33 protein-coding genes (1 of these 33 running past the window's edge) are annotated in these 57,671 nt (G+C 60.8%); 13 read left to right on the forward strand and 20 right to left on the reverse strand.

Annotated features, from left to right (window positions below):
• Positions 1–53: 53 nt before the first annotated feature.
• Together lapG and lapD are read left to right on the forward strand one after the other, a co-directional pair.
• Complete coding sequence (gene lapG, locus DBP26_RS23375) at positions 54–707, forward strand: cysteine protease LapG (protein WP_349254556.1); 654 nt, start codon at positions 54–56, stop codon at positions 705–707.
• A gap of 8 nt (positions 708–715) precedes the next feature.
• On the forward strand, positions 716–2,662 hold the full coding sequence (lapD, locus tag DBP26_RS23380; protein ID WP_108239929.1) for a cyclic di-GMP receptor LapD: 1,947 nt from the start codon (positions 716–718) through the stop codon (positions 2,660–2,662).
• A gap of 199 nt (positions 2,663–2,861) precedes the next feature.
• Here lapD and DBP26_RS23385 read toward each other — a convergent pair whose 3' ends face one another.
• On the reverse strand, positions 2,862–3,200 hold the full coding sequence (locus DBP26_RS23385) for a tryptophan synthase subunit beta (RefSeq protein WP_108239928.1): 339 nt from the start codon (positions 3,198–3,200) through the stop codon (positions 2,862–2,864).
• Positions 3,201–3,283: 83 nt separating this feature from the next.
• Positions 3,284–20,290 carry a retention module-containing protein gene (locus tag DBP26_RS23390; protein ID WP_108239927.1) on the reverse strand — a complete coding sequence of 5,669 codons (17,007 nt, stop codon included), beginning with the start codon at positions 20,288–20,290 and terminating at the stop codon, positions 3,284–3,286.
• Positions 20,291–20,693: 403 nt separating this feature from the next.
• Between DBP26_RS23390 and DBP26_RS23395 the strand changes: the two genes are divergently transcribed.
• The 3 genes from DBP26_RS23395 to DBP26_RS23405 all read left to right on the forward strand — a co-directional run bounded on the left by DBP26_RS23395 (position 20,694) and on the right by DBP26_RS23405 (position 25,627).
• Positions 20,694–22,043 carry a TolC family outer membrane protein gene (locus DBP26_RS23395; RefSeq protein ID WP_108239926.1) on the forward strand — a complete coding sequence of 450 codons (1,350 nt, stop codon included), beginning with the start codon at positions 20,694–20,696 and terminating at the stop codon, positions 22,041–22,043.
• Positions 22,044–22,110: 67 nt separating this feature from the next.
• Positions 22,111–24,264 (forward strand): type I secretion system permease/ATPase, encoded by a 2,154-nt coding sequence (locus DBP26_RS23400; protein WP_108239925.1) that lies wholly within the window; start codon positions 22,111–22,113, stop codon positions 24,262–24,264.
• Positions 24,254–25,627 (forward strand): HlyD family type I secretion periplasmic adaptor subunit, encoded by a 1,374-nt coding sequence (locus tag DBP26_RS23405; protein WP_108239924.1) that lies wholly within the window; start codon positions 24,254–24,256, stop codon positions 25,625–25,627. Before DBP26_RS23400 ends, DBP26_RS23405 begins: the two co-directional genes overlap by 11 nt.
• A gap of 875 nt (positions 25,628–26,502) precedes the next feature.
• On the opposite strand, the gene DBP26_RS23410 is transcribed toward DBP26_RS23405, so the two are convergent.
• From DBP26_RS23410 to DBP26_RS23420, 3 genes are all read right to left on the reverse strand, one after another.
• Complete coding sequence (locus DBP26_RS23410; RefSeq protein ID WP_256602036.1) at positions 26,503–26,793, reverse strand: DUF2845 domain-containing protein; 291 nt, start codon at positions 26,791–26,793, stop codon at positions 26,503–26,505.
• 21 nt (positions 26,794–26,814) lie between these two features.
• Entirely contained in the window at positions 26,815–29,766 is a 2,952-nt protein-coding gene (locus DBP26_RS23415; RefSeq protein ID WP_177411122.1) for a DUF748 domain-containing protein, read from the reverse strand.
• Between the two features lie 114 nt (positions 29,767–29,880).
• Positions 29,881–30,897 (reverse strand): class I SAM-dependent methyltransferase, encoded by a 1,017-nt coding sequence (locus tag DBP26_RS23420; protein WP_108239921.1) that lies wholly within the window; start codon positions 30,895–30,897, stop codon positions 29,881–29,883.
• Between the two features lie 578 nt (positions 30,898–31,475).
• On the opposite strand from DBP26_RS23420, the gene mgtA reads away from it, so the two are divergent.
• The gene (gene mgtA, locus DBP26_RS23425) at positions 31,476–34,187 is read left to right on the forward strand and encodes a magnesium-translocating P-type ATPase (RefSeq protein WP_108239932.1); all 2,712 of its coding nucleotides are present in this window, start codon (positions 31,476–31,478) and stop codon (positions 34,185–34,187) included.
• A gap of 293 nt (positions 34,188–34,480) precedes the next feature.
• Here the strand turns inward: mgtA and DBP26_RS23430 are convergent, their stop codons facing one another.
• From DBP26_RS23430 to dksA, 11 genes are all read right to left on the reverse strand, one after another.
• Complete coding sequence (locus DBP26_RS23430) at positions 34,481–35,659, reverse strand: acetyl-CoA C-acetyltransferase (RefSeq protein ID WP_108239920.1); 1,179 nt, start codon at positions 35,657–35,659, stop codon at positions 34,481–34,483.
• Between the two features lie 254 nt (positions 35,660–35,913).
• Positions 35,914–37,578 (reverse strand): glucose-6-phosphate isomerase, encoded by a 1,665-nt coding sequence (pgi, locus tag DBP26_RS23435; RefSeq protein ID WP_108239919.1) that lies wholly within the window; start codon positions 37,576–37,578, stop codon positions 35,914–35,916.
• Positions 37,579–37,884: 306 nt separating this feature from the next.
• Positions 37,885–38,745 (reverse strand): pantoate--beta-alanine ligase, encoded by an 861-nt coding sequence (panC, locus tag DBP26_RS23440; protein WP_108239918.1) that lies wholly within the window; start codon positions 38,743–38,745, stop codon positions 37,885–37,887.
• Complete coding sequence (gene panB, locus DBP26_RS23445; protein ID WP_108239917.1) at positions 38,742–39,542, reverse strand: 3-methyl-2-oxobutanoate hydroxymethyltransferase; 801 nt, start codon at positions 39,540–39,542, stop codon at positions 38,742–38,744. The genes panC and panB overlap by 4 nt, the downstream gene beginning before the upstream one ends.
• A gap of 293 nt (positions 39,543–39,835) precedes the next feature.
• Complete coding sequence (gene folK, locus DBP26_RS23450; RefSeq protein WP_108239916.1) at positions 39,836–40,318, reverse strand: 2-amino-4-hydroxy-6-hydroxymethyldihydropteridine diphosphokinase; 483 nt, start codon at positions 40,316–40,318, stop codon at positions 39,836–39,838.
• Positions 40,318–41,712, reverse strand: a complete 1,395-nt coding sequence (locus DBP26_RS23455; protein WP_177411123.1) for a polynucleotide adenylyltransferase PcnB — start codon at positions 41,710–41,712, stop codon at positions 40,318–40,320. Before DBP26_RS23455 ends, folK begins: the two co-directional genes overlap by 1 nt.
• A gap of 773 nt (positions 41,713–42,485) precedes the next feature.
• Positions 42,486–43,922 (reverse strand): sigma-54 dependent transcriptional regulator, encoded by a 1,437-nt coding sequence (locus DBP26_RS23460; RefSeq protein ID WP_108239914.1) that lies wholly within the window; start codon positions 43,920–43,922, stop codon positions 42,486–42,488.
• Between the two features lie 22 nt (positions 43,923–43,944).
• Positions 43,945–46,899, reverse strand: coding sequence for a sensor histidine kinase (locus DBP26_RS23465; RefSeq protein WP_177411124.1), 2,955 nt, complete (start codon positions 46,897–46,899; stop codon positions 43,945–43,947).
• Positions 46,883–47,059: a hypothetical protein gene (locus DBP26_RS23470; RefSeq protein ID WP_002552060.1), complete on the reverse strand. Its 177-nt coding sequence runs from the start codon at positions 47,057–47,059 to the stop codon at positions 46,883–46,885. Before DBP26_RS23470 ends, DBP26_RS23465 begins: the two co-directional genes overlap by 17 nt.
• Positions 47,060–47,185: 126 nt before the next feature.
• The gene (gene gluQRS / locus DBP26_RS23475) at positions 47,186–48,073 is read right to left on the reverse strand and encodes a tRNA glutamyl-Q(34) synthetase GluQRS (RefSeq protein ID WP_108239912.1); all 888 of its coding nucleotides are present in this window, start codon (positions 48,071–48,073) and stop codon (positions 47,186–47,188) included.
• 209 nt (positions 48,074–48,282) lie between these two features.
• Complete coding sequence (gene dksA, locus DBP26_RS23480; protein WP_108239911.1) at positions 48,283–48,726, reverse strand: RNA polymerase-binding protein DksA; 444 nt, start codon at positions 48,724–48,726, stop codon at positions 48,283–48,285.
• A 341-nt stretch (positions 48,727–49,067) separates the two neighbouring features.
• Here dksA and DBP26_RS23485 point away from each other — a divergent pair, with 341 nt between their 5' ends.
• The gene (locus tag DBP26_RS23485) at positions 49,068–50,240 is read left to right on the forward strand and encodes a pyridoxal phosphate-dependent aminotransferase (RefSeq protein WP_108239910.1); all 1,173 of its coding nucleotides are present in this window, start codon (positions 49,068–49,070) and stop codon (positions 50,238–50,240) included.
• Positions 50,240–50,968 (forward strand): DNA/RNA nuclease SfsA, encoded by a 729-nt coding sequence (sfsA, locus tag DBP26_RS23490; RefSeq protein ID WP_108239909.1) that lies wholly within the window; start codon positions 50,240–50,242, stop codon positions 50,966–50,968. Before DBP26_RS23485 ends, sfsA begins: the two co-directional genes overlap by 1 nt.
• On the opposite strand, the gene DBP26_RS23495 is transcribed toward sfsA, so the two are convergent.
• Positions 50,958–51,275: a Rieske 2Fe-2S domain-containing protein gene (locus DBP26_RS23495; protein ID WP_108239931.1), complete on the reverse strand. Its 318-nt coding sequence runs from the start codon at positions 51,273–51,275 to the stop codon at positions 50,958–50,960. The two genes, sfsA and DBP26_RS23495, sit on opposite strands and share 11 nt — an antisense overlap.
• A 156-nt stretch (positions 51,276–51,431) precedes the next feature.
• Here DBP26_RS23495 and DBP26_RS23500 point away from each other — a divergent pair, with 156 nt between their 5' ends.
• The 5 genes from DBP26_RS23500 (at position 51,432) to deoC (ending at position 55,922) form a co-directional block, all read left to right on the forward strand.
• The gene (locus DBP26_RS23500) at positions 51,432–52,310 is read left to right on the forward strand and encodes an ABC transporter substrate-binding protein (RefSeq protein WP_108239908.1); all 879 of its coding nucleotides are present in this window, start codon (positions 51,432–51,434) and stop codon (positions 52,308–52,310) included.
• 50 nt (positions 52,311–52,360) lie between these two features.
• The gene (locus DBP26_RS23505; RefSeq protein ID WP_177411125.1) at positions 52,361–53,344 is read left to right on the forward strand and encodes an iron chelate uptake ABC transporter family permease subunit; all 984 of its coding nucleotides are present in this window, start codon (positions 52,361–52,363) and stop codon (positions 53,342–53,344) included.
• Complete coding sequence (locus DBP26_RS23510) at positions 53,344–54,111, forward strand: heme ABC transporter ATP-binding protein (protein WP_108239906.1); 768 nt, start codon at positions 53,344–53,346, stop codon at positions 54,109–54,111. The genes DBP26_RS23505 and DBP26_RS23510 overlap by 1 nt, the downstream gene beginning before the upstream one ends.
• Before the next feature lie 126 nt (positions 54,112–54,237).
• On the forward strand, positions 54,238–55,014 hold the full coding sequence (locus DBP26_RS23515) for a ChaN family lipoprotein (protein WP_108239905.1): 777 nt from the start codon (positions 54,238–54,240) through the stop codon (positions 55,012–55,014).
• A 146-nt stretch (positions 55,015–55,160) separates the two neighbouring features.
• Complete coding sequence (gene deoC / locus DBP26_RS23520; RefSeq protein WP_108239904.1) at positions 55,161–55,922, forward strand: deoxyribose-phosphate aldolase; 762 nt, start codon at positions 55,161–55,163, stop codon at positions 55,920–55,922.
• Positions 55,923–56,104: 182 nt separating this feature from the next.
• Here deoC and DBP26_RS23525 read toward each other — a convergent pair whose 3' ends face one another.
• The 3 genes from DBP26_RS23525 to DBP26_RS23535 all read right to left on the reverse strand — a co-directional run.
• The gene (locus DBP26_RS23525; protein ID WP_108239903.1) at positions 56,105–56,401 is read right to left on the reverse strand and encodes a TfoX/Sxy family protein; all 297 of its coding nucleotides are present in this window, start codon (positions 56,399–56,401) and stop codon (positions 56,105–56,107) included.
• Positions 56,402–56,585: 184 nt separating this feature from the next.
• Positions 56,586–56,930, reverse strand: a complete 345-nt coding sequence (locus DBP26_RS23530) for a pentapeptide repeat-containing protein (RefSeq protein WP_108239902.1) — start codon at positions 56,928–56,930, stop codon at positions 56,586–56,588.
• Between the two features lie 102 nt (positions 56,931–57,032).
• A protein-coding gene (locus tag DBP26_RS23535; protein WP_108239901.1) for a bifunctional aminoglycoside phosphotransferase/ATP-binding protein crosses the window boundary here: on the reverse strand, positions 57,033–57,671 show its final stretch. Its footprint extends 897 nt past the window's final position; only the last 639 of its 1,536 coding nucleotides appear in the window; its start codon lies beyond the right edge, outside the window; its stop codon occupies positions 57,033–57,035.

The raw sequence follows: 57,671 nt of genomic DNA on the forward strand, positions 1-57,671 counted from the left end.
TGGACTAGAAATTGGCAGCACCCTCCGCCCACAAGCGCCCTGGATTCTGGCTGTTGCTTGCGCTTGCACTCACGTGCACGGCGTGTGCGAGCTATTTGAGTGCGGATTGGGATTTTTCGCTGATCAGCCGTCGGGCCGAGGCGTTGTATGGGCCGTTGGGGGCGGGGAAGCAGCGGATCGATGCCTGGCAGAACCTGCTCTCGACCGAGAAGCAGATCAGTGAGATGGACAAGCTGAAGGTAGTGAATACCTTCTTCAACAAGCAGATGCGCTATGAGGAAGATATCGACCTGTGGCATGAGGTCGATTACTGGGCCACGCCCATCGAGTCGTTGTGGAAGGGGGCAGGGGACTGTGAGGATTATGCCATCGCCAAGTATTTCAGCCTGCGCCGTCTGGGTGTGCCCAGCGAGAAGCTGCTGATCACGTACGTCAAGGCGTTGCGCCTGAACCGCGCGCACATGGTGCTGACGTACTACGCCACGCCCAATGCGATGCCGCTGGTGCTCGACAGCCTCATCAATGAAATCAAGCCCGCCAGCGAACGCACGGACCTGTTGCCGGTGTATGCCTTCAACGCCGAAGGCCTGTGGCTGCCGGGTGCGCAGGGCAACAAGAAAGTGGGCGATACCAAGCGTCTGTCTCGCTGGCAGGACGTGCTGAAGAAAATGACCGCCGAAGGCTTTCCCGCCGAGCCTGAGAATTAGGAGCACCGATGTCCCTTTTCAAGCAACTGTTGATCGCGATCTGTCTGTTTCTGGTGGTGGCGTTTGCCGGCAGTTTCGCCGTCAGCCTGGAGAGTTCGCGGGCGCAGTATGTCAATCAACTGCGGTCCCACGCGCAGGATGCGGCGACTTCGCTGGCGTTGTCGTTGACGGCCAACATCGATGATCCGGCGATGGTCGAGTTGATGGTGTCGTCGATTTTCGACAGCGGCTATTACGCCAGCATTCGGGTGGTGGACCTGGCGACCAATGCCGTGCTGGTCGAACGCAGTGCCACGCCGGACAACCAAGGCGTGCCGCCGTGGTTCACCCGGTTGATCGGGCTGGATCCGGCGGGGGGCGAGGCGATTGTCAGCCGGGGTTGGCAGCAGACGGCGCGGGTCGAAGTGGTCAGCCATCCGATGTTTGCGCTGGCCAAGCTCTGGCAAAGCGCGCTGGGCAGTCTGGGCTGGCTGGTGCTGTGTGGCGTGTTGAGCGGTGTGCTCGGGGCATTGTTGCTGCGCCGTCAGCTCAAGCCGCTGGATTACATGGTGGCTCAGTCTCAGGCGATTGGCCGTCGCGAGTTTCTGACGTTGCCCGAATTGCCGCGTACGCCTGAATTGCGCCGCGTGGTCCAGGCGATGAACCAGATGGTGGAAAAGCTCAAAGCGCTGTTTCAGGAGAGCACCGAGCGGACCGAGAAACTGCGTATCGAGTCCTATCAGGACAGCCTGACGGGGCTTTCCAATCGGCGTTATTTCGACATGCAGCTCAAAGCGCACGTCAGCAACCAGGAAGAGGAACGAGCGGGTTACCTCTTGCTGCTACGCATCAAGGACTTGGCGGGCCTGAACCAGCGGATGGGTGGCAAGCGCACCGATGCGCTGCTGGTGGCTGTGGCGCACGTGCTGCTCAAACAGTGCGAACAACACCCCAATACCCGCAACCTGATCAGCCGTTCCCGCGGAGGCGAATTCGCCGTGCTGGCGCCGGGGTTGTCCAGCAAAGAAGCCTTGGCGCTGGTTCATGACCTGGAGCAGGCGTTGCAGGCACTGGGCGGAACGGGGGCCTCGGATGTTTCGCCTGTTGCGCATATGGGCCTGGCGCCCTACACCCCGGGCGAGGCGCCTTTGACGTTGTTGGCCTTGGCGGACCAGGCTTTGGCACTGGCTGAAACCCAGGGCCAGCAGACCTGGGCCTGCGTTGAAAACGGCGTGGTGACCAACGTCGGCGACGATGAGCAGACTTGGCGTCTGGTGCTGGACAGGGCGCTCAGCCAGGGCGGCTTTGAGTTGTTCTTCCAGCCGGTGGTCGAAACGAAGGACACGGCGCGGGTCCTGCACTACAAAGCGTTGTCACGGCTGATCACCGAGCAGGGTGAGGCGGTGCCAGCAGGACGCTTTCTACCGTGGATCGAGCGCTTTGGCTGGGCCAGTCGGCTTGACGTGATGATGCTGGAACAGGTGCTCGACCACATGGAAACCCATGATCGCCCCTTGGCGCTTAACCTGTCGGCGGCGACGGTGAGCGATCCTCTGGCGCTGGAACGGGTCTTCGATGCGTTGCGCCAGCATCCCAAGTTGCGTGGTCGCCTGACGTTCGAGATCGGCGAAGAGCAATTGCCAGAGCAAGCGGTGCTGGAGAAAATCGCTCGTCGCTTGCGGGAGGCCGGCTTCTCGCTGGCATTGCAGCGTTTCGGCGGCCGTTTCAGCATGATCGGCAACCTGGCGCACCTGGGGCTGGCGTACTTGAAGATCGACGGCAGTTACATCCGCGCGATCGACGAGGAGGGTCATAAGCGGTTGTTCATCGAAGCGGTGCAGCGTGCGGCGCACAGCATCGACCTTCCGGTGATAGCAGAGCGGGTGGAGACCGAAGGTGAGCGTCAGGTCATCGCCGAAATGGGGATCGAAGGGATACAGGGTCGGCTGGTGGGCGATCCGGCGCCTTGGAAGTGAGGTCATAATGCGGGTGATGCTCCAGGAGCTTGGCTGGCAAGTCCGGTGTGTCTGACGTGATCCCGTCATCGGGTTCGACTGCCTCAGCGCAGCAGATCGCGCGAAGACTCGCCCCTAGAAGCGGAACCCGGAAAAAACAAAACCCGTAGCAATCCGGGTGGACCGCTTCGGGTTTCGTGGGATGTCGGTTACGTCTGGACTAGATCAACCGTGTTTCATCGTCATTGATCAAATCGCTCAAGCCTCCCAGTGTTTCACGGGCCTGGGTACGATCGAGCAATTTCGCCTGTGCCGCTGGCGGCAGGTCGGTGATATTAAGAACGCCCTTGCTGGTCAGCACCTGAATCAAGTCGTCGAGTACACGGATCATCTCCATGTCGCTTAACTTGAGCTGGTTCAGGCTTTTTTCCACCACCTCATTGGCATACCAGGCCTGGATCTCGTGATCGTCGGCCGGTAGTTGTCCGGTCGCCTCGGCAAACGCTGCCGCTTCCACACGAACGAGCACCCCCTCTGCATCGCGCTGAACGTAAAACATGGCTCATTCCTCAATGAGTGCAACGGCTGGCAGCCGCAGGAAACGGCTGCCAGCACAGTACATCACCTCGCGCGGGCGGGCTATCAGTGATGATCGACCTTGATGGTCGGATCGGCACCGTTGACCAGCGAGTTGATCATCGAGTTGTTCCAGGTCACACCTTCGACCTTGATGTGCACATCAGCGGTGCTGTTGGCATTCGAGGCGTTGGTGCTGCTGGTGAACTGCCCAGTGCTGCTGATTTCCAGGGTGGTGTCCTTGCCATCGTTGGTGATTTGCAGGTACTTGGTCAGGTCGTTCACGTTGTTGCCGTTCTCGCCCTGCAACAGGTCGCTCAGGTCAATCTTGTCGCCTTCGCTCGCTTTGAAGTCCTTGATCACATCGAAGCCACCGCTGTTGGTGTCGCCCGCCTTCCAGGCGAACGTATCGGCACCGGCGCCCCCGAAGAGGACGTCGTTGCCTTTACCACCGATCAACAGGTCGTTGCCATTGCCGCCGTACAGCGTGTCGTTGCCACCCTGGCCGAACAGAATGTCATCGCCATTGCCGCCCAGCAGCGTGTCCTTGCCATCGCCCAACAGCGGGTACTTGCTGGCGTCGTAGGTATTCGACGCATTGGCCAAGTGCGCCACATCATCCACGTGGCTGCTGATGAACGAGTGCAGCGCCTTGTCATCGATGGTCGAAACGTTGACGTGCAGCGTATCGGCCGCGAAGGCTTTGAGGGCAGCCGTCCCTTCGAGTGATCCGTAGTTGATCATGTCGCCGAACACGATGTCGTTGCCGTCGCCACCGTTGACGGTGTCGTTGCCTGGGCCGACGAGGGTTTCGCTGCTCAGGATGGCTTGTTTCAGGCTGGTGACGTCGATCACGTTCTGCGAGTGATTGTTGGTGTCGTAGGTGTCCAGCGCTGCGGTGTTGATACCGATCGCTTCTACGGCCGACTTCTGCGCCAGGGCGTTGAATGCGGCCTGTGTTTCACTCAGCGCAGCACCGCTCACGGCATTGCCATTGGCGTCGTCGTGGTAGTTCGGCTGACCATCGGTGATGAAGAAGGTCAGTTTCTGCGCGCCATCGCCAGCGGTGCTGGTGAACCAGTTGCTGGTCTGGTTGAAGACCGACTCGTAGTTGGTGTTGCCGCTGGTGGTCAGTTTGTTCACATAGTCGATCGCGCTGTTCAAGCCCGAGCTGGTGGACAGGTCATACGCCTGGCCGGTGTGCGCCGTGGTGCCGAAGTTGGTCAGGTAGACCTTCACGGCACCCGCGTGCTCAGTGGCCGCCGAATTGGCGAGCGTCTGCAGCGTCGAGATCAGTTGGTTCTTCATCTCGGCCAGTTGATTTCTCATGCTGCCCGAGGTGTCGATCATGAACGCGATGTCATAGCTCTGACCTGCGACCAGTTTCATCGCGGTGACATCTGCCACCACCACGTCGTCGGACGCCGTGCCGGTGACCGTGCTGTCGCCCGCCGTGCCTTCGCTGGCCTTGTAGACGCCTGCGTCGACTGTCACTGCGATTTGCTTGGTGTCCGTCGCGGTCGCCACGGCGCCTGCCTTGCCCACCAGCGCCGTTTCCGTGGCCGTCGCGGTGACGGTCAGCGTGAAGTTGCCGCTGTAGTACTGAGGCGTCTTGATGACCAGGCTGGTCAAGTCGAAGCTGCTGACATCGACCGCAGTGCTGGCCGCGGCGATGGCCACGCTGTGACCGGCGCCGTCGGTCAGGATGGAGCCCGCAGGTGCACCGCTGATGGTGGTGATGTGGGTTTCCGAACCGTCGTTGTCGGTGTAGTTCGCTGTGATTGAACTCAGCTTGATCGGGTTGTTTTCCGTGCCGTGGTTCAGGGTGTACGCGGTGTAGTACCCCTCGCCGGAGCCTGCGCCGTTTTCATGCAGCGTCACGCCGTTCAGGCCGGAAGCCTTCAGATCGTCCACCGAGGTGTACAGCAGTTCATTGGTGCTGTTCAGGGCGACGGTCGTGGTGGCGCCGGTGCTGTTGGTCTTGTCGACCAGGTTGATCGTGTAGCTGCCTGGCCCGGCCTGGTTGTAGTGGTAGATATCCAGGGTGTAATAGCCGGATTCGGTCGGGGTGTAGCCGGTGGACGAAATGGTGCCGCTGTTACTGCCCCAGGTCGCTTTGGCCACGGTGCTGCCGCCGACGGTGATCAGCAGGCTGTCGTCGCCCGAACCCGAGAAGTTGTAGGTATGACCCGCTTCCAGGTAAATCAGGCCGGACAGCTTGGTGCCGGTGCCCGCCGAGACGTTGCCATCCTGTGCGGCGGTTGCAGTGGTATGGGTCGTCGGGGAAGTCGAGGTATTGAAACCGGCCTTGATGGTCGATTCGCTCGCACCGTTCCCGTCTGTGCCCATGCCGGTCAGCGTGCCTACCCAGACGTCCTTGACCAGGCCGGTCGATTTGACCGCGCTGGTGCCCAGCGACAGGGACGGCTGATCCACGGCCGGACGGATGCTGATATTCAGCGTGCCCGGCGTGGCGACAGAGCCGCCATCGGTCGCGCTGAACTGCAGCTGGCTGTAAACCGACTTCTGATCACCCACACCCGACGCGCTGTAATCGCTGCTGCCGGATTTGTCGGCCGCTGGAACGAATTGCAGTTTGCCCGCTGCGATGTCGGCATAGCTGAAGGCCTTGCCAATGTCGTTGCCGGTCAGGGTGGTCCAACTGCCATTGGCTGCCTTGTATTGCAGATCGCCGCCGCTTGGCAGGGCCGTGATCTTGATACCAAGTGCCGAGTTCGCGCTGTCGACATCGCTGATGCCGAAGTCGGACCACTTGAACACCAGCGCCGTGTCTTCGGTGCCGGTGGCCGCAGCGTTGCTGACGGTCGGAGCATCGTTGGTGCCAGTGACGGTGATCGCCAGGTTCGATGTGCTGCTCGCGCCCGACTTGTCGGTGACGGTGAACGGTACATTGATAACCGTGGTTTCCCCCGCAGCCAAGTGCTGGTAAGCCGGGTTGCTGGCGTCCAGGGTCCAGTGGCCACTGGCATCCACGGTAAATCCGGCAGGCTTGTCAGCCGACTTGACGGTGTAGGTCAGCGTGTCGCCATCGTCCACGTCGGTGGCCTGCAGTTGACCACTGAGCGTGGTGTCTTCGCTGCCGGAACCGATGCTGGCTTTGGCCACCGGTGCATCGTTGGTGCCGGTCACGGTGACGGTCAGCACCGAGGTGCTGGTTGCGCCCGCTTTGTCGGTCACGGTGAAAGGCACGTTCAGGGTGGTGGTCTGCCCGGTTGCCAGGTGCTGGTAAGCCGCGTCGCCAGCGTTGAGCGTCCACTGGCCCGTGCTGCTGTCCAGAGTAAAGCCCGCCGGTTTGCTGCTGTTGGCAACGGAGTAGGTCAGGGTGTCGCCTGCATCCACGTCGCTGCCCTGCAGTTGACCGCTGATCACCGTGTCTTCCATGCCGGCGCCTGTGCTCGCCGTCGCGACAGGGGCATCGTTGACCGCCACGACATTGACCGTCACGGTCGCCGTATTGGACGTCAGGTTGCCGTCGGTCACGGTGTAGGTGAACGTCGCGGTGCCGTTGAAATTCGCGTTCGGCGTGAACACCACGTCACCGGCCGGGGTCAGGCTGAGCGTGCCGTTGCTGCTGTGCAGGTCGCTGGTGATGCTCAGTTTGTCGCCGTCGGCATCGTAGTCGTTGCCCAACAGGGTAGCGGCCTTGATCAGCAGTGGCTGATCTTCGAGCGTCGTCAGCGTGGTGTGCGTCATGGCGGCAGTGCTGCTGCTCAGCACGGTGTAGTCACCGATGCCGTTTGCAGTGACAGGTGCCACTTCGACTTTCAACTGCGCGTAGCCGCCCTGATCCCAGTACACGATCTGAATGCTGTGATCGCCCGACGTGTCGAGTGTGACGTTCACAGCCTTCGAGCTGGAGGACTGGTTCTGATCCACGGCAAGCACCTGCTTGCCGTCGATGAGCACGATGTAGCCGTCGTCCGCGGTCACCTTCAACGAGTACGTACCCGCGTCGGCCTTGATGTTGCCTGTCAGCTCGACGATGGCGTCGGACGTGGTGGCTTGCGAAGTGCCCGTGGCGTAAACCAGCGAAGCTTTGTCCGCGCCCAGGAAGGATTCAAGATTCCCGGCGTGGCCCAAGTCATTGCTGAACACACCGCCGCCGCCATAGTTGAGGGTGGTCGCATTGAAGGTGGCATCGGCTGTGTGCGCACCGATGAAGTCCAGTGCCTGCTTGATGCTGGCAAGGTTGCCGCCGTCGACGCCTTCTTTATAACCGTAGTAGTTGCCTTGCAGGCTGCTCACCACCAACGCCGGGCCGTCATTGACCGCCACCGGCGCATCATTGGTGCCGGTCACAGTGATGGCGACGCTCGAGGTGCTGGTAGCGCCCGATTTGTCGGTGACCGTGAACGGTACGGTGATGACGGTGGTCTGGCCCGCAGCCAGGTGCTGATAGGCCGGGTCGCTGGCGTCCAGGGTCCATTGGCCGGTCGCGCTGTCGAGCGTGAAACCGGCAGGCTTGTTGGCATCGGCGACGGTGTAAGTCAGGACATCATTGTCGTCGACATCGCTGGCTTGCAGTTGGCCACTGACAGACTTGTCTTCATCGACGGTCGCCGTGGTCGGTTTCGCCACCGGCGCATCATTGGTGCCGGTCACAGTGATGGTCAGGGTCGAGGTGCTGGTCGCGCCGGCCTTGTCGGTGACGGTAAACGGCACGCTCAAGGTGGTGGTCTGACCGGCAGCCAGATGCTGGTACGCCGCATTGCTGGCATCCAGCGTCCACTTGCCGGAATCGTCGACAGTGAAACCGGCTGGCTTGTCGGCGTCCTTGACGGCGAATTTCAGTACATCGTTGTCATCGACATCGGTGCCTTGCAGCTGACCGGTGGTCGTGGTGTCTTCGACGCCCTTGCCGGTGCTGGCTTGTGCGACCGGTGCATCGTTGGTGCCGGTCACAGTGATGGTCAGGGTGGATGTGCTGGTCGCGCCCGCCTTGTCAGTGACGGTAAACGGCACGTTCAAGGTAGTGGTCTGACCGGCAGCCAGGTGCTGGTACGCCGCATTGCTGGCATCCAGCGTCCACTTGCCGGAATCATCGACAGTGAAACCGGCTGGCTTGTCGGCGTCCTTGACGGCGAATTTCAGCACGTCGTTGTCATCGACATCGGTGCCTTGCAGTTGACCGGTGGTCGTGGTGTCTTCCACGCCCTTGCCAGTACTGGCTTGGGCCACCGGCGCATCGTTGGTGCCGGTCACGGTGATGGTCAGGGTGGATGTGCTGGTCGCGCCCGCCTTGTCGGTGACGGTAAACGGCACGTTCAAGGTGGTGGTCTGACCGGCAGCCAGGTGCTGGTACGCCGCGTTGCTGGCGTCCAGGGTCCATTGGCCCGTGGCGGCGTTCAGGCTGAATCCTGCTGGCTGACTGCTGCTGGCAACGGAGTACGTCAGCACATCGCCGGTATCGACATCGCTGGCCTGCAATTGGCCTGTGAGGGTCGTGTCTTCCTTGCCCGCACCGGTGCTGGCCGATGCAACAGGCGCATCGTTAACGGCGGTCACATTGACCGTGACAGTGGCGGTATTGGAAGTCGCATGCCCATCCGTGACGGTGTAGGTGAAGGTCACCGGACCGTTAATGTCTTTGGCTGGGGTGAAGACCACGTTACCCGCGGCATCCATGACCACCGAGCCGACCACTTTGCCAGACGCGTCGGTGACGCTGGATGGCGTTTTCGGATCGTGGCCTTGCAACGAGTTGATGGTCAACGCGTCGCCGTCGACGTCTTTGTCGTTGGCCAGCAGGGTCGCCGCCTTGATGACCAATGGCTGGTCTTCGAGGGTGGTCAGGGTGTCATGCGCCAGCGCAATGGCTGGGTTGGTGCCCAGCACGCTATAGGCACCGGTCACGTTGCCAGTGACCGTGGCCACTTCGACTTTCAACTGCGCCTGACCGCCCTGGTCCCAATAAACGATCTGGATGCTGTGCTCGCCGCCGGTTGCCAGCGAGAACGACGTCGTACGGGCCGTGGGCGACTGGTTGGCGTCATAGGCAGCCACTTGTTTGCCGTCGATCAGAACAAGGTAGCCATCGTCCGCGGTGATCTTCAGCGAGTAGTTGCCTGCCGCCATGGTGACCTTGCCGGCCAGTTCGACGATGGCGTCACTCGTGGTGGTTTGCGCAGTACCGTTGGTGTAGACCAGCGAGCCCTTGTCAGTGCCCAGGAAGGTCGCCAGGTTTCCGGCATTCCCCAGGTCGTTGCCGAACGAGCCGCCGTAGTTCAGGGTGCTGGCGTTGAAGGTTGCGTCGGCCTTGTGCGTGGCGATGAAGTCCAGCGCCTGCTTGATGCTGCTCAGGTTCGGACCATCATTGCCCGCGCCGCTGCCTTGTTTGTAGCCGTAGTAGTTGCCCTGCAGGCTGCCGATGACCGGCTGGCCGATGTCGTTGGCGGCAATCGGCGCATCGTTGACCGGAGTGACGTTGATCACCACGCTGGACGCATTGCCCAAGGTCGTGCCGCCGTCGCTCGGCTGGAAGCCGATGGTCGCGTAGTTGTTGCCGTTGGCGTCGTCGGCAGGCTTGAAGGTCAGCTTGTCGCCATCGATGTCGGCTTTGCTGATCAACTGGCCTTGCGCAACGGCCACGCCATTGAGCAGCAGGGTGCCGTTGGCTGGCAGGCCGGTGATGACCACGCCCAGCGAGCTGGCGGGAGAGTCGATGTCGGAAACACCGAAGTTGCTCCAGTGCAGGGTCTGGGTGGTGTCTTCGTCCCCGGTGCTGCTGCCACCGGTGGCGGTCGGGGCGTCGTTGACTGGGTTGACCACCAGGTTAGCGGTGTTCGGCACGGTGACGGTGCCGTCGCTTACGCCGAAGCTGATGTTGGCGGTGCCGTTCCAGTCTGGTTTCGGCGTGAAGGTGTAGGTGCCGTCGCTGTTCTGTACCAGCGTGCCTTGCGAAGCGGGCACGGTCACATTGACGACCGAGAGGTTGTCGCCATCCACATCCTTCGCGCCCGCCAGCAACTGATCTTTGGTGAAGGTGATCGCGGTGTCTTCGTTGGTCGGGGTCAGCGTAACTGGCGTGACCGTCGGCGCATCGTTGACCGGAGTGACGTTGATCACAACGCTGGACGCATTGCCCAGGGTCGCGCCGCCGTCGCTCGGCTGGAAGCCGATGGTCGCGTAGTTGTTGCCGTTGGCATCGTCGGCAGGTTTGAAGGTCAGCTTGTCGCCGTCGATGTCGGCCTTGCTGATCAACTGGCCTTGCGCAACGGCCACGCCATTGAGCAGCAGGGTGCCATTGGCTGGCAGGCCGGTGATGACGACGCCCAGCGAGCTGGCTGGAGAGTCGATGTCGGAAACACCGAAGTTGCTCCAGTGCAGGGTCTGGGTGGTGTCTTCGTCCCCGGTGCTGCTGCCACCGGTGGCGGTCGGGGCGTCGTTGACTGGGTTGACCACCAGGTTAGCGGTGTTCGGCACGGTGACGGTGCCGTCGCTTACGCCGAAGCTGATGTTGGCGGTGCCGTTCCAGTCTGGTTTCGGCGTGAAGGTGTAGGTGCCGTCGCTGTTCTGTACCAGCGTGCCTTGCGAAGCGGGCACGGTCACATTGACGACCGAGAGGTTGTCGCCATCCACATCCTTCGCGCCCGCCAGCAACTGATCTTTGGTGAAGGTGATCGCGGTGTCTTCGTTGGTCGGGGTCAGCGTAACTGGCGTGACCGTCGGCGCATCGTTGACCGGAGTGACGTTGATCACAACGCTGGACGCATTGCCCAGGGTCGCGCCGCCGTCGCTCGGCTGGAAGCCGATGGTCGCGTAGTTGTTGCCGTTGGCATCGTCGGCAGGTTTGAAGGTCAGCTTGTCGCCGTCGATGTCGGCCTTGCTGATCAACTGGCCTTGCGCAACGGCCACGCCATTGAGCAGCAGGGTGCCATTGGCTGGCAGGCCGGTGATGACGACGCCCAGCGAGCTGGCTGGAGAGTCGATGTCGGAAACACCGAAGTTGCTCCAGTGCAGGGTCTGGGTGGTGTCTTCATCCCCGGTGCTGCTGCCGCCGGTGGCGGTCGGAGCGTCGTTGACCGGAGTGACATTGACTGTCAGCGGCAGCGTCGTGGAAGCGTGGTTGCCGTTGCTCGATTCAGTCGCCGTGGCGATGATGCTCAGCTGAATAGGCACCGTCGCGTCCTTGGGCGGTGTGATCGTCAGGTTGTTCAGGTCCCAGCCCGTGACGATGACAGCGCCATCGCCGCCCGGAATCGAGGTGTAGCTGTTGTGACCATCGGTCACCACTGCGCCCAGCGGAATACCCGCCACTGTGAGGGTCAGGGATTCCGAACCGTCGGTGTCGACCAGCGCCCCTGCGATGTCCAGCTTGATGGCGCTGTCCTCGTTGCCGCCATCGGTATGCACGGTCAGGGTCGGGGCGTCCGCGACTGCGATGACCGTTACGTCGAATTTCAGCGACGTGCTCTCAGGCGCTGCGGCGCCATCTTTGGCGGTGGCTGTCAGTTCCAGCCCAACGGTGCCACTGTAGTTCAGCGGTGCCTGGAATTTCAGACCGCTCAAGTTCCAGTCGCTGACATCCACCGAGGCGTTGTTATCGCCGGCGGTGAAGACGTGATTCGGATTGCCATCGGTAATGATCGAACCTTTCGGCAGACCGCCGAGCGTCAGGGTCAGGCTTTCCGAACCATCGCGGTCGGTGCTGGCGGCGTGAATCGGTGACAGCAGGATAGGTTGATCTTCATAACCGGTATTGACGTTCTGGATCACCGAAATGTTGTCCAGAATGCCGCCGGTGGAGTTGCTGTCCGCGGCTTTGAATTCCAAGTGCGCAGTGCCGTCGGCGGTGACCGGAACCTGGAAAGCGTAAGTTTTGAGGCCCACTTCGTTGGCGTTCAGCGTGCCGATCAGGGTCGTACCCCAGAAGACGTTGATCGTCGAATTGTCCAGTGCACCGGCCCGTGGCGAATAATCGACGGTCACGGTGTAGGTCTGGCCGGCTTTGGCCGAGAATTCGGTCCACAGGTTGCTGGCGTCGCCAGGGTTGCGCTCAAGCTCGATGACGTGGTTGCCAGACGCCTGTTTCGGGTCGTTCACGCCATAGGTGCCGGCGGTGTTGATTTCCACCGCATTGCCGGCGTTATCGGTGTGCCATACGCCGCCGCTGAACTGCCCGACAGCGACGTTGGTGCCGGTCCCGGACCCTTGGAAGTCGATGCCACGGCTGAAACCGCCATCCATGGTCAGCGATGGGATATCGGTGACCGGATTCACGGTAACGCTGCCATTCACGACAGGCGAACTCAACACGTCCTTACCGGACAGGCCATTGTCCACGGCTTTGTAGGTGAAGTCGTTGGTGCCGCTCCAGTCCGCGTCGGGTACGAAGTAGATGGTCGCACTGTTGCCGGAGGCGGGGATATCCGTGCTGGTGTTGATGGCGATCGTGTGGGCTGCATCGGCATAGAACGTGCCGTGCGCACCCAGATCGACCAGGTTGAAGTGGTCGATCTGACCGTCTACATCGCTGCCGCTGAGGGTGATGGCGATGCCTGGGTTGGTCTGCCCGTCGTCTTCGTTGCCGCTGCCCTGAGCGGTATTGGCCGTCGGTGCATCGTTGACCGGATTGACGTTGATCACCACGCTGGACGCATTGCCCAGGGTCGCGCCGCCATCGCTCGGCTGGAAGCCGATGGTTGCGTAGTTGTTGCCGTTGGCGTCGTCGGCAGGTTTGAAGGTCAGCTTGTCGCCGTCGATGTCGGCCTTGCTGATCAACTGGCCTTGCGCAACGGCCACGCCATTGAGCAGCAGGGTGCCGTTGGCTGGCAGGCCGGTGATGACCACGCCCAGCGAGCTGGCGGGAGAGTCGACGTCGGAAACACCGAAGTTGCTCCAGTGCAGGGTCTGGGTGGTGTCTTCGTCACCAGTGCTGCTGCCGCCGGTGGCGGTCGGGGCGTCGTTGACCGCAACCACGGAGATTTCCCCGTGGGCCAGGAACGACTCCTTGCCGTTCACGCCGTTACCTTTGGCGCCGGAGTCGGTGACGGTAATGTCGACGCCACGTGTGCCCTCGGTCGGGTTATCGCCCGGTGCCTGGAACTTGATCGATTCGATCAGCGCCTTGTACTGCTCGATGGTCGCGATGCCGGAAAGGGTAAAGCCGGTAACCTGGCCCGCCGCGTTCTTCACTTCGGTCACAGTGACGCCGTCAGGCTTGGTGCCGGTGAAGGTCAGCAGCTCGCCAGCCTTCATGTCGCTGACACTGACCACGGCCTTGCTGAGGGTGGTGTTGTCCAGATCGTTCAGTTGCAGGTTCCTCACCACCGAAACGGCGTTGTCGTTCTCGGTGAAGGTGACCTTGTCGGTGCCTACGGTCGGCGCATCGTTGACGGTGGTGATCCGAATGGTCGAAACCGTCGTCGCGATGTTGTTCACATCGCCGCCGTCATCGATGGTGATGTTGATGATGCGGTTTTCAGTGCTCGGGTTATGCGACGAGCTGTCGAAGGTAATCGACTGGATTGCCGTCTGGTACTGCGCAGGGGTGCCTGGCCCGAACGTGATGGTTTTGCCGGTCACCACGCCCTGAGCGTTGACCACATCGCTAACGGTGTAGGTCAGGCCTGCGCTCTTGACCACATTCAGGATGTCGCCATCGTGATAGTTGGTCAGGGTGATGGTCGCCGACTTCATGGTGGCGCTGTCCGAATCGCTCAGGGTGAAGTCACGCGCGATCTTGCCAGGACCTTTGCCGCTGCCCGACGGCGTGCCGTCAGCCAGAGACTCGTTCCAGGTGTTGCCAAATTCGGTACCGGTGCCTGTATGGCCGATGACGGGTGCGTCATTGACCGGGATGACCGTCACCTGGCTGTTGTGGACCACGGTCTGGTTGTCGGTGCCGTGAGCGTCGACATCGGTGACCGCCACACTCACCCCGCGGGTGGCGGTGCTCGGGTTTTCGCTGCTGTTTTGATAGGTGATCGAGTTGATCAACTCTTTATAGGTATCGATCGACGCTTTGCCGGACAGCTCGATGACAATGTTGCCGTTGCTGTCGTTGCTCAGCTTGTAGCTGATACCCAGATCGGTGGTGCCTTCGGTCCCGCCCTTGTAGTACTTGGAAACGATCACGTCTTCGGCGAGGAAGCCGGTCAGGGTGATCTTTGCGCCGCTCAATTCGGTGCTGTCGACGTCAGTGACGGTGAAGTCCTTCACCAGAGGCGTCGCTGCGCCGTTTTCGGTGTACTCGACGCTGCCGAAGTTGACGACAGGTGCATCGTTCTTCGCATCGATGGCGATTTCGCCCTTCGCCACTACCGACGTTTCCGCGCCCACGCCGTCGCCTTTCAGGCCGGTGTCGGTCACGCTGATTTCAACGCCACGCGGCGTGACGTTCGGGTTGGCTTCAGGGGTCGCGAATTTGATCGACTGGATCAGCGCCTGATAGTCAGCCACGCTGGCCTGGCCGGTCAGGGTGATGACCAGCGTGCCGTTGGCCGCCGAACCCTGAACGGCATAGGTCACGCCCGGAATCGACGTGGTGCCGTCGGCGTTGGCCAGGTTCGAACCGAAGATGTCGGTCGCTTGCAGGTGGGTCAGCGTGATGGTCGCGCCTTGCAAGGTCGAGTTGTCGACATCGCTCAGTTGTACATCTTTAGCGATGGCAACCGGCTCGCCGTTCTCGGTGTACGTGTTGTTGCTGAAGCCGACTTGCGGCGCATCGTTGACCGCGATGACGTTGATGGTCGAGGTCGTGGTGTTCGACGTTCCGTTGATCAGGTGTCCGTCGCTGACGGTCACAGTGATGTTGCGCGGTACCGTGCTCGGGTCATCGCTGGTGTTGCTGTAAGTGATGGCCGCGATGGCTTTCTGATAAGTCTCGGCACTTGCGCTGCCGGTCAGGGTGACGGTGATCTTGTTCTGCGCGAGGTCGTTGTCGATCTTCACGGTCAGGCCGAACTGGTCGGCGATCGACAGCACATCGCCTTTTTGGGCGTTGTTCAGAGTGACGGTTGCGCTCTGCACGCGCGCGTCATCCGGGTCGGTGATGCTGACTTTGCCCGCGATGCTGACGCCTTGCTGGTTTTCGGTGTAGTCGGCGGTGTAACCCGCCGAACCGTTGCCCAGGTCGATGACCGGGGCGTCGTTGACCGGGATGACGGTGACGACGGCCGTGCCTGCCGACGAATTCAACTCGCCGTCGTTGACGGTCACGCTGATCAGGCGAATGCCGCCAACCGGGTCTTCACCCGTGCTGACGAAGGTCGCGGACTTGAGCACCGCTTCGTACTGAGCTTGGGTGGCGCTGCCGGTCAGGGTGTAGACCAACTGGCCATTGACGGTCTGCGTGGTGACCACGATGCCCGTGTTGCCGGTGTCGAAAGCCAGCGCGTCGCCTGGCTTGGCGTTGGTGATGGAGACTTTGGCGCTCTGCAGGTTCGGACTGTCCGGATCGTTGAGCGTAATGCCCGACATCAGTTTGACCGGCGCTGCGTTTTCAATGTACGGCGCGGCGAACGAGATGTTGCCAAAGCCGTGCATGTCCACGGTCGGCGCATCGTTCACGGCCGTCACCTTGATGGTGCTGGTCGCGACGTTGGAGAGGTTGTTCTCCGACTGGCCGTCGTTCACCTGCACAGTGACCTGGCGATCCACGGTGCTCGGGTTATCGCTGGTGTTGCGGTAGGTGATCGACTCGATCATCGCCTCGTACTGGGCTTTGGTCGCCTCGCCAGTCAAGTTGACGGTGATCGTCTTGTTGCCGTTGGCATCGGTGCCGTTGACGATCTGCACGGAGATGCCGAATTTGCTGTTGGCGGCCAGCACGTCGCCGGCTTGCGCGTTGCTCAGGACGACCGTTGCGCTCTTGATCGTGGCGTTGTCGACATCGGTGATCGAGACATTCTTGCCTGCGATGCTGATGCCACTGCCGTTCTCGGTGTAGCTCAGGCTATAGCCGGTTTCGGTCGCGCCATCGGTGGAGTTCAGGTCCAGGACCGGAGCGTCGTTGACCGGCGTGACAGTGACAGGCAGCGGCTGAGTGGTGGTCGCGGTCTGGCCATTGCTGGCCTCGGTCGAGGTCGCGGTCACCACCAGATTGATCTGGCCGTTGAAGTCTTTCGGCGGCGTGAGGGTCAGCTTGGACAGGTCCCAGCCATTGATGATGACAGCCCCGTCGCCACCTGGGATCGAGGTGTAGCTGTGAGTGCCATCGGTCAGGACAGCGCCCAGCGGGATGCCTGAAACGGTGGTGGTCAGTGTTTCGGAACCGTCGGTGTCGACCAGCGCCGGAGCGATGGTCAGCTGAATGGCCGAGTCCTCGGGGCCTGTGGCCGACGTGACGGTCAGCGTCGGGGCATCGGCAACCGCTTCGACGTGGACGAGGAAGCTCTGCTCCGAGGAGGCCGGGGCGGCATTGCCGTCCTGTGCGGTCGCGGTCACGGTCAACTGGATGTCGCCGCTGACATTCGACGGCGCGGTGAACTTGAGATTGCTCAGGTTCCAGTTGGTGATGTCGGTCGACGTGTTGCCCGCGGTCGCGGTGAAGGTGTTGACGCCGTCACTCAGGGTCGAGCCAACGGGCAAACCTTTCAGAGCCAGGGTCAGGGTTTCGGAACCGTCGATGTCGGTCGTCTTCGCCTGAATGGTCGACAGCAGAATGGCGTGGTCTTCAAGCCCGCTGTTCAAATGCTCGGTGACGCTGATGTTGTTGATCACGCCGCCCACGGAGTTGCTGTCTACCGCCTTGAATTCCAGCTTGGCAGTCCCGTCCGCAGTGACAGGCACCTCGAAGGTGTAGGTGTGCATGCCAGTCTGGCTCGCATTCAGCGTGCCGATCAGCGTGTTACCCCAGTAGACATTGATGGCCGAGTTGCCCAGCGCGATGTCACGTGGCGAATAATCGACCGAAATCTGATAGGTCGCGCCGTCTTTGACGTCGATGTTGGTGTACAGGTTGCTCGGGTCGCCGCTGTCGCGTTCCAGCTCGATCACCCGCGAGTTACGCGGGTCGGAGCCGACGCCGTAGGTGCCCGGCGCGCCGATTTCCACGGTGCCGCCGCTGTTGTCGGTGTGCCACGCGCCGCTGCCGATATCGCCGATGACGCCGGTCGTGGCGCCGTTGACGCTCAGCGAGGCAACGGTCTTGTCGACGATCAGTGCCAGGAACGGCGTGTCCGTCACCGGTGCAATGGTGATGCTGCCCGTGGCGGGTGTGGCCGCTGGCAGACCCTGATTGTCGGTGGCGGTGTAGCTGAAGCGGGTGTCGCCGCTCCAGTCCTTGTCAGGCTTGAAGTAGATGGTCGCGCTGTTGTTGGCGGCTGCGATGTCGCTGGCGCTGGTCAGCTCCTGAGTACCTGCTGCGTCGGCGTAGAATTTGCCGTGCGCGGCCATGTCCACTAGGTTGAAGTGCGCGATGGTGCCGTCGACATCGCTGCCAGTCAGCTTGATTTCGATGATGCCGTCTTCATTCCCCGAACCGGTGGTCGGCGCGACGACGGGCGCGTCGTTGACGGCAATGACGTCGATTTCGCCACTGTGGGCGCCGGTCTGGTTGTTGGTGCCGTGGGCATCGACGTCAGTCACTTCGATCTTCACGCCGCGTGGCGCGACGCTCGGGTCGTCACTGTTGTTGGCGTAGGTGATCGAGTTGATGAGCGTGGTGTAGTCAGCGATCGAAGCGTTACCGCTCAGCGTGATGATGATGGCGCCATCCGGCGTGTTGCTCAGCGTGTAGCTGATGCCCAGGTCGGTTGTGCCTGCGGTGCCGCCCTTGTAGTACTGGGAGACGATCAGGTCTTCGGCCTGAATGCCGGTCAGCGTGATCTTCGCGCCGCTGAGCGTGTCACCGTCGACGTCAGTGATTTTCAGGTTGTCGACCAGCGCCTGAGGCGCGCCGTTTTCGGTGTAGGTCGGGCTATCGAAGGACACGACGGGCGCATCGTTGACGGCCACCACGTGAACGGTGCTGCTCACTGGTACCGAGTCATTCTGACCGTCGTTGACCGTCACGTTGATGGTTCGGTCGACAACGCTCGGGTTCTCGCTGCTGTTGCTGAAGGTGATCGACTTGATCACAGCTTCGTACTGCGCAGCGGTGGCGTTACCGGTCAGGGTCAGGACGATCTGGCCATTGACGTTGGCGGTGGTGACGGTGATGGCCGGGTTCGGGCTGCCGACCGCCAGGCTGTCGCCCGCCTGCGCATTGCTCAGGGTGACTTTGGCGCCTTGCAGGGTCGGGCTGTCGACGTCGGTGACGTTGATGTTCGGGGCGATTTGAACGCCAGTTTGGCCTTCGGTGAAGGTGGCTTCGCCATTGGTGCCGTTTGCGCCGCCGTTCAGGTCAACCACGGGCAACGCATCGTTGTCGATGATGGTCGTGGTGACGCTGCCGTTGGTGGCGCTGACGACGACGTTTTCGAAATTGCCGCCCGTGATCCCGCCGATCGAAACGGTGACGTTCTCGACGCCTTCGGGAAGGGTGTCGTTGATAGTGGCCAGGTCGAAGGTGACGCTGCTGGAGCCTGCCGGAATCTTGACGCTCACCACTTGGGTGTAATCGGTGCCGTTGGCAGCGGTGCCGCTGTAGGTCAGGTTGACGGTGACTTCGGTCTGGGCCGGGTTGCTCAGCGCGATGGTGTAAGTCGCCGCCTGACCCTCGGTGACCTGGGCAGTGCCAGTGATGGAGGCGGTGGTGGTGTCGATGGTGTCGGTGATCTGCACAACGGCCGGGGTCGGGTTGGCGACCAGGTTTTCGAAATTGCCCCCGGTGGCGCCGGTGATCGTGGTGCTGACGGTAGTGGCCGAGTTGTAGACGTCGTTGGCAGGAGCCGCAACCACGACCGAACCGCTGGACTCGCCAGCGCGGATGGTGATGGTCGAACCGTCCGACAGGGTGACGGTCACTGGCGTTTGCGCCAGGTTGGTCAGCGTGGCGGTGTAGGTGATCGAAGTGCCTTCAGCGGTGGTGGCGCTGCCGGCGGCCAGGCTGACGGTGGTGGTGTCTGGCGTATCGGTGATCTGCACAACGGCCGGGGTCGGGTTGGCGACCAGATTCTCGAAATTGCCCCCGGTGGCACCGGTGATCGTGGTGCTGACGGTGGTGGCCGAGTTGTAGACGTCGTTGGCGGGTGCCGCAACCACGACCGAGCCGCTGGACTCGCCAGCACGGATGGTGATGGTCGAACCGTCCGACAGGGTGACGGTCACTGGCGTCTGTGCCGGGTTGGTCAACGTGGCGGTGTAGGTGATCGAAGTGCCTTCAGCGGTGGTGGCGCTGCCGGCGGCCAGGCTGACGGTGGTGGTGTCAATGGTGTCGGTGACCGTGGTCACCGCAGGTGCCGGGTTGGTCGTCAGGACCAGACCCGCCCCGCCAGAAGTGCCGGTAATGGTGGTGCTGATGTCGTGCGGGTCGATGTACGGCGTGTTGCCGTTGGGAACCTGTACAACCACGTTGCCCGAGGTCTGGCCCGCCGCGATGACGATGGTCGCGCCGTTCGACAGGGTAATGGTCAGGTCGCTGAGTGGCGCCTGCGTGACGGTGGCGGTGTAGACCAACGCGCCGCCCGTCTCGGTGATGGTCGATGTCGCGCTCAGCGTCAGCGTTGAGTCGCGCTGTGGAACTGCCGCGTCTTGCCGAGTGCCGGCTGCCGCGCTGCTATCCAGGCCTGCGGTGTTGAAACCAATGTTCGGGTTCACCACGCCAGCCGTTTCGGTCAGCATCACCACGCTGTGACCGCCGCCCGCGTTTCCGCCATCGGAGGATGTGCCAGTGGTCTGGCCGGCTGCGGTGGCTTCCAGGTCCTGAGTCGGGTCCGCGCCCGCGGCGATGGCTTGTTGCAGTTCGGCAACCGACGGCGCGGCCTGAGCGGCGGCCTCGGCAACGTTGGTGGTGGATGCCGGGGTGTCAGCGCTCCACTGGCTGTCACGGCCCATGTCCAGCTGACGGCCATCCGGCAATTGCAGTGTGACGGCGCCTTCTGGCCCGGTGAGCACTTGTTCCCCGGCCAGCAGCCGGTCACCTTCGATCAGTACACGGCGAATCCCTTCCGGGGAGACTGCGACAACTTGGCCAACAATGCTTTTGACGATGGCAACAACACTGCTCATGGGGGTGACTCTCCGTGCTTACCGTTCTGTAGGTATCTGTTCTGACCGACCGGGCATCAGGGGCGGCGCTTCATTAATCTGTAATTCAACTATCAAAACTTTGACACCGGGCAACTAACTAACTGATTTGTTTATTGTTAGTTATTTGGCGTCAATTTATTTTCAGTCAGTGTCGGCTTGATGATTAAGTTTGTGCCAAAGTATTGACCTATTACGCGACATCCTAAACAATCGCGTCCGTAATGTCACATTGATATTTTCTGAGATCGCGTATTTCTGTTGTTCGCTCCCAGAGACCCTTCAGAACAGCCTGGCTTAGCCGATCTCTTACACAAAGTCTCTCTTGCAGTGCAGCAGTGACTGCTGCGTTTTCGAACAAGTACGTTCCCGGGAAGTAACCAACATGCGTAAGCAAATTCTCACTGCTGTACCCTTCATCCTCTCGGCTGGCTTCGTGCAGGCACAAACCTTGCCAGAAGCGATGCAGAAGGCCATGGAAGTGCATCCCGAGGTTCAGGCAGGCGTCAACGCCCGTATTGCGCAGGACTACGCGGTCCGTGCAGCGAAGGGCGGTTACCTGCCACGCGTCGACGTGACAGCGGGGTATGGCCGTGCGGGTTCGGATACGCCGACTACCCGAGCTCAGAACAATGGTGACCACTGGCAAACACTGAACCGCGGTGAGTCTGCGATTCGTTTGCGTCAGATGCTGTTTGACGGTTTCGCAACAAGTAACGAAGTTGGGCGTCAACAAGCCACCGCCAATTCTCGGGCGTACTCTTTGTTGAATACTTCCGAGCGCACTGCGCTGACAGTTGCCCAGGTATATATCGATGTTTTGACGCAGCGTGAAATGGTGCGTCTGGCCGAAGAAAACCTGAAGAGCCACGAACGTATCTACGACCAAATCAAACTGCGCACCAGCCGTGGCGTTGGTCGCATGGCCGACATGGATCAGGCCGACGCCCGTCTGGCACAGGCTCAGAACAACCTGATCACCGAACAGACCAACCTGGCCGACGCCCAGACCAACTACCTGAGCGCCATCGGCCAACTGCCGGACCAACTGGAAAAGCCTGCACCGTTCGCCATGATGCCGGCCGATCTTCAGGAAGCGCGCCAGCAAATGCTCGACAACAGCCCGGTACTGCGTTCTGCCGAGGCTGACATTGCTGCGGCGGAGAAACAATACGCCGCCGCCAAGTCGACATTCTCGCCGCGTTTCGATCTGGACCTGGGCCGCAACGCCGACAACAACGTCGGGGGTGACGAGGGTCACAACAACGGCTGGGAAGCGATGGTGCGCATGCAGTTCAACCTGTATGCCGGTGGCAGCAACAAGGCCGACCTGACCTCCAAGTCGTATCTGGCTTCCCAGGCGCTGGACATCCGTAACAACGCCCTGCGTCAATTGAACGAAGAACTGGGCCTGGCCTGGAACGCCTACAACAACGCGTCCCAGCAAGTTCCAATCGCCCAGCAGTACGTCGATCGCGCCACCAGTGTCCGCACGTCGTATCAGCAGCAATTCAGCCTGGGAGAGCGTACCCTGCTCGACCTTCTCGACAGTGAGAACGAACTGTTCACGGCTCAACAGCGCCTGGTGCAGCTGCAAAGCCTGAAAACCTATACCCAGTACCGCATTCAGGCGGACATCGGCACCTTGCTGAAAAGTCAGGGCGTCGTCGCGCCGCTGGCATCGGTTGTGCAGAATGATATAAAGCCGTCGGTCAAACTGCCGGGGATGAACTGATTCTTGACGCTTTCCGCTTCCGTCAGGAGCCAGGTGCTTTTAACCGCTAAAGAAAGAGAGTGTCAGCGTGGATTTGGAATTACCTTCGGTTCAATTAGGTCATGATCCCCGCAGCCAGCATGACGATCCCCTGCTGGACGGCTTGCTGACACTCTGCGCCCTGCATCACAAACCGGCGAGCCGTGCGATGCTGAGCACGGGCCTGCCGCTGCCGGATCAGCGTTTCACCCCCGATCTGCTGCCTCGCGCAGCCGCTCGCGCCGGCTTGCAAGGTCGTTTGCTGGTACGCCGACTGGATCAGATTCCCGCCATCGCACTCCCGGCCATGCTGCTGTTGAAGGAAGGGCGGTGCGCGGTGCTTCTGGGCTGGACCGACGACGTTGCACGGCTGCTGATCAGCGAAAGCGACGGCGGCGAAGTGCATGTCGAGCGCGAAGCGCTGGCCAAGGATTACAGCGGCAAGGTGTTTTTCGCACAGCCGCAGCATAAATTTGACGCAACCCGCGGCTCGATCATTCCGCGGGCGCGCTCCTGGTTCAAAGACACCCTCAAGCTGTCGCGCTGGCTTTACGCCGACGCGATCGCTGCCAGTTTCGTCATCAACCTGATTGCGATTGCGGCCCCACTGTTCGTCATGAACGTGTATGACCGAGTCGTGCCCAACCAGGCCACTTCCACCTTATGGGTGCTGGCCGCCGGTATCGTCGGCGCGTATTTGTTCGACCTGGTACTCAAAGGCCTGCGCAGCCTGTGCCTTGACCTGGCGGGCAAAAAGACTGACCTGATCATTTCCGCGACGCTGTTCGAGCGCATCGTCGGCATGGCGATGAAGTTCCGTCCCGCCAGGGTCGGCAGCTACGCGCAGAACATCCACGAATTTCAGGGCATGCGCGATTTCCTCACCTCGCTGACCCTGACGAGCCTCATCGACCTGCCGTTCACCCTGATCATTCTGCTGGTGATTGCGCTGCTGGGCGGGCACTTGGTGTGGATTCCGATCATCGCGTTCCCGCTCGCGCTGGGCATTGGCCACTTGCTGCAAAAACCCCTGACCGCCACCCTCGAACGCACGATGGCGTTGGGCGCCGAGCGTCAATCGAGCCTGATCGAGACCCTCTCCGGGCTCGATGCCGTCAAGGTCAATAACGCTGAAAGCGAGCGCCAGTACCATTGGGAACACACCATCGGCACCCTTAGCCGCCTCGAACTGCGGGTCAAGATCCTGTCTGGCCTGGCGATGAACATCACACTGCTGATTCAGCAACTGGCGGGCGTGGCGATGATCTGCTTCGGCGTGTACATGATCATCGACGGCAATCTGAGCATGGGCGGGCTGGTGGCCTGCTACATGTTGAGCGGTCGGGCATTGGGCCCACTGGCGCAGTTGTCCGGGCTGCTGACCCGTTACCAGCAGGCCAAGGTCACCATGGTCTCGGTGGACCAGATGATGGAGCTGCCGCAAGAGCGCAACTTCGAAGAACGTCCGATGAGCCGCCAGGTGCTGCAGGGCGCGATGGAGTTTCGCAACGTTGAGTTCACTTATCCGAATCAGCAGAACCTGGCGCTGAAGAACATCAACCTGGTGGTCCGGCCCGGCGAGAAGATCGGCATCATCGGCCGTAGCGGCTCGGGCAAGAGCTCGCTGGCCAAGCTGCTGGTCGGCCTCTACCAACCCGACGAAGGCTCGTTGCTGGTCGATGGCGTGGACATTCGTCAGATCGACGTCAGCGAGTTGCGTCACAACATTGGATACGTGGCGCAGGACATTCAACTGCTGGCAGGCTCGCTGCGCGACAACCTGGTGTCCGGCGCGCGCTACGTCGACGATGAAATGGTCCTGCAGGCTGCAGAGCTTGCAGGCGTACACGAATTCGCCCGGCTCCACCCACAGGGTTACGAGTTGCAGGTGGGCGAGCGCGGTCAGAACCTGTCAGGTGGTCAGCGGCAGAACGTGGCGCTGGCCCGGGCGCTGCTGCTCAACCCGCCGATTCTGTTGCTGGACGAACCGACCAGTGCCATGGACAACACCGGCGAGGAGCGTTTGAAACAGCGCTTGCAAGCCGTTGTCGAGAAAAAGACCGTGATTCTTGTCACCCACCGAGCTTCGTTGCTCTCTCTGGTCGATCGCTTGCTGGTGATCGACCGTGGCCAGATCCTTGCCGACGGTCCGAAAGCGGCCGTAATGGACGCATTGAAGAAGGGGCAGATCAGTGTTGCTTAAATCGGGTCAAGACACCGGCGGCGGGCTGTTCGGTTATTTCAAAGGCACGCCGTCCCTTGAAGGGCAACCAATGCCCGAGGTGAAGAAGGCTTTTCTCGATGATGTGCCGCGCATCGTGCGTTACACCATCTGGGGCGTCATTCTGTTCTTCGTGTTTTTGGTGCTGTGGGCCCACTTCGCGGTAATCGACGAAGTGACCAAGGGCGAAGGCAAGGCGATTCCCTCGACCAAGATCCAGAAAATCCAGAACCTGGAAGGCGGGATCGTCGCGCAGATTTATGCCCGCGACGGGGAAATCGTCGACGCCGGTGCGCCCTTGATCCGTCTGGATGACACTCGGTTTGCCTCCAACGTCGGAGAGACCGAAGCCGATCGGGTGGCCATGGAGCTACGGGTCGAGCGCCTGAGCGCCGAGGTGGATGACCGCCCGCTGAACATCAGTGCCGACGCGCGCAAGTCGGCGCCCAAGCAGGCGGCCAACGAAGAGTCGTTGTACCAGAGCCGCCGTCAGCAGTTGGTCGATGAGATCGGCGGGCTGCAGCAGCAACTGATACAGCGTCAGCAGGAATTGCGCGAGTTCGGCTCCAAGCAGGAACAGTACCGCAACAGCCTGAACCTGCTGCGCCAGGAAATCGGCATGTCCGAGCCGCTGGTTGCGCAGGGCGCGGTCTCGCCGGTGGACATCCTGCGTCTGAAACGGTCGGAGGTCGAGACGCGCGGTCAACTGGACGGCACGACCTTGGCGATCCCCCGGGCTCAGGCGGCGATTGCCGAAGTGCAGCGCAAGATCGACGAGACCAAGGGCAAATTCCGCAGTGACGCGCTCACCCAGCTCAACGAAGCCCGCACCAACCTGGCCAAGGCACAGTCCACAGCCAAAGGGTTGGAAGACCGAGTCAACCGCACCATGGTGACCTCGCCGGTGCGCGGTATCGTCAAGCAGATGCTGGTGAACACCGTGGGGGGCGTGATCCAGCCAGGCAGCGACATTGCCGAGATCGTGCCGCTGGACGATACCTTGCTGGTCGAAGCGCGCATCCGCCCGCAGGACATCGCGTTTCTGCACCCGGGTCAGGAAGCGATGATCAAATTCACGGCCTACGACTACACCATCTACGGCGGGCTTAAAGGCAAGCTGGAGCAGATCGGCGCCGACACCATCCAGGATGAAGAGAAGAAGAACACCTTTTACGTGATCAAGCTGCGGACCGAGCGCAGCCATCTCGGCACCGATGAGCATCCGCTGTTGATCATCCCCGGCATGGTGGCGTCGGTGGACATCATCACCGGCAAGAAGAGCATCCTCAGCTACCTGCTCAAGCCTGTGCTCAAGGCCCGCGCCGAGGCCCTGCACGAACGCTAAGGGCTTTTCGTAGGAGCGCGCTTGCCCGCGATTGCGTCAGTTCAGACATCGCGATGACTCTGACCCTCGGTTATCGCGGGCAAGCGCGCTCCTACAGGCGGACGGCGCTGCGATCTATGTACCCTGTTTTTTCCCAAACCTGTGTTCAAGGCCCGCGCCAAGGCCCTGCACGAACGCTAAGCGGCTTTTTTGTAGGAGCGCGCTTGCCCGCGACTGCGTCAGTTCAGACACCGCGATGTCTCTGACCCTCAGTTATCGCGGGCAAGCGCGCTCCTACAGGTGGATGGCGCTGCGATCTATTCGCCCTCTTTTGCTCAAGCCTTTGCTCGAAGCACGCGCCGAGGCGCTGCACGAACGCTAAGGGCTTTTCGTAGGAGCGCGCTTGCCCGCGATGGCGTAGTTCAGACACCGCGATAACTCTGACCCTCGGTTATCGCGGGCAAGCGCGCTCCTACACGTGGATGGCGCAACGATCTATGTACCCTGTTTTTCCCAAACCTGTGTTCAAGGCGCGCGCCGAGACCCCGCACGAACGCTAAGCGGCTTTTTTGTAGGAGCGCGCTTGCCCGCGACTGCGTCAGTTCAGATACCGCGATGACTCTGATCCTCGGTTATCGCGGGCAAGCGCGCTTCTACAGGTGGATGGCGACGCGATCTATGTACCCTGTTTTTCCCAAACCTGTGTTCAAGGCGCGCGCCGAGGCCCTGCACGAACGCTAAGCGGCTTTTCGTAGGAGCGCGCTTGCCCGCGACTGGGTCAGTTCAGGCACCGCGATAATTCTGACCCTCCGTTATCGCGGGCAAGCGCGCTCCTACACGTAGATGGCGCTGCGATCTATATTTGATGGCGGGGGTTCATTCGGCCAGCCAGCGGATCAACGGCCGCGTTTGCTGTCGATCCTCACTAAGCGCCCGCCCTCGAACCGCAGGTATTGATACATCCCGTTATTCGGTCCGTAAATCCACTCTTGGACCTGCACTTGATCGACCTGACGGAAGTGGTTAACGGTTTCCTTGTACCCCACGATGTCCTGGCTGATGGGCTGTCCGCACTTCTGTTGCACCTCGAACATCCGGTCGCCCGCGCTGATCAACTGACTGCCGCAACGCAACGTGTCGGCCTGCGTGGTGGTGCTCAATACCGTAAAGCCGATAGCGGCCGCCATTAACAGGGGTTTCAGCATGCGTTACTCACTGTCCAGATGCAGGGGGCTGATGACGCGGCCGTCTCGTTCCGGTTGGCCGAGGGAGGTGTCGACGAAGTACACGCGATCGTCGGCCAACTGCCCTTTGTCCACGAGGTAATCCTTGATACTGCCCGCGCGCGCCTGACCCAACTGGCGCAACAGCAATGCGCTGGAACTCCAGGACTTGAGGACGGCCTCGCGCAGTTTGTTCTGTCGCTCTTCTTTGCCCAGCTCTGCCCATTCGGCAGGAGGCTGTTGTTTGAGGCGCGTGCGGTAGATCCCTTCCAGCATCGGCGCTTTTTCATCCTCCGGCACTTTCAGGTCGCCCGCCTGCGCGGGGACTTTATCCCCTCGCCGCTGGAGAATCTTGTAGTAGGTGCTCTGGTATTCGCGCTCCAGCCGTTGCTGGGCGATCAACGGACCGTCGCTGGCTTCGGCGCTGGTGCCCTCGATTTCCAGACGCAGCGCCGGACGTTCTTTCAGCGCAGCGGCCAGTTTGTCGAGCGAGGCCTGCGCGTCGCCGCTCAATTCATCCGAGCCTGGTGCGAAGGCGACTGTTCCCAGATCTTGCGAGCCACCCCCGGCGATCAGCCCACCGATGAACTTGAACGGCGCGGCGGCGGCTTTGACCACCAGGTTGCGCAACGTCTGCCAGACAATCGGCATCACGCTGAACTGAGGGTTGTTCAGATCGCCAGAAACGGGCAATTCAATGGAAATCTTGCCATCCACGTCCTTGAGCAGGGCGACCGCCAGTTTCAATGGCAGGTTCACCGCATCCGGGCTGTCGACTTTTTCGCCCAGTTGCAACTGCTCGACCACCACCTTGTTTTCGGCCTTGAGCTGGCCTTTCGTGATCAAGTAATGCAAGTCCAGATTCAACCGGCCTTTGCGGATGCGGTAACCGGCGAATTTTCCGGAGTAGGGCGTCAGCGTGGTGAGTTCGACGCGGCGAAAACTGGTCGCGATATCAAGGCTGGCCAGCGGATTGAATGGGTTGAGGGCACCCTTGATGGTGACCGGCGCGTAGCGGTCGACCTTGCCCTTGATATCCACCGGTGCCGGTTTGTCCTGACGGTTGTCCAGCGTGCCGATCTTACCGTTGAGCTGCTGCACAGCCGTCGCGAAATTCGGGGTCAGGCTGAAATCGGCGAAGTTGGCCGAGCCATTGTTGATGTTGACCTCGCCGATGTGGATGCCCATGGGTTTGGTCGCAGGCGTCGTTTTTGCCTGTGCAGGTGCCTTCGGCGCATCCGCGGGCTGCGGGATCAGCAGGTCATCGATGTTGGTGGTGCGGTCGTCGGCAATCACGAATCGAGCGTAGGGTTGTTCGATGTTGATTGTGGCGATGCTCAGGCTGTCACCCAACTGAAAGTTCAGGCCGTCGACATTCAGGCGCTGCCACTTCACGAAGTCGCGAGATTTGAGGGTGTCCAGCGTGTGCAGTTGATCGACCTGCGCCTTGCCGGTAATGCCCAGGGCCAAGGGCTCGGTGCTCTTGAGGTCGACCGCCAGGTCGCTGTTCAGCATGCCGCTGCGCACTTCCAGGCGAATGAACGGGGTGACATAGGCTTGGGCCACGCGCAGGTCGATGTCGCGGGTGGTGACATCGAGTCTGGCGCGTACCGGCGCCAAGTTGACCTCGCCCTCGGCCGTCAGCTTGCCCTGTTTGCCCAGCCCGGTGTCGAGCTTGAGGGTGAAAGGCGACGTGTTGAGGCTGTCGAAATGCTTCAGGTCCAGGTTGAGTGGGCCGACCTCCAGCGCGACAGGCTCCTTGGGGACCTTGTCAGCCAAGTGCACGCGGTAGTCGCGCAACTGAGTGTCGAGCAGCAGCACCTGCCACGGTTTGCTGGGTGCGGAGTCCTTCGTGGCGGTGGTTTCAGCGCCGGAAGCCGTGGCAGGTTGCTGTTTCTCGGCCTCGGCTTTCTTTCTTTCGCTCTTTGAGGGTTGGCTGGCGAAAAGCTTCTGCCAGTCAAGCTGACCATCGCTCTCACGTGCGGCCCAGGTTTCCAGGCCCTGGCTACGGATTTTTCCTACGGTGACCAGTTGCTTGGCGAGGTCGACCGTGGTCTCGCTGACTTCCAGATTCTTCAAACGCACCAGCGGACGGCCGTCCGGGGCGTCGATCGCGAATGGCGCCACCTTGATGGACGTCTTGTCCAGCCGCAGTTCGGTTTCCTTGGCGAGGTTGAGTGTGTAATGCGTGTTGAGGTTCAACACGCCATCTTTCAGGACCAGAGGCAATGCGTCGCGCACGTAGGGCCACCACACCTTCATTTTGCCATCGGTGACTTTCAGCGTGCCCTCTGAGGTGATGGGAATCAGACTGACGCGGCCTACCCAGTCGATTTGTCCGCCATCGGGGCCCGCGGCCACCAAGGTCATGTCGGCGTTGTCTTCAGGCAGGGTGCTGAGGTTTTTCAGCTCGAAATTCAGGGCGTCATAAAGGAATTCGATAGGCTCGCTGGGGCGTCGATCCTCGAAGTGCACATAACCGTCGGCGAGCTTGATGTCATCGATGCGCAGCGGAAACGGCTTGCTCGGCGGTTCATCGGGCTTGGCAGGCTCGCTGGGTGGCAATTTGAAGAGACCTGCCAAATTGAGCGTGCCGTCCTTGGCGAACAGCAATTCGGTCTTGGGCTTGTCCAACTTCACAGCCGCCAGGTGAAGCGCTTTTGTCCACAGGCTGTCGATCTGCAGGTTGGCGTACAGTTTCTCGAAGGCGATCTGTTCTTTGCCTGGCGTCCCGATGTTCAGGCCCCACAGCGTCACTTCCAGCGTATAGGGATTGAGTTCGAGGCGGGTCAGCGTGGCGGGGACGGTGGCGTAATTCGCCAGTTGCTGGTTGATCACCCTCAGCGCGATGCCTGGCAGGATGAAGAAACCCAGCAAACTGTAAATAGCGAAGGCGGCCAGCAGGGCAGCGAGGGCGCGTTTCAATCCTTTGGGCATACGGGTCGCCAACTCTCTCTCGATATGAGGTGCCTTTGAGTATGGCACGCCAATCTGGTTCCGAAGTCGATTGCCCCGCCGCTTGTGGGAAAAATCCGTTTTGTCAGCGCTGAGTCAAAGCTGCAAGATCAATGTCTTGAGCGGGGGCTGTTGGTCCAACGACGGAAAATCGGCGGCAGGTGTCAGCACCTGCCAGTCGCGGACCGGCCGTCCGATCTTGGTCGCGCAACGCAGCACTTGGTCTCGCCAGTCCTCCATGTTGACCTTCGCCAGGTTATTGCAACAGATCAGCACGCCGTCCTCGGCGGTCGTCAGCAGGGCCGGCTTGAGGAGGCTTTGATAGTCGCGCAATAGATCGACCGTGCCGAACGCGCTCTTGGCCCAGGCCGGAGGGTCGAGCAGCACGAGGTCGAACTGACGAGGCTCTAGGCGTACATACGCGGGAAGCTTCTGGCCACGGCGGGCCGCGACCGGCAGCCCTGCCCATTGGCGGATCGCAGGGAAATAGTCGGACTGCACGAACTGCATCTCGGGCAGGTGCGGGTTGAGTTTACCGTTCTCCCGGCCCACGGCCAGGTTGCCTTCGGCGAAGTCCAGGTTGCACACCTCGCGCGCGCCGCCGGCGGCGGCACTCAAACCCACGCCACAGGTGTAGGCGAAGAGGTTGAGCACGCGTTTGTCGCGGGCGTGATCCTTCACCCAGCCCCGGGCATTGCGCAGGTCGAGGAACAGCAGCGGATCCTGGCCTGCATGGCGCCCGCGAACCCGATACTTGAGGCCCCATTCGTGCCCGATCATGTCTTCCAAAGCTGCGTCTTCGGCTTCATAGATGGGGTCGGTGCGATCGACACGCGAGTTGCCTTGGGAGCGGTCGTTGTAGACCAGCTTCAGATCCAGGTCCAGACGGGCGTTGATGGCAGCGTGGGCGGCCAGCAGCGAGTCGCGATCCAGCGGGCTGTGGAAACTCTGCACCAGCAGTTGCGGGCCATAGCGGTCAATGGTCAGCCCGCCCACGCCTTCCTGACTGCCATGAAAAAGCCGATAGCAATCGGTACCTTGAGCCTGCAACTCGGCAATCAGGGCGTGACGATGATCGAGGGCGACGCTGAGCGCCTGATTCAAGGAGGACATGCGCAACGCCTTGGGGCAGGGGTGAAGCGCGGCATTCTAACAGCAAGGCCAGCAGGATGTTGCGGTGGACGCCGCCCTGAGAGATACATCGCTTTGTCTGATAAATGCAATCGCGGGCAAGCGCGCTCCTACAAGTTGGGTGTCACCGAAGATATCGGCATGTTCTGTAGGAAATCCCCTTCCTGAACCTTCCCTGAATCCCCGTGCAATAGTCTCCGCAGCCCTCGGAATGGCGGTTTACTCTCACAAAACCCGGGCGTATTCTTCGCCCGTTTTCAACCAATGCGGAGACCCTCAGTGGGTACTTGTTCGAGTGACAGTCGTCAGCCGGTATCGATGACCGGCCAACCTTCGGCAAGATAACGCGCAGCCTTTCCACTGCCGTTGTCTCGCTGACAAATGCGAGAAACGGCAGGCCAGTTTTTTCCTGTCCTTTCCCTGACGCTTATCCCACGTGCGCCATTTTCCGGGCGTGCGGGGGCCGTTGTGCGCTGTTTCCTTGCGAAGGGCGCACCGCGGGCTCGGCTGTGCTCCTGACTCTCCATGAGCAGTAGCCCTTCAGTCCAGGGGACACCATGATGAAATTCACCCTCCTGAAAGAATTCTTCGCAGGCTTTCTGCGGACCCGTCACTACGCCCGGCATTTCCGTCGGCGCGCCATGCTCGACAGCGTGACCGACGCCACGGTCAGCCGCGAAGTGCCGCCAACCCTGGCGCAAACCCTGATCCTTGGGGCCGGCAGCAAAGTGCCCGAATTGCTCTCCCGTCTTGGCAGCCATCACGACGGCCTGAGTGAAGACGAGGCCGTCGCACTGCGCCAACAGCACGGGCTCAATGAAGTCGAGCACGAACAACCCCTGCCGTGGTGGGTGCATCTGTGGCATTGCTACAAAAACCCGTTCAACCTGCTGCTGACCCTCCTGGCCCTTATCTCGTGGCTGACCGAGGACATGAAAGCCGCGACCGTGATCTTTTCGATGGTGGTGCTCTCGACCCTCCTTCGTTTCTGGCAGGAAGCCCGCTCCAATCAGGCCGCTGACGCGCTAAAGGCGATGGTCAGCAACACCGCGACCGTATTGCGGCGTGAAGACGGCAGGGCGCAGCGGATCGAGCTGCCGATCAGGCAGTTGGTGCCGGGCGACCTGATCGTGCTGTCGGCAGGGGACATGATTCCCGCCGATTGCCGCGTACTCAGCGCCAAGGATCTGTTCGTCAGTCAGGCCGCAATGACCGGCGAATCCCTGCCTGTAGAGAAGTTCGCCCGCCGTCAGGAAGTCGATACCGGCAACCCTCTGGATCTGGAAAACATCCTGTTCATGGGCACCAACGTGGTGTCGGGTGCGGCGACCGGAGTCATTCTGACCACCGGCAACAACACCTATTTCGGCGCCCTGGCCCAACGTGTCAGCGCAACCGATCGAGTGCCCACCTCGTTTCAGGCCGGGGTCAACAAAGTCAGTTGGCTGCTGATCCGCTTCATGTTCGTCATGGCTCCGCTGGTGCTGTTCATCAACGGCTTCACCAAGGGTGACTGGATGGAAGCGCTGCTGTTTGCGTTGTCCATCGCTGTGGGCCTGACCCCGGAAATGCTGCCGATGATCGTCACCTCGACGCTGGCCAAGGGCGCGGTGTTTCTGTCGCGCAAGAAAGTCATCGTCAAACGGCTGGACGCGATTCAGAACTTCGGCGCGATGGACGTGCTGTGCACCGACAAGACCGGAACGTTGACGCAAGACAAAATCTTCCTCGCTCGTCATGTGGATGTATGGGGCGACGAATCTGACGACGTGCTGGAAATGGCTTACCTGAACAGCTACTACCAGACCGGGCTGAAAAACCTGCTGGACGTGGCCGTGCTGGAGCACGTGGAAATCCATCGCGAATTGCAGGTGGGCACTGCCTTCAGCAAGGTCGATGAGGTGCCGTTCGACTTCAATCGTCGGCGGATGTCGGTGGTGGTTCAGGAGCAAGGTCAGCCTCATTTGCTGATCTGCAAAGGCGCGCTGGAGGAAGTGTTAGGCGTTTGCAATCGTGTGCGCCATGGTGAAATCGAAGAAGCGCTGACCCCGGAACTGCTGGAGCGCATCGTGCAAGTGACAGCGGGTTTCAACGAAGAAGGGCTGCGCGTCGTGGCCGTCGCGGCGCGTTCGATGGCCGCGGGACGGGACGCTTATGGCTTGGCCGATGAGAGCGACCTGACGCTTATCGGTTATGTGGCTTTCCTCGATCCACCGAAAGAAAGCACCGCGCCTGCGCTGAAGGCGTTGGCCGAGCATGGCGTGGCGGTGAAAGTGCTGACCGGCGACAACGAACGCGTCACCGCGAAAATCTGCCGTGAAGTGGGCCTTGAGCGTCAGGGGCTGTTGTTGGGCGGCGACGTCGAACGGATGAGCGATGCTGAACTGGCCGTGGCGGTGGAAACCACCAACGTATTCGCCAAGCTGACGCCTTCGCATAAGGAGCGCATTGTGCGCCTGCTCAAAGCCAACGGCCATGTCGTCGGTTTCATGGGGGACGGCATCAACGACGCCCCCGCGCTGCGCACTGCCGACATCGGCATTTCCGTGGACAGCGCGGTGGACATCGCCAAGGAAGCAGCGGACATCATTCTGTTGGAAAAGAGTCTGATGGTGCTGGAGGAGGGGGTGCTGGAAGGGCGTCGCACCTTCGCCAACATGCTCAAGTACATCAAGATGACGGCCAGTTCCAACTTCGGCAACGTGTTCTCGGTGCTGGTGGCGAGCGCGTTCATTCCGTTTCTGCCGATGTTGCCGATGCACCTGCTCGTACAGAACCTGCTGTATGACATTTCACAGATCGCCATCCCGTTCGATAACGTCGACGATGAACTGCTGCAAAAACCGCAACGCTGGCAGCCTGCGGATGTGGGACGCTTCATGGTGTTCTTCGGACCGATCAGCTCGATCTTCGACATCACCACCTTTGCCGTCATGTGGTACGTGTTCGGCGCCAATACGCCTGAACATCAAACCCTGTTTCAGTCGGGCTGGTTTGTGGTGGGGTTGCTGACCCAGACGTTGATCGTGCACATGATACGCACGCCGAAAATCCCGTTCCTGCAAAGCCGTGCGGCGGTGCCGTTGATGGTGATGACCGGTGTGATCATGGCGATCGGGATCTTTCTGCCGATGGGGCCGCTGGCACACTACTTCAAACTGCAAGCGTTGCCACCGCTGTACTTCGTCATTCTGCCGCTGATTCTGCTGGCGTACGTGGGGCTGACGCAGGCGGTGAAGGGCTTCTACGTGCGCAGGTTCGGATGGCAGTGATGCCGGGTTGACCACGGTCATTTGTAGGCGCGCGGTGGCTCGCGATTGCTGTGTGTCAGACACATCGCTGACGCGGATCCACCGCTGTCGCGGGCAAGCGCGCTCCTACAGGCGAGGTCAATGACCTAGAGGAGTGTGCTGATTATTCCCACGCGCAGCGTGATCATGCCCACGCTCTGCGTGGGCGTGACATCCCGTGACGCTCTGCGTCACATTGCGCGGGGACGCGGAGCGTCCGAAGCAGCATTCCCACGCGGAGCGTGGGAACGATCATTGAATGATCATTGAAGGGGTTAGCGCGCCAACGCCAGCGCCACGCCCTGGCCACCGCCGATGCACAGCGTGGCGAGGCCTTTCTTGGCATCGCGCTTGATCATTTCATGCAGCAGGGTCACTAACACGCGGCAGCCTGACGCGCCGATCGGGTGGCCGATGGCGATGGCGCCACCGTTGACGTTGACCTTGTCCATGTCCCAGCCCAGCTCCTTGCCGACCGATAGCGACTGCGCCGCGAAGGCTTCGTTGGCTTCGATCAGGTCCAGCTCATCCAGCGACCAGCCCGCTTTGTCGAGGCAGCGGCGGGTGGCGCTGACCGGACCGATGCCCATGATCGCCGGGTCGACACCCGCATTCGCATAAGCTGCGATACGAGCCAGTACCGGCAGGCCCAGCGCTTCAGCCTTTTTAGCGCTCATCAGGATGACGGCAGCGGCACCATCGTTCAGCGATGACGCGTTACCAGCGGTCACCGTGCCGTCTTTCTTGAAGGCCGGTTTGAGTTTGGCCAGCGTCTCGGCCGTGGTGCCGGCCCGCGGTTGCTCATCGGTCGCGAAAGCAATGGGATCGCCTTTGCGTTGAGGGATCAGAATCGGAGTGATCTCATCGACGAAACGCCCGGCTTCGATGGCGGCGGCGGCTTTTTGCTGCGATGCCGCCGCGAAGGCGTCCTGCGCTTCACGGCTGATGCCGTACTTCTCCGAGAGATTTTCAGCGGTGATGCCCATGTGATAGTCATTGAAGGCGTCCCACAGGCCGTCGCTGATCATGGTATCGACCATTGTCGCGTGGCCCATGCGCAGGCCGGTACGGGCACCCGGCAGCACGTAGTTCGCCAGGCTCATGCTCTCCTGGCCACCGGCAATAATGACGTCAGCGTCGCCACAGCGAATGGCCTGCGTTGCCAGGTGCAAGGCCTTGAGGCCGGAGCCGCAGACCTTGTTCAGGGTCATCGCAGGGACGGCAAAGGGCAGGCCGGCCTTGATCGACGCCTGACGCGCAGGGTTCTGGCCTGCGCCCGCGGTCAGCACCTGGCCCATGATCACCTCATCCACCTGCGCAGGGTCCAGGCCGGTCTGGGCCAGCAACTGGCGAATCACTGCGGCGCCCAGATCAACCGCAGGAATGGTCGCCAGCGAACCTTGGAAACTGCCCACCGCGGTACGGGTAGCGGCAACGATGACAACGTCTTGCATGGTACGAACCTCACTGTTGTTGGTGTGCGCGCCGAGGCCTGATGAAAAACGGTAAAGGGCACAGGCCCGAGCAGAGAAATGAAGGGCGCACATGGTGGCATGAATGACGGTGGTAATTTAAGCCCTTTGTCGCTTCGATAAGTGGCGGCATGCTCGGAAAGTCGCCATGCCGCTCCCTGCAATATTTTGCGCGCCCAGAAAAAACCCGCCGCCTCTTGCGAGGGGGCGGGTTTCGGGGCACCACCGAAGGTCGATCAGCCGCGGTGACGGCCGCGGAAGTAATTGATCAGGCCTTGAGTCGAGGGATCCTCAGCGGCTGTTTCTTCTGTGCCAACCAGGCGACTGTAGACGCCTTTGCCCAGCTCTTTACCCAATTCGACACCCCACTGGTCGAAGGCGTTGGTGCCCCAGACCACGCTTTGTACGAACACCTTGTGCTCGTACATCGCCACCAGTGCGCCCAGACGGCGAGGGCTGATGCGTTCGACGACGATGGTGTTGCTCGGACGATTGCCCGGAATGACCTTGTGCGGGGCGACCCGACGCACTTCATCCTCCGGCATGCCCTTGGCGCGCAACTCGGCTTCGGCTTCTTCGCGGGTCTTGCCCAGCATCAGGGCCTGGCTCTGAGACAGGCAGTTGGCATACAGCCACTGGTGGTGGTCGGACACCGGGTTGAAGCTGACGATCGGCACAATGAAATCGGCCGGGATCAGTAGCGTGCCTTGGTGCAGCAACTGGTGGTAGGCGTGCTGGCCGTTGGCGCCGACGCCGCCCCAAATCACCGGACCGGTGTCCGTCTTGACCGGGACGCCGTCCTGTCGAACGCTCTTGCCGTTGGACTCCATGTCCAGTTGCTGCAAGTGCTTGGTGATGTTGCGCAGGTAATGGTCGTACGGCAGGATCGCGTGGCTCTGGGCGTTCCAGAAGTTGCCATACCAAACGCCCAGCAGACCCAACAGCGCCGGCATGTTTTGCTCGAACGGCGCATTCAGGAAATGCTGATCCATGGTGTAGGCACCGGAGAGCAGTTCCTTGAAGTTGGACATGCCGATCGCCAGCGCAATAGGCAGGCCAATGGCGGACCACAGCGAATAGCGCCCGCCGACCCAGTCCCACATCGGGAAGATGTTTTCTTCGCGAATGCCGAACGCCACAGCCGCGGCATTGTTGCTGGACACCGCGATGAAGTGACGATGCAGCTCAGCCTCTGAGCCGCCCTGAGCCAAGTACCAGGCGCGTGCCGCAGTGGCGTTCTTGAGGGTTTCCAGGGTGCTGAAGGTCTTGGACGAAACAATGAACAGCGTGGTTTCCGCGCGCAGTTTGCTGGTCAGTTCGTGCAGTTCAGTGCCGTCGATATTCGCCAGATAATGGCAGCGAACGCCGCGCTGAGCGTAGGACAGCAGTGCCTCAGACACCAGCTCAGGGCCAAGGAACGAGCCACCGATGCCGATGTTGACCACGTCGGTGATCGGCTTCTCGGTGTAACCGCGCCACAAACCGTCGTGAATACGGCCCACCAGGTCTGTCATCTGGTTCAAGACCTTGTGCACTTCAGGCATCACGTTGACGCCATTGACCTGCAACTTGTCGCCCACCGGTCGGCGCAATGCGGTGTGCAGAGCGGGCCGGCCTTCGGAGGCGTTCACCATCTCGCCGTCGTATTGGGCTTTGATGGCGTCTGTCAGGCCGACTTCATTGGCCAGGTCGACCAGCAGCTTGCGCGTCTCGGCAGTGATCAGGTTTTTCGAGTAATCGAGGAACAGGCCGCTGCTGCTCAGGGTGAATTCATCGAAGCGTTGCGGGTTTTCGTTGAACGCGTCGCGCATGCTGAAATTCTGCATCGCTTTGCGGTGTTCGATGAGCGCCTGCCAGGCGGGCAGGGTCGTGACGTCATGAGGGGTGCGGTAGTACGCCATCGCTGCGGGTTTCCTTGTACTTGAACTGCCTTTGGACACTGAAAAGCCAGGCTTGGACACAAATTGGTTAATACGTCAGAGACTAATCCCCGGCAACGCCGATGTCTGCGCCTTGCTTTCCCTTTGCTCGGTACTTTTTCTCACAGTGTGATCTCGCCTTTTGTGGGCGAACAGTATCGATATGGCATTGCGGGTGTGGCTAAGTTCATTGCCCGCGGCCCTGCGAGGCCAGCTTGGCTTCAATTTCATAAGGCCGCTCGGTGGGGTGAGCATAGATGCGAATACAGTCTTGCTCCTTATTCAAGGCTAAGCGCCGTGTTCACTGGTCAGGTGCAGATTGTCGATCAAGCGCGTCTTGCCCAGAAACGCCGCCCCCAGTACGACCCGATCATGATCGTCCGGCGTGGCGGGGCGCAATGTCACGGCATTGCGGATTTCCAGATAGTCGGTCCGCAGGCCTGCGCTGTCGAGGGCTTTTCTGCCGTCGGCCAGAAGCTGCTCGTAATTCTGCTCACCCGCCCTCAGTGCGTCAGCGATGTGTTTGATGACGCGGTACAACGCCGGTGCGACAGCCCGTTCGTCTTCGGTGAGGTAGCCGTTGCGCGACGACAGCGCCAGGCCGTCCGCCGCGCGCACCGTCGGTTCGCCGATGATCTGGATCGGCATGTTCAAATCCCGCACCAAGGCACGCACCACGGCCAGTTGCTGGAAGTCTTTCTGCCCGAAGATCGCGATATCCGGCTGTGCCATGTTGAACAGCTTGCTGACGACGGTGGACACGCCGTCGAAGTGCCCTGGGCGACTTCCGCCGCACAGGCCTTCGGAGACCACGGGTACGCGCACGAGGGTTTGATCGGCCATGCCGTGGGGGTACATTTCTTCCACCGTGGGCGTGAACAGCAGGTGGCAACCGGCCTGCAGGAGTTTTTCCTGATCGGCAGCCAAGGTGCGTGGGTAGGTGGCCAAATCCTCGTTGGGACCGAACTGCAACGGGTTGACGAAAATGCTCGCGACGACGAAGTCAGCACGTTGAGCCGCTTTGGTGACCAGTGCAGTGTGGCCGCTGTGCAGATTGCCCATGGTGGGCACGAGGGCGATACGTTTGCCTTCGCTGCGGGCGCGGGCCACGGCGGCGCGCAGCTCGCGCACGGTTTTTACAGTGTTCATGCCGAGAATCCGTGTTCTGGAGCGGGGAAACTGACGTCTTTGACGGCGCTGACATAGGCGGCGATGGCAGATGGAATGTCCGGCTGGCCGACCATGAAGTTCTTCACGAATTTTGGCACTCGACCGCTGATAGAGAGCCCCAGCATGTCGTGCAGCACCAGCACCTGACCATCGGTGGCGCTACCCGCGCCGATACCGATCACTGGAATCTTGACCGCATGGGTGATTTCCTGGGCCAGTTCACTGGGGACGCATTCCAGCAAAATCATGGCGGCGCCGGCCTGCTCGAGCGTGATCGCATCGGCGCGCATCTGACGCGCCTGCGCTTCCTGACGGCCTTGCACCTTATAACCGCCCAATACGTTGACCGCTTGAGGCGTCAGCCCCAAGTGCGCACAAACCGGAATGCCCCGCTCGGCCAGCAGGCGAATGGCATCAGCCAGCCAGGCGGCCCCTTCGAGCTTGACCATGTGCGCCCCCGCCTGCATCAGCATGGCGCTGTTGGCGAAGGTCTGTTCGGCCGTGGCGTAGGACATGAACGGCAGGTCCGCCAGAATCAGTGCGCCCTGATTGCCGCGTTTGACGCTGGCAACGTGGTAGGCCATCTCTTCGGTGGTCACGGGCAACGTGCTGTCGTGCCCTTGAAGCACCATGCCCAGCGAGTCGCCGACTAACAGCACCTCGACACCTGCTTGGCTGGCGGTGTGGGCGAACGTGGCGTCATAGCACGTGAGCATGGTGATTTTCTCACCTTTCTGCTTCAGGCCCAGCAGGGACGTAACGGTGATATCTGGCATGAAAAAAATCCTCATTCAGGCGCTGTGAATACTACGCCGAGCAACGCGTGATTCATTCTGCAAATGCAGGCACATCGTCGTTCCGCGATGTTTGGAAAGGCCTGTCTGGCGCCATGAGGCCGGTGGTCCGGCTTCGGGACGCTTATCTTCGTGAGGAGGGGGCGGGAAGTCAATTCCGGGTGTTACCGGTTTGGGTGGGGCGTTACCGAAGCGTGTCACTGCCCTGTGCCGCAGCCACGTTGGCCGCTATGCGCAAGCCCAGGCAAGCGGCTGCGCCGTATGGCGAGCAAGCATCAAATCCGCTCCAGACCTTCGAACGGGCATGCGGCCAGCAGATCATCCAGCTTGCGGCCATCGGCCAAGGTGATGCCCGGCGCAAGTTCAGCGAGAGGATAGAGCACGAACGCGCGAGCCTGCATGTGGTAATGCGGCACTTTCAAGCGGGGGAGATCGATGACACGGTCGCCGAACAGCAGGATGTCCAGGTCCAGCGTCCGCGGCCCCCAGCGTTCCAGGCGCTTGCGGCCTTGGTCGTTCTCGATGGCTTGCAGGGCGTCCAGCAGTTCCAGTGGCTCAAGGGTCGTGTCTAGGGCTGCGACCGCGTTGGTGTAACGCGGCTGACCGGCGAGGAGCGAGTCGCTCGCATAAAAGCAAGACGCACCTGACAGAGAGGTGTGGGGCAATTGCGCCAATGCCTTGAGCGCCTCACGCAATTGCTCGGCAGGGTCAGCCAGATTGCTCCCCATGCCAATGTAGACACGCTCGATCGTCGTCATTATTCGCCAGCGTCCGCACCTGCGCGTTTGCGGCCCCCACCGCTACGGCGACGCTTGCGCGGGGCTTGACCGGCCGATTCGGACTTGCTGCCCAGCTCGCGGATCATGTCACGACGGCCCGACTCGTTGGCGTCCTGGTAGTCGGTCCACCACTCGCCCAGACCATCGGTCTCCTCACCTGCGGCCTCGCGGAGCAGGAGGAAGTCATAGCCGGCGCGAAACCGCGGATTGTCCAGCAGGAGGTCGGCCCGCTTACCCGAACGACGCGGCAGGCGCTCCTGCATGTCCCAGATTTCACGGATCGGCAAGGTGAACCGTTTTGGAATCGCGATGCGCTGGCATTGCTCGGCGATCAATTCATGTGCGGCTTCCTGCATCGCAGGAATCGGCGGCATCCCGCGTTCCTGGAGACGCAGGACGCGGTAAGGAAGCGCCGGCCACAACAACGCGGCGAACAGGAAAGCAGGCGTCACGGGTTTGTTCTGCTGCACGCGCAGGTCAGTATTGACCAAGGCCTGGCTGATCAGCGTATGGGTGTAGGTCGGCATATGCTCCAGCGCCTTCGCGCTGGCCGGGAACAGCGGGTCGAACAGTTCCAGGTCCACCAGCATTTCGAAGGTGGGTGCGGCGTGACCGGACAGGAACAGCTTCAGCACCTCTTCGAACAGACGCGCAGCCGGGATGTCACGCAGCATCGGAGCCAGCGGGCGAATCGGAAGGGCAGTGTGTTTTTCAATGCCGAAATCCAGCTTGGCGGCGAAGCGGACGGCCCGAAGCATGCGCACCGGGTCTTCCTTGTAGCGCTGTTCGGGGTCGCCGATCAGACGGACCAAGCGGTTGCGAATGTCATGGACGCCATGGGCGTAATCCAGCACCCGCTCGGTCACTGGATCGTAATACAGCGCGTTGATCGTGAAGTCGCGGCGTTGTGCGTCCTCTTCGAGCGTGCCATAGACGTTGTCTCGCAAAATACGGCCGCTTTCGTTGCGCGAGGATTGGTGGCTGTCTTCTTGCTCGTCGTCTTGCGGGTGGTTGGCACGGAACGTGGCCACCTCGATGATTTCGCGCCCGAAATGGATGTGAACGAGCTTGAAGCGACGGCCAATGATGCGCGCGTTACGAAACTCGGCACGTACCTGTTCAGGGGTGGCGCTGGTGGCAACGTCGAAGTCTTTGGGTGTGATGCCCAGCATCAGGTCCCGCACACAGCCGCCTACCAGGTAGGCCTGATAGCCCGCGCTTTGCAAGCGTTCGACGATGTTCACGGCGTAACGGCTGAATTGATTGCGCTGCAACGAATGCTGGTTGCTACTGAGCACTTCAGGCGTCGTACGCACATGTTGCTGCGGCTTGCGCAGGGGAGAACGGAATGACTGGAACAGCTTTTTCAGCATGGGATGCACTGTGTGAAGGGAATTTCGGCCAATGATGAGGAATGACCGCACGATGGGCGGGGATTCTAGCATTTAGTAGAGGAATGGTGTAGGACGCAGCGATAACGCCGCTTGAAGGCGAGGGAGGCTTTGCGAATAAGGCCGAGCCGGGATTGGCCTGGCTGGCGGGTCGAGCGTTCTGTGGAAGCTACTGGGGGAGCCGAAGCTCCCCCAAAGTGTGTGCTCTTATTTTTATTGTCTGTTGGGCTTTTTGTTTTTGTTAAGCGCCCAATTCACGGCTTTTCGCCAGTGAAACCTCCCAATCGGGAGTCAAGAGCAAACGGATTGCTTTGGTCGCTGTGCTGCAATGATCAATCGATCCAACCAGTTCAGGCTCTACCTTGAGGGTAGTTTTTGTTGTTCTCGGCCTGGTTGCGGAACAAGTCCTAAATGCAACGCCTCTCCAAAAGAATCAGTTAGCTGCGCCTCCGCCGTGTTGTTTTTGTTATGCGTGAGTCGATTCGTCTTGTTTTTATTGTGTTGTTTTTGCGGGTGACTGATTTTTGTTGTTTTTGTACAGCTAGAGATAGCAGGAGGCATGCCAACTTTTGCGAAACGCCGCGCAGCCCTTTAAATACGAGGGTGTGGCAAATCGACGCGATTTTTTGTAGTCAGAAAAAACCGGGGCTACGTTACCGTACGCCCCGGTTGTTGTTACGCCTTGCCAGTGAGGTAACAGTTTTTTCACAATGCCCTGGATGCCGCGTGCCAGAGCCATGCGCGAAGGGATGACCTCAGGTTTCGCTGGCCACACCCGTCTTGCGACGAGGGATGCCGAGCCGCTGACGACGCTCCCACAGGCACTTGCGGCTCACGCCGAGCTTGCGGGCCAGTTCGGTCTCGGTCATGTGATCCTGATGCTCGAGTACGAAGTGCTGGAAGTAGTCCTCCAGAGAAAGATCTTCCGTCGGCTCCTGAGCGGTCGAGCTTGTTGAGGGCTGCTGTGGCGCCAGACCAATGAACTCATCGACGTCCAGTTCGCCCAACTCGATGTCGATGCCCAGCAGGTCCGCGGAAATTTCCGGGTTCTCGCACAGAATGACCGCTCGCTCGACTGCGTTCTCCAGTTCGCGCACATTGCCCGGCCAGGAATACTGACGTATGGCCTGTTCTGCATCCGGGCCGAAGCGCAGGTCATTGCGGCCGGCCTTCGCACTTTGGCGGGCCAGGAAGGCGTTGGCGATTTCATTGACATCCGCGCCGCGTTCGCGGAGGGCAGGCAGTTTCAGCGCGATGACGTGCAGGCGGTAATAAAGGTCTTCACGGAACTGGCCGACTTTGGCCAGACTTTTGAGGTCCCGGTGCGTCGCTGCGATCAGGCGCACATCGACTTTTTGCGATTGCACCGAGCCAACCCGGCGAATTTCGCCTTCCTGAAGCACGCGCAGTAGCCGCGCTTGCGCTTCGAGGGGCAGTTCGCCAATTTCATCGAGGAACAGGGTGCCCCCGTCCGCCGCTTCCACCAGGCCTGCGCGACCCGCACTGGCGCCGGTGAATGCGCCTTTCTCGTGGCCAAACAGCTCGGATTCGATCAGCGTTTCGGGAATGGCCGCGCAGTTGACCGAAATCATCGGCGCCTTGGCGCGACGGGACAGGTTGTGCAAAGCCCGCGCGACCAGTTCCTTGCCCGTGCCGGACTCGCCCTGAATCAGCACGTTGGAGTCCGTAGGCGCGACCTTGCGTATCTTGCCGTACAAGTCCTGCATCGGTGGGCAGGAGCCAATGATGCCAATTTCGCCGTTGCTATTGTTCGGCCCCTTATCGGGCGTGCCGACTTTGCCGGGGGCGGCAGCGCGATCCGGCTGGACGCCTTGGGTGGTCTGTCGGTCGCGCAGGATGCGGGATACGGCCTGAAGCATTTCGTCGTGGTCGAACGGCTTGGCGATGTAGTCCACCGCGCCCATCTTCATCGAGTCCACGGCAGAGCGCAGGCTGGCGTAGCTGGTCATGATCAATACGGGCTTGCCTTGACCCAGCCTGATCAGTTCAGTGCCTGGCGCACCGGGCAGGCGCAAGTCGCTGACGATGAGGTCAAAGGAGGGAATACTGAAACGTTCCTGAGCTTCCTGCACGGATCCGGCTTCACTGACCTGGTACTGATTACGTTCCAGCAGACGACGCAAGGCAGAGCGGATAATGGTTTCGTCTTCGACGATCAAAATGTGCGGCATTGATTCGGTACTCTCGACGGTCTCAGTTCACAGCGGACGTCGCTTCGACATGTCGCGGTAACGTCACCCGAATGCGGGTTCCGCGCTGCTGCTCGGCATCGGCCGGGCTGTCGATGGTGATTTGTCCATAATGCTCTTCAACGATGGAATAGACCAGTGCGAGCCCCAGTCCAGTCCCTTCACCCGGATCCTTGGTGGTGAAGAACGGTTCGAACAAGCGGTCCATGATCGCTTTGGGAATTCCAGTGCCTTCGTCTTCGACGATCAAATCGACCGTATGTTCGGAGGCTTCGCTCTTGACCCGCACGGCACTGCCCGCAGGCGAGGCATCGCGGGCGTTGGAAAGCAGGTTGATCAGTACCTGTGCAAGGCGCTGCGGATCGCCATCGACCCAATGGTTCGGGTTGCACAGGTTATAGAATTGCACCTCGAAATTGCGCCGGTTAAGCGCCAGCAGACCAATGGCATCCTGGGCGACCTCGGCCAGGCATACCGCTTCGTCGGAACGCTGATGCCCACCGGCATGGGCGAAACTCATCAGCGACTGCACGATGCGCGAAACCCGTTTGGTCTGTTCGAGGATCTGGCTGCTGATTTCCGTGAGTTCGCCATCTTCTTCGCGCTCCTCGCGCAGATTCTGCGCGAGGCATGCGATACCGGTGATCGGGTTGCCGATCTCATGGGCGACGCCAGCGGCCAGCCGACCGATGCTCGCCAGGCGCTCGGAATGCACGAGTTTGTCTTCGAGCATCTGCGTGTCGGTCAGGTCTTCGACCAGAATCACCAGCCCGCTGTTGCCCGGCGCCAGCGGTTCGTCGATGGCGGCCTTGTGCAGGTTCAACCAGCGCGTTTGCCCGTCCAGGGCCAGGCGTTGCTTGTGCAGGTGTTCGTCAGGCACATTGATGAACCCCAGCAGCAGTTGTCGCCATGGGTCGACGATGGTCTCCAGGCGCGAGCCGACTACCCTTTGCGCAGCGATGCCGGTCAATTCTTCCATCGCCTTGTTCCACATCAGGATTTCCTGATCCTTGGCCAGTGAGCAGACGCCCATCGGCAGTTCTTGCAAGGTCTGACGATGGTAGCGGCGCAATGCGTCAAGCTCGGCGGCGAGGCCGGTGAGGCGCGAATGGTAATCTTCCAGGCGGCTTTCGATGAAATGGATGTCTTCGGTGACATAGTTTTCGCCGCCGGACTTGTACGGCAGAAAAGTTTCGACCATGTCCTGGGCGACGCTCGGCCCCATCAGCCCGGACAGGTTGGCTTCGATTCGATCCCGCAAACGACGCAGTGCATAAGGGCGGCGCTCGTCGAAGGGGAGGTACAGGTCACGCAGCGCCTGTTCGACTTCCTTTTGAGCGGCCTTGGCCCCCAACGGCTTGGCCAGCTGCGTCGCGAATTCTTGGGGAGACGCGGCGTACAGCTCTCGTCTTTGTGGGCGCCGGACGTTGTCCACCGTGCAGGCTTCGGCTGCGCTGGCCTCCTCAGGGCTGGGGTTGCTGAACAATGAGATCAGGGTGAACACCAGCACGTTGGCGGCCAGTGAAGCGATGGCCGCCATGTGCCAACTGGTGTCATCCAGCACGTAAATCATGTTCAACAGGGGGATGTAGAAGCCTTGGAAGTCGCCGATCAACGGCAACAGCATGCTCACCATCCAAACGACCACTCCAGCGATCAGCCCCGCCATGAAGCCGCGTCGGTTGGCGGCTGGCCAGTACAGCACCGACAGCACGCCTGGCAGGAACTGCAAAGTGGCGACGAAAGCGACGATGCCGAGATTGGCAAGGTCCTGACGGGCCCCGAGCAATAGATAGAACGCGTAGCCGGCCATGATGATGGCAACGATCAGGCCGCGACGGGTCCACTTCAGCCAGCGATAGATATTGCCCTCGGCCGGCGGTTGATAGAGCGGCAGCACCAGGTGGTTCAACGCCATGCCAGACAACGCGAGGGTCGTGACGATGATGAGCCCGCTCGCGGCCGAAAGGCCACCAACATAGGCCAACAATGCCAGCAGCGGATTGTGAGCGGCGATGCCGATGCCCAGTGTGAAGTATTCAGGACTGGTGGTAGCACCCAGTTTCAGGCCCGCCCACAGCACAAGCGGTACCGCTAGACTCATCAGCAGCAGAAAAAGCGGCAGCCCCCAACTGGCGCTGACCAGCGAGCGCGGGTTGAGGTTTTCGGTGAACGTCATGTGATACATGTGCGGCATCACGATCGCCGATGCGAAAAACACCAGCAGCAGGGTGCGCCATGGACCCTCCTGCAGCGGAGTGTGCAGTGCGGCCAAGGCGCTCTGATTCTGCAATAGCCACTGTTCCAGGCTTTGCGGACCGTCAAACACCCCGTAAAGCGCGTAGATCCCGATGCCACCGATGGCGACCAGCTTGATCACCGATTCGAATGCGATGGCGAACACCAGTCCTTCGTGCTTTTCCCGCGTGGCAATGTGCCGTGAGCCAAAAAAAATGGTGAACAGGATGATCAGCACGCAAAAAGCGAGCGCGACGTAATTGCGGACGGGCTCGCGGGTCAGAATGCCGATGGAATCGGCGACCGCCTGAATCTGCAGCGCCAGCAGCGGCAATACGCCGATCAGCATGAAGACGGTCGTCAGCGCCCCGGCCCAGGTGCTGCGAAAACGAAAGGCGAACAAATCGGCGAGCGACGAGAGTTGATAGGTCCGGGTGATCTTGAGGATCGGGTAGAGCAGTACTGGCGCCAGCAGAAAGGCGCCTGACACCCCCAGGTAACTGGACAGGAAACCGTAGCCGTATTCGTAAGCCAGGCCGACGGTCCCGTAGAACGCCCAGGCACTGGCGTATACGCCCAAGGACAGCGTGTACGTCAGCGGGTGGCGAATGATCCAGCGAGGGATCAGACCGCGCTCGCTGATCCAGGCTACGCCGAACAACACCAGCAGGTAGGCTGCGCTGACCAGAATCATCTGGGTCAGGCTAAAGCTCATCGGCATCTCGTTGGCTCTGCAGAATGAATGTCACCACGATCAGAATCAGCCACAGCATGTAGGGCCGATACCAGGCGCCTGTCGCGTCGATCCACCAGTCCATGATGGCCGGGGAGAAGAGGTAGATGCCTACTACCAGGAGCAGGACCAGCCGGTAAATGTACATGTGGCCTCCCAGGTGGTGCGTGACCAAGACATGAGCCCGAAGGAGCGGCATGGTAACGGATGGCGATCAGGCTGCAAGCGACGTTTCGGCCAGCTTTGTGCTGCACGCCGAGGCAACCGCTCTGGATCAGTCTATTCGAGCTTCTTCAATACAGGTGACGCGCGGGATCGAATCGGCATTCCAGTGAGTGATTCCCCAAGCCAGCACTTCCTGTGGACTGCCGAACGACAGCTCGTCGGGTGCTGGCTGCCCTAAGGCTCGCAATGCCCGAAGCAGCAACGGTGTCGCCTGATCGACCGGCAGTGGCGGGGAACGGTAGGACTTGCCGAGTTTGTGCCCGTTCGGCTGGGTGATCAGCGGCACGTGCAGATATCGCGGCTGCGGCAGCCCCAGCAATTCCTGCAGGTACAGCTGACGCGGTGTGGAGTCCAGCAGGTCGGCGCCTCGAACAATGTCGGTCACGCCTTGCCAGCCATCGTCGAGGACCACGGCCAACTGATACGCATACAGCCCATCACGGCGTCGAATCACGAAATCGCCGACATCGCGGCCCAGATGCTGGCGAAACTCGCCCTGTACGCGGTCTGCCAGGCGATATTCCAACTCGGGCACGCGGATGCGGATGGCCGCGTCGACGGGCGAGTGCCCCATGTTGCGGCAAATCCCCGGATAAATACCGTGAAAATCCTCCAACTGCTTGCGTGAACAGGTGCACGCATAGGCCAGCCCCTGACTGAACCAGCGGTCGATGATCGCTTGATAGGCGTCATGACGATCACTCTGCCTGACCAGCTCGCCGTCCCATTCGAAACCGTAGGTTTCCAGTGTGTCGAGAATGGCGGCTTGTGCGCCGGGTTCTTCTCTAGGCGGGTCCAGGTCTTCCATGCGCATCAGCCATTTGCCACCGGCGGCTCGGGCATCGAGATAGGACGCCAGCGCCGCGACCAGCGAGCCAAAGTGCAGATAACCGCTGGGGGTCGGCGCGAAGCGCCCTATATAAGAAGGGGATTTCATGGGCGACGATGGTACTGGAAATCAAATGAGGGAAAAACAGGACGACGCTCCAGTGCGCGTAGGACCTTGCCCGGATCGATCAAGCGTCTGCACTCGTCGTTGATTCTCTTCAGCAACGGGTTGGACATCAAGGAGAGCCAGGGAAAGACCCTTCGGCTTCCGAAAACGACAAAGGACGCCGAAGCGTCCTTTGTCTTGCAGGGAACAGATCAGGATTTCCCGACCTGCTTTTCCTTGATTTCAGCCAGTGTCTTGCAGTCGATGCACAGGTCGGCAGTCGGGCGGGCTTCCAGACGGCGCAGGCCGATCTCGATACCGCACGACTCGCACCACCCATATTCCTCGTCTTCGATCAGTTGCAGCGTCTTGTCGATCTTCTTGATCAACTTGCGCTCACGGTCACGAGCGCGCAGTTCCAGAGCGAATTCTTCTTCCTGGCTGGCACGGTCGGCCGGGTCGGGAAAGTTGGCTGCCTCGTCCTTCATGTGATCAACGGTGCGGTCGACTTCCTGCATCAGCTCCTGTTTCCACTTGTTCAGGATCTTGGTGAAGTGAGCTCGCATGGGCGCGCCCATGTACTCCTCGTCCTTCGCCGGAACATAGGGTTCGAAACCGCTGATTTGATTGCTCTTTTGCTTTTCTTCGGTGGGCATGAACGGACCGCCTCTCACTCTTCTAAGCCATTGCGCAGGGTAATGATCCATCGCCGGCGCCCGCCGGCCCTGCGGCTGCAAGCGGGCGAACTTACCAGATCGAATCGGAGCGCGCCACTCCCGGTTGTCGAGCTTGGCTCTACAACGCGCCCGTGAACTATGACCGCGGCCAAAGCGCCCGGTTTTATATTATTTTGCAGTGCCATCAGTCTAGTCCTTCGCACAACCCCGTTGGCACTTATGGATCATCGGCGCACTGAGGCGCGGATAGTTCTGTCGGTCGCAAGACGGTTGAGTAGAATTGTCCTCCTGTTTCGACACTCGTCATAAAAGGAAGACCGATGTCCCAGCCTTACAGTGCGCGCAGTCGCGCCATCGAACCTTTTCATGTCATGGCCCTGCTGGCGCGGGCCAATGAATTGCAGGCAGCTGGGCACGATGTGATTCATCTGGAAATCGGCGAGCCGGACTTCACCACTGCCGAGCCCATCATCAAAGCCGGGCAAGCGGCATTGGCTGCAGGAAAAACCCGCTATACGGCTGCCCGAGGCCTGCCGGAGTTGCGCGAAGCCATCTCCGGCTTTTACCAGCAGCGCTACAGCGTCGACATCGACCCGGGCCGTATTCTGATTACACCAGGAGGCTCCGGTGCCCTGTTGCTGGCTTCAAGCTTGCTGGTCGACCCAGGTAAACACTGGCTGTTGGCTGACCCGGGTTACCCGTGTAACCGGCATTTCCTCCGTCTGGTCGAGGGCGCGGCGCAACTGGTGCCTGTCGGGCCGGAAATGCGCTACCAGTTGACGCCGGACCTCGTCGCCCAGTACTGGAATCAAGACAGCGTGGGCGCGCTGGTCGCCTCGCCGGCCAACCCGACCGGCACGCTGCTGCACCGTGATGAGCTGGCCGCACTGTCGGCGTCGCTCTCCGCCCGCAAGGGCCATCTGGTGGTGGACGAGATTTACCACGGCCTGACCTACGGCACTGACGCTGCCAGCGTGCTGGAAGTGGATGACGGGGCGTTCGTGCTGAATAGTTTTTCGAAGTATTTCGGCATGACCGGTTGGCGGCTGGGCTGGCTGGTAGCGCCTGAGGCGGCGATCGGCGATCTGGAGAAACTCGCGCAAAACCTGTACATCAGTGCGCCGAGCATGGCGCAAAGCGCGGCGTTGGCGTGCTTCGAGCCTGAGACCCTGGAAATACTCGAACAGCGCCGTGCCGAATTCGGCAAACGCCGGGATTTTCTACTCCCGGCCCTTCGTGAGTTGGGTTTCAACATTGCGGTCGAGCCGCAGGGCGCTTTTTATCTGTATGCCGACATTCGCGCGTTCGGCGGCGATGCGTTTGCGTTCTGTCGCCACTTTCTTGAGACGGAACATGTTGCCTTCACACCCGGCCTGGATTTTGGGCGTCATCAGGCCAGCCATCATGTGCGTTTTGCCTATACCCAAAACATCGAGCGCTTGCAGCAGGCGGTGGAGCGGATCGTGCGTGGACTGCGCAGCTGGCAAGGCTGATGCATTTCTCTCCTGAACTTGAAGAGGCGCGCCTGCTCCAGCGCTACAAGCGGTTTCTGGCCGACGTCGAAACACCCGCTGGCGAGCGGCTGACCATCCACTGTCCCAATACCGGCTCGATGTTGAACTGCATGATGCCCGGAGGGCGTATCTGGTTCAGCCGCTCCAGCGATCCCAAGCGCAAGCTGCCCGGCACCTGGGAAATCAGCGAAACGCCTCAGGGGCGCTTCGCCTGTGTCAACACGGGGCGTGCCAATAAGCTGGTCGAGGAAGCGCTGCTGGCCGGCGTGATCACCGAACTGAACGGCTTCACCGGGTTGCGGCGCGAAGTGGCGTACGGTCAGGAAAACAGCCGTGTGGATTTTCGGCTGGACTACCCGGATGGCCCGCTCTTTCTCGAAGTCAAAAGCGTCACGCTGGGGTTCGACGCCGATGACGTGGCGGCATTTCCTGACGCCGTGACGCAGCGCGGCGCCAAGCACCTGCGAGAACTCGCTGCGCTGGCGAGGGACGGCGTGCGCGCCGTGTTGCTGTACTGCGTCAACCTCACGGGTGTCGAGGCCGTGCGCCCGGCGGAAGAAATCGACGCCGCTTATGTCGTGGCGTTACGCGAAGCGGTCGCGGCAGGCGTCGAGGTGATGGCCTATGGGGTTCAACTGACGCCACAAACAGTGCGCGTGGATCGCAGGCTTGCCATTCATTTGACCGACGCCGTGCTTACAGATTGACCCAGATGCCGTGGGCGTCTTCTCCACAGTCGATGGCGCTCAAGGATTCTCCAGCGCAAGGCCCGGCGATGCATTCACCGTTCTCGATCAGAAACAACGCGCCGTGTGTTGCGCATTCGATCAAGCTGGCGCTGGCGTCGAGAAACCGGTTCGGCTGCCATTCCAATTTCACGCCACGGTGAGGGCAGCGGTTTCGATAGACGTACACGCGCCCGGCACGCCGCACCGCCAGTAATGAATCTCCATCGATTTCAAAACCTCGACTCGTGCCTTCCCGCAGTTCGCTTCTTTTGCAGAGGTATTTCAGCGGAATCTCCTTCGCGCTTGACGTGTAAATGCAAGTCATTATCAAATAGGCCGGCTGTCATGTGACTGAGTCTGACAGCTCTTCCAATTTCGCGTCGATGCCGTCCCTCTCGCTGGCACTTCATCGTCGAGCCGCACCCTGTATAAGGACGTTTTCATGCGCTTCATCGTCGGGCTCGCCGCGCTGCTGATCGCACTTTCACTTTCCCCTGGTGTGCTGGCCGAGTCGCAACCTCCCCAACGCTGGGTCAGTGCCGGAGGGGCGCTGACGGAGTGGGTCGTGGCACTAGGCGGTCAATCGCGTCTGGTGGGTATCGACACCACCAGCCAGCATCCTGCCACGCTTAAAGCGCTGCCGAGCATCGGTTATCAACGCCAGTTGTCGTCGGAAGGGATACTGAGCCTGCGTCCGGATATTCTTGTTGGCACCGAAGAAATGGGGCCTCCCCCCGTGCTGGAGCAGTTGCGCGCGGCGGGCGTGCGCGTTGAGGTTCTTTCGGCGACCGCTGACACTTCGGCGCTTCGCAGCAATTTGCACACCCTAGGGAGATTGCTCGGTGAGGAAAACCAAGCGCGAGAACTGAGTGAGCATTATGCCCAGCAGTTGGATGAGCAGCACCGGTGGGTGGAGCAGGCCCAGCATCGGCAACCCGCTCCCGGCGTCCTGTTGCTGGTCAGTCACGCCGGTTCGCGGCCGATGGTCGCCGGGCTTGGCACGGTAGGCGATTGGTTGATCAAGCAGGCGGGCGGACGCAATCTGGCGACCCACACGGGCTACAAAATTCTCTCCACGGAGGTGATGGCGGGTTTGGAGCCTGAAGTCCTGGTGATCACTGATCGCATGCAAGGCAACGCTTCGCCCCCGACTGCTTTATTCAAGGAGAACCCGCTATTGGCCGCTACCCCTGCAGCGCGCAATAAACGTGTGGTCGAGGTCGATCCGACATTGCTGGTGGGCGGGCTCGGGCCTCGGTTGCCTGATGCCATGAAAACGCTGTCCGAAGCTTTCTATACCAAGGGCACTCAGGCCCAATGAAGAAGGTTCTTTCGCCGCCCACGCTGATCACTTTTCTGATAGGGGCATGCCTGTTGGCGGTCTGGATGTCCTTGGCGCTCGGTCCTGTCACTCTGCCGCCAGGCGATACGCTGCGCGCCGGCCTGCACTTGCTGGGCCTGCCGGTGGCCGAGGATGGTCTGCAACAGGCTGAGCTGATTCTCGGCCAGATCCGCCTTCCCCGAACGTTGCTGGGGCTGGCTGTGGGCGCTATCTTGGCGCTCTCTGGCGTGGCGATGCAGGGGCTTTTCCGGAATCCGCTTGCCGATCCGGGACTGGTGGGCGTTTCCAGTGGCGCAGCGCTGGGGGCGGCGGTGGCGATTGTCTCCAGTGCCTGGCTGGGCGGGTTACCTGAGTGGCTGGCGCCTTACCTGCTGTCGATCGCAGCGTTCGGTGGCGGTTTGATCGTGACAGGCATTGTTTACCGGCTGGGGCAGCGCGACGGGCAGACCAGCGTCGGTGTCATGCTCTTGGCGGGGGTGGCGATGACGGCGCTGGCCGGTTCTATCATCGGCTTGTTTTCGTATCTGGCGGACGATGCCACGTTGCGTACGCTGACCTTCTGGAACCTCGGTACGCTCAACGGCGCCAGCTACGCGAGGGTCTGGCCACTGTTAGTGGTCTGCTTGCTGGTTGTTCTGTGGCTACCACGCCGCGCCAAGGCGTTGAACGCGCTGCTGCTCGGCGAATCGGAAGCTCGCCATTTAGGCATCGAGGTCGAGAGGCTCAAGGGCGAACTGGTGTTATGCATCGCGTTGGGGGTAGGCGCCGCTGTGGCGGCGGCGGGTTTGATCGGCTTCGTGGGCTTGATCGTCCCCCACCTGATTCGTCTGGTGGTCGGCCCTGACCATAGGGTGCTACTGCCCGCTTCGGCGCTGGCGGGCGCAAGCCTGCTGTTGTTGGCAGACGTCTTCGCCCGGCTGGTGCTGGCCCCGGCAGAACTACCGATCGGCATCGTGACAGCCTTCATCGGCGCGCCGTTTTTCCTTTTCTTGCTGGTGCGAGGTCGTCCGTGATGATGCAAGTCGATGCACTCAGCATTCACCGTAATGGCACCTGTGTGTTGAGCGATATCAGCCTGACACTTCAACCACGGCAGGTGCTGGGTGTTTTAGGACCGAACGGTGCTGGCAAGAGCACGCTGCTAGGCGCATTGTGTGGGGAATTGAAAGCGACGCACGGGCAGCCTTGGCTGGATGGGCAGCCGCTTTCATCCTGGTCGGCCCAGGCCAGGGCGACACGTTTGGCGGTCTTGCCGCAGAGTTCATCCTTGAGTTTCGGTTTTGACGTCAGAGAAATCGTGGCGATGGGCCGGTTGCCCCATGGCAGCGGTCGCGATCGTGACGCTGAAATCGTTCAGGCTGCCCTTGAAGCGGCTGACGCGTCGCACCTTCAAGGACGCAGCTACCTCGCGCTGTCGGGCGGGGAACGTCAGCGCGTGCATCTGGCCAGGGTGTTGGCGCAAGTGTGGTCAGGGGAGGGCGGGCAGACGCTGCTGTTGGATGAACCCACTTCGATGCTCGACCCGCTGCATCAGCACACCTTGTTGCAAGCGGTACGCGGGTTTGCTGACCGAGGCGGGGCGGTGATGGTGATTCTGCATGATCTGAACCTGGCTGCCCGGTATTGTGACCGACTGATGCTGCTCCAGGCCGGGCGCACCTACGTGTCCGGTACCCCGGATGACGTGCTGACCCCAGACGCACTGCAAGCGGTATTTGGCCTCGAAGTGTTGGTACGGCCCCACCCCGAGCGGGGGTATCCGTTGATCATTGCGCGCTGACCAAGGCGCGTGTGACGTTATCTGCTGATCGGGTAGCCGTTGTGGTTTTCGCCGCCAGCCGCCTCAGATGTTGCCACTTCTACCATCCTGGCAACGCCCAAAAGGTCATAAGCATGTAGGGCTTGCATGATTCAGGATTTGAGCAACGGAAAGACACTGACAACCCAACAGCTGATCAGCCGCCTGGTCATTGCCCCGCGCGTTCTGGTGGGTGAGCAGCACGACAACCCCAACCACCCTGCTCTGGCGCTGTGGCTGCTGCAGGCGTTGAGTGACCAGCGACCTCAGGGCAGTCTGTTGCTTGAAATGCTGACCCCGGAACAGCAATCGAAGGTCGACTCCATTCAGCGTCAGATCCGACAAGGTCGATACCCAACCGATGTGCAGGCCGAGCTGGACTGGCAAATCGGCTGGGACTGGACTTTTTACGGGCCGATAATGCGCTTCGCCCTGGCTCAGCCCTACCCGGTGCTGGCAGCCAATCTGGCTGCCCATGAGGTGGCGGCGATCTATCATCAGCGCCTGGCTCTCGGTGGCGTTCTCTCTACGTCCGCTTCCGAAGATGCCGCATTGCTGGCGCAGGTGCGTGAATCCAATGGTGGCTTGTTGCAGGATGCTTTCCCCGCCATCTTGGCCATTCACCTACAACGGAACCGGCGAATGGCGCAGCGCGTGTTCGAAGCTCCCACACCCGTGCTCTTGCTCGCTGGCAGTGATCAGGTGAGAAAGGATTCGGGAGTGCCTTTGCACATCGCAGATTTGAGCGTTGCCGAAAAGCCTGTTGTGTTGTTGTTCGCCCGGGCGGGGACTGTGATCGAGCCTGGCAGCACCGATTTCGTCTGGTATACGCCGGCATCGCCCGAGCATGATGGCTGCGCGCCTATGCGAATGCCTTCTCGCTGATAATCCCGGACTTGTCGCAGGCAAAGTCCGACAGACCTCTCTGATAGTCGCGTAAGTTCGCTCTCGGACGTCTTTATGAGGCCCCGCACGGTCTCGCCCTGCCTTATTGTCGCTCCCCGACATCGCCGGGTATCGAGGAGCTGGATATGAGCAGGGTGTTCGAAAGCAATGAAGAGGTGGCGCAGAAGGCGCTTGGACTCCTGGAGCTGACGTCATTGAACGCCGACGACAGCGATGACCGCATCATCGCACTGTGTGAGCGAGCGTTGACTCCCCTTGGAAATGTCGCCGGTGTCTGCGTGTCGTCGCGCTTTTCCGGTTTGGCGCGCAGAACGCTCGATGCGCTGCAGGCCCGAGAAGTGAAGGTCGTTGCTGCGGTGAATTTTCCAACGGCCGGCGCGTCGATCTCGACGGCTGAGTCGGAAATTCAGTCGGTGCTGCAAATGGGGGTCGATGAGGTCGATCTGCTGTATCCCTTTCATGCACAACTCGCGGGAAACAAGCAGATCGGGGGCGAAATGATTGCCGCCGCGAAGGCTCTGTGCGAACAGCGCGCGACGTTGACGGTGACACTGGAAACCGGGGTCTTGCGTGATCCGCAAATCATCCATGATGTCTGCCGCATGGCGATTCGGGCGGGGGCGGACTTTCTCAAGACCACTGCGGGTAAGCAGATAGCGGGCACAACGCCCCAGGCTGCGCGAATACTCATCGAAGCCGTTGCGGAAATGGGTTCACACGTGGGCGTGAAGGCTTCCGGAAATGTCCGTACTTTGGATGAAGCCCGCATTTACCTGAGCATGGCCGAGGCGCGTTTTGGCCCCGCCTGGTTGCAGCCGGAGCGGATGCGATTGGGTGGCAACAGTCTGCTGGACGACCTGCTCGCCCATTTGGGTGTTCGCTCGTAAGCGGATCGAAAATCTTCGGCCAAAAAAAGACCCGGCAAAAGCCGGGTCAAAAACCGTGATTAGCCTGATGAGGAGATAATCTGAGAGTCCGAACCAAGGAGCCTTTCAGGTTACCAGCCAGTCTCGCGACCGGATGTGATAATCATAGTGATTCTCATTTGTAAGTCAACAGGCTGCTTGGACTATTTTGCAGCGTTGTCGATCTGCGGTTCTTCGCGCTCGCGGTCCAGGCTGAGCAGTTCCTGATTGAGCGCGTGTTTCAGCTCCGGGGGGAGTTCACACCAATGTCGCCCGCGAAGTGCACCCTCTAGCGCATACAGAAGCGTTCGTGACGCGTGGAAACCGCGGCTTTTCACCGCGTTGTAGGCACGGATCGCGCCCAGCCGTCGCAGATCGGCGGTGCTGTGAATGCCGGCGGCGTGAAGCCATTGGGTCGATGTCTTACCCAGGTTTTTCAAGCTCAACAGTTCGTCTTCCATGGCGCCTCCTGGCGGGTCGTTCTCCTGATGTCAAACCTCCTGAGCTGATCGGAACTGCGGATTCAACCCCACTTAACAAGCGTAGTTGCACGTCAGCCCGCCCCGCGGGCAGTTGCAGGAAAGCGGTCGACGGCCTGCCGGACGGTAGCTTCGAACGAGGGGCTTCGAATGGCGCCCTGTCAGATCAACGGGTGCGGTAACGCAGACGCGTGCCGAAATTGACCGACATGAGAATTTCGTCGGCACTCAATTCAGGTGGGAAATAGGCGCCGGATATCTGCGCATGGGCAATGCTGGCACCTTCGAGGGAAGCGTTGCGGAAGTCGACGCCGCGCAGGTCCGCCGACCGGAAATAGGCGTCGGTGAAATCCACTTCATCGGCGTTCAGGTCACGCAGGTCCAACCCTCGGAAGTCGCCACCTGCCAGGTCGATTGGGCCGTTCTTTGGCCGCTGGAGGTTGAAGGCGGTCACGTCATCTTTTCGCAGCAAGGCGAAGAGCGGCGAGTCGAGCTGCTTGGGCTGGTTCATTATGGCGTCACCTTGTTGGAATTCTGACGCCATTATAATGCCACCATCATCGGATCGTGAAGTGATTCTCTTCACGATCCGATGAAAGCGATTCTGAGCGCGTTACAGGCCCGGTAGGTACTGGCGGATGTCTGTGACCAGTTTGTCCAGGTCACCACTGATGTTGGTTTCGACATGACGACTGAACCGGGCTTCGTCGTCGGTCAGCGGTTCGCGGTTGGCCAATTGCGCTTCGATTACGGCCATGGTCGCGTCGGAAGGATCTTCGTTTTTCGTCTGACGCTGCGCCAGCCAGCCTTCGATAACAGCCTTGGGCGCTGCGCAATCGAGAATCAGGAACGGGGCGCCTAGGGCCTCGGCGACCTCCCAGGTTGCCTTACGCTGCTCGTGTTTCAAGTAGGTGGCATCGACCACGACCGGGAAGCCGGCACGGAGCACGGTAGCGGCCAGTTCGTTCAGGCGCTGGTAGGTCTTTGTGCTGCTTTCAGCCGAGTACAGGTCCTGATTCGCACCGAACAGGCGTTTGCGCTCCACGTCCGAACGCAGCCGGACAGCCCCCAATGCTTCTACCAGGCGCATGGCCACGTGGCTTTTGCCAACGGCGGATACACCGTGCGTGATCGCCAGAAAATTCGAAGGGATCGCGCTGTAGCTCTCCGCCAGATTGGCGTAATTGCGGTACTGGCGAAGGGTGGTCGCACGTTGAACATGGTCGGCATCGGGAGACAGGCTGAACAGCGC

Source organism: Pseudomonas sp. RIT409, from assembly GCF_003052515.2.
Classification (GTDB): Bacteria; Pseudomonadota; Gammaproteobacteria; order Pseudomonadales; family Pseudomonadaceae; genus Aquipseudomonas.

Excerpts from the sequence above, each read along its gene's own strand:
- lapD (WP_108239929.1), top strand. The coding sequence starts at position 716 with ATGTCCCTTTTCAAGCAACTGTTGATCGCGATCTGTCTGTTTCTGGTG.
- DBP26_RS23385 (WP_108239928.1), bottom strand. The coding sequence starts at position 3,200 with ATGTTTTACGTTCAGCGCGATGCAGAGGGGGTGCTCGTTCGTGTGGAA.
- DBP26_RS23390 (WP_108239927.1), bottom strand. The coding sequence starts at position 20,290 with ATGAGCAGTGTTGTTGCCATCGTCAAAAGCATTGTTGGCCAAGTTGTC.
- DBP26_RS23395 (WP_108239926.1), top strand. The coding sequence starts at position 20,694 with ATGCGTAAGCAAATTCTCACTGCTGTACCCTTCATCCTCTCGGCTGGC.
- DBP26_RS23410 (WP_256602036.1), bottom strand. The coding sequence starts at position 26,793 with ATGGCGGCCGCTATCGGCTTTACGGTATTGAGCACCACCACGCAGGCC.
- DBP26_RS23415 (WP_177411122.1), bottom strand. The coding sequence starts at position 29,766 with ATGCCCAAAGGATTGAAACGCGCCCTCGCTGCCCTGCTGGCCGCCTTC.
- DBP26_RS23420 (WP_108239921.1), bottom strand. The coding sequence starts at position 30,897 with ATGTCCTCCTTGAATCAGGCGCTCAGCGTCGCCCTCGATCATCGTCAC.
- mgtA (WP_108239932.1), top strand. The coding sequence starts at position 31,476 with ATGAAATTCACCCTCCTGAAAGAATTCTTCGCAGGCTTTCTGCGGACC.
- DBP26_RS23430 (WP_108239920.1), bottom strand. The coding sequence starts at position 35,659 with ATGCAAGACGTTGTCATCGTTGCCGCTACCCGTACCGCGGTGGGCAGT.
- pgi (WP_108239919.1), bottom strand. The coding sequence starts at position 37,578 with ATGGCGTACTACCGCACCCCTCATGACGTCACGACCCTGCCCGCCTGG.
- panC (WP_108239918.1), bottom strand. The coding sequence starts at position 38,745 with ATGAACACTGTAAAAACCGTGCGCGAGCTGCGCGCCGCCGTGGCCCGC.
- panB (WP_108239917.1), bottom strand. The coding sequence starts at position 39,542 with ATGCCAGATATCACCGTTACGTCCCTGCTGGGCCTGAAGCAGAAAGGT.
- folK (WP_108239916.1), bottom strand. The coding sequence starts at position 40,318 with ATGACGACGATCGAGCGTGTCTACATTGGCATGGGGAGCAATCTGGCT.
- DBP26_RS23455 (WP_177411123.1), bottom strand. The coding sequence starts at position 41,712 with ATGCTGAAAAAGCTGTTCCAGTCATTCCGTTCTCCCCTGCGCAAGCCG.
- DBP26_RS23460 (WP_108239914.1), bottom strand. The coding sequence starts at position 43,922 with ATGCCGCACATTTTGATCGTCGAAGACGAAACCATTATCCGCTCTGCC.
- DBP26_RS23465 (WP_177411124.1), bottom strand. The coding sequence starts at position 46,899 with ATGCCGATGAGCTTTAGCCTGACCCAGATGATTCTGGTCAGCGCAGCC.
- DBP26_RS23470 (WP_002552060.1), bottom strand. The coding sequence starts at position 47,059 with ATGTACATTTACCGGCTGGTCCTGCTCCTGGTAGTAGGCATCTACCTC.
- gluQRS (WP_108239912.1), bottom strand. The coding sequence starts at position 48,073 with ATGAAATCCCCTTCTTATATAGGGCGCTTCGCGCCGACCCCCAGCGGT.
- dksA (WP_108239911.1), bottom strand. The coding sequence starts at position 48,726 with ATGCCCACCGAAGAAAAGCAAAAGAGCAATCAAATCAGCGGTTTCGAA.
- DBP26_RS23485 (WP_108239910.1), top strand. The coding sequence starts at position 49,068 with ATGTCCCAGCCTTACAGTGCGCGCAGTCGCGCCATCGAACCTTTTCAT.
- sfsA (WP_108239909.1), top strand. The coding sequence starts at position 50,240 with ATGCATTTCTCTCCTGAACTTGAAGAGGCGCGCCTGCTCCAGCGCTAC.
- DBP26_RS23500 (WP_108239908.1), top strand. The coding sequence starts at position 51,432 with ATGCGCTTCATCGTCGGGCTCGCCGCGCTGCTGATCGCACTTTCACTT.
- DBP26_RS23510 (WP_108239906.1), top strand. The coding sequence starts at position 53,344 with ATGATGCAAGTCGATGCACTCAGCATTCACCGTAATGGCACCTGTGTG.
- DBP26_RS23515 (WP_108239905.1), top strand. The coding sequence starts at position 54,238 with ATGATTCAGGATTTGAGCAACGGAAAGACACTGACAACCCAACAGCTG.
- deoC (WP_108239904.1), top strand. The coding sequence starts at position 55,161 with ATGAGCAGGGTGTTCGAAAGCAATGAAGAGGTGGCGCAGAAGGCGCTT.
- DBP26_RS23525 (WP_108239903.1), bottom strand. The coding sequence starts at position 56,401 with ATGGAAGACGAACTGTTGAGCTTGAAAAACCTGGGTAAGACATCGACC.
- DBP26_RS23530 (WP_108239902.1), bottom strand. The coding sequence starts at position 56,930 with ATGAACCAGCCCAAGCAGCTCGACTCGCCGCTCTTCGCCTTGCTGCGA.